Consider the following 57,197-nt stretch of genomic DNA (forward strand, 5'->3'; position numbering starts at 1 on the left):
CACCCATTTGATGAATCACTACAAGTAGAAGACGACAGTTTTCCTCACAAAGTCTGTGCACACTGGGAAGAGATAGCCAAGAGAGCTCAATCCGATGAGACGCGTGTAATACTACTGAGAACTGGGATTGTGTTAGGTGAAAATGGTGGTGCTTTAAAGAAGATGCTAATGCCGTACAAACTCGGAGTAGGCGGACCACTTGGTTCAGGCGAACAGTACATGCCTTGGATTCACATGCTTGATATGGTGAGAGCCATCAACCACTTATTGTCGATTCCTCACGCTCAAGGGGAATTTAATATGTGTGCCCCACACCCTGTCACCAACAAACTGTTCAGCAGCACACTCGCCAAACAACTACGCCGACCTCATTTCTTATTCACTCCGAAATGGGCAATGTCGCTTCTGATGGGTGAATCTTCTTGTCTACTCTTTGACAGCATTCGTTCCAAACCAAAGAAACTCACTGAAATGGGATTTATCTTTAGTTACTCAAGAATAGAACCAGCCTTAAAAAACTTGTTACAACATCAAGACTAATTCTTTACCCTAGAGCGATAAAGACTCTAATGAAGGATTAAGCGTGAACAAGTCGATTCTGATCACCGGTTGCTCAACGGGTATTGGCTATACATGTGCGCATGCACTACAAAAGCGTGGCTTCCACGTCATTGCATCGTGTCGTCATCCGCAAGATGTACAGCGTCTACAAGATGAGGGACTGACCTGCATACAGCTCGACCTTTCTAACCAAGAAAGCATTGAACAAGCTGCACAACTTGCTATTGAGCTAGCGCCTAACGGATTATATGGCTTATTCAATAACGGCGCTTATGGTCAAGCTGGCGCGCTAGAAGACTTACCGACCCAAGGTCTCAGAGAGCAATTCGAAACCAACTTCTTTGGCTGGCACCATCTTGTTTGTCAGATCCTCCCGCACATGCGCGAACGCGGCGAAGGCCGAATCGTACAAAACAGTTCCGTATTAGGGTTTGCGGCCATGAAATATCGTGGCGCTTACAACGCTTCAAAGTTCGCGTTAGAAGGCTGGACAGATACCTTACGTTTAGAACTGCATGGTAGTGGTATTCATATCTCGTTATTGCAGCCAGGTCCAATAGAAACCCAATTTAGAAATAATGCCCTGAAAGCTTTCAATAAATGGATCACCATTACTGGCAGCGCTCATCACGAAGCTTATCAACAACAAAAAGACCGACTCGAAAAGGAGTCATCGAACAACGCTTTTGTTCTTCCGCCTGAAAGTTGTGTTGAGCCAGTTTATCACGCACTCACCGCAGAGAAACCCAAGCTAAGATACCGAGTGACGACACCTACTAAGGTGTTCGCGGTGCTGAAAAGAATTCTACCGAGTCGCTTGCTAGACCCTATTTTGAGAAAAGCGGCATAAATTGCTAACTTTGAATGTAGAGTCGCAAACTTTAATGTAACGATGTAATTTTTCCGTAACAATTAGATGTCATGATTACCCTATCTCATCAATTACTCCCAATTAATGAGCCTAATCTGGATATTTCATGACTTTAAACCGCCTTAATTGGGTCGGTGTGAGTCTGGCGATTACGTTGTTTATTCTGTTTTGAGTATCTCACGCTATGCCTCACTGACCACCTCAATGATAACGCTATGCCCTCCCTGTTGAGATAATTACCTATCAACATTGAAGCATAGCGTTTTCTATTTTGGCTCTTTTTATTTGAGATAACCAAGTTAGATCTTGAAGTTACCAGCATCTCCCCCCATATTTGCAACGTACCCACAAAACACACCTCAAGGAACGTAAATGCAATCTCCGCATATTGTTGAACTTAATGAGCAGAACTTTCGTCAAGTATTAGAAACCTCAATGCAGACGCCTGTACTCATCCACTTTTGGGCACCAATGAGCCAAGAAAGTGCTCAGGTGATCCCTGAACTGCAAACATTAACTCAGCAATACAACGGCGCTTTTACTTTAGCTCTGTTGAATTGTGAACAAGAGCAGGCAATTGCTAGCCAATTTGGCGTACAAGCACTCCCTACTATTGCACTGTTTGTTAACGGTCAGCCTGTCGATGGTTTAGGTGGTCCACAAAGCATCGAAGCGATTGTTGAAATGTTAGGAAAACATCTTCCTAGCCAAGACGAACTCGCACTTCGTCAGGCTCTCGAGCAAATGCAAGCAGGCGAGCACGCACAAGCGCTCGCAGCAATGCAACAATTGCCAATAGAACTGACGGGCAAAGGCGAGGTAAAACTGGCAATCGCAGAATGTTTACTAGAAACGCAACAGTTTGATCTAGCTGAAACTCAACTGTCGACTATCCCTCTAGAATATCAAGACAACTACTACAAAGGCTTAGTCGCCAAACTCGAACTGCACAAACAAGCGGCAGACAGCCCTGAAATTCAAGCGCTAGAAACAACGCTACAGCAAAATCCAAGTGATGCTAAAACGGCCTCTGACCTAGCACTTCAGTACCACCAAGTGAACCGCAGCGAAGAAGCAATGGATCTTCTATGGTCATTCTTGGCAAAAGATCTCAATACCCTCGATGGTGATATGAAAAAAGAATTCATGGATATCTTAAGCGCACTTGGACAAGGCAATGCAGTTGCGAGCAAATACCGCCGCCAATTGTACTCTCTGCTTTACTAATTCGAACGCTAATAAGTTGATAAGTACAGAGGAAAATTCACCCCGATAAATGATAGAAACCTCAGCAATCTTATCGCATAACACAAAGTAAAATGGGTCATAAAATCAAGGTTTTATGGCCCATTTCTCGTTTATAAATTTGCTCGAATTTTAAATATGAGCCAGTATGAGTAAAGAACTATCAAAAACTCACACTTGCAAAGGATTTCGTATGCCTATTGATACATTGATTACTATTGGCGTCTTTACTGCCGTCGCACTGCTCTTTATTTTCGCTGGTGTCAAAACCGTTCCACAGGGTAATAACTGGACTGTCGAACGTTTCGGTCGCTACACACACACCCTCCAACCCGGCTTGAACCTAATCATTCCATTCATTGACAAGGTTGGTCAGAAAATCAGCATGATGGAACGTGTGCTGGATATTCCAGCTCAGGAAGTCATTTCAAAAGACAACGCCAATGTCATGATTGATGCTGTCTGTTTTGTTCAGGTTATTGATGCACCCAAAGCAACCTACGAGGTCAACGACCTTGAACACGCGATCCGTAATTTGACCCTGACTAACATCCGTACCGTGCTTGGATCTATGGAGTTGGATGAAATGCTCAGCCAGCGTGACATGATCAATACTAAGCTGCTAAACATCGTCGATGAAGCAACAAACCCTTGGGGTGTCAAAGTTACACGTATCGAGATCAAAGACGTGCAGCCACCAGCGGATCTAACCGCAGCGATGAATGCTCAAATGAAAGCCGAGCGTAACAAGCGTGCTGATATTTTAGAGGCAGAGGGCGTAAGACAAGCTGAGATCCTAAAAGCCGAAGGTCATAAGCAATCAGAAATCTTAAAAGCAGAAGGCCAAAAGCAAGCAGCAATCCTGCAAGCTGAAGCCCGTGAACGTGCAGCAGAAGCAGAAGCTAAAGCGACAGAGATGGTATCGAACGCTATTGCTCAAGGCGACATGCAAGCTGTCAACTACTTCATCGCACAAGGCTATACTGATGCTCTGAAATCGATTGGACAAGCAGAAAACGGTAAGATCATTATGTTGCCATTGGAGGCTACAGGGCTAATGGGCTCAGTCGCAGGCATCGCCGAGATGTTTGCACAAAGTAATGACAAAGACAGTAAGGACTAACTTATGGTCGAATTACTAGAACAAGTAAACCACTGGCATTGGTTGGCGTTTGGTCTAGCACTATTGGCTCTTGAGCTTATCGGAACGGCTGGTTACTTTCTTTGGATTGGTATATCAGCCATGCTCGTCGGGGCTCTTTTGGGTGCATTACCACTGGGTTGGCAGATGCAATGGCTATCATTCGCTAGCTTCTCGTTGATCACCACTTGGTTATGGTGGAGAAGGCAGTTGTCCAATGATAAAAACTCTGATGCTGGTCGGGAACTGAATCAAAGAGAAAAGCAGTTGCTGGGACAAACCGTACTATTAACTGAAGATATTAAAAGAGGTAACTGCCGAATTAAGGTAGGAGACTCTTCTTGGTCAGCAAGAGCTAGCCAAGATATCCCATCAGGTACAGAAATTAAGATTGTGGCTTTAGACGGAATAATTCTAATAATCCAACCTTTATAGCCAATTGACATATAAAGCCTACATTATCGATAAATGTAGGCTTTAATCAGTTTAAAGAACAAAGAACATTCGAATTATCATCACGATAGATTGAATAGAAAAAAAAATAAGTTCTTATTTCGTAAAACTAAAAATTTTGATTGAGCTAAAAAGATATAAGAAAGTCAGATTTATTAACCAATATATATATGAATAATGGGCCACGCTCTCGCTTAATTATAATTATTAAAAATGTTAAGTCCGTCCAATTTTTGAAATTTTCCTTTCCTTGTCCATACTTTCATTTATCTCAACAAGAGATAAACATAACGGAGTCAGTATGAGACATTTCCTAATAATTTTAACAGCGATATTCAGCCTTTCATTCGGCAGTGCTCTGGCGAGCAGTCAGTCTCCAGGTAACGGAAACATGGGGCCTATTGTGAAGTGTTCAGATGGAAACGCAGTCACTCATGTGCCATTGCTGATCTGCAAACACTATGGCGGTAAGGTGCTTTGATAGGTAACTAACGTCAGGCTAGTAATATTGTTTGCTGCCTGACACACTGTTTGGTTACCAAACAAGTTTTAATAAAGATAAGTTATTTTCGACCTGACAAATTATTCAAAATTGGACATTCGTTCGAGGTATCTCCAGGACAATCATGTACCCAAGATTGCAACTGAGCCTTCATCTTATTGAGTTCAGCAAGCTTCAACTCTATTTCATCTAACTTCTGCGTTGCTTTCTTTTTTACTTCGTAACTTTCTCTATTGGGATTCATCGCCAGCTCAACAAGCGCTTTGCACTCATCAAGCGTAAACCCAACCATTTTAGCTCTCAGTACAAACTCTAACTGTTCGATGTGAATCTCGCCGTATTGCCTATAACCATTATCGGAACGATGCGGAGGGCTCATCATGCCTTTACTTTCGTAAAAACGAATGGATTTCGCTGTTGTACCAACACGTTTAGCTACTTCACCAATATTCACTCTATTACCTATAATTCAAACGTTACCTAAAACAAAGAGCGCGACCTAAAACGAAAAACCGCAGTACTGCTGTTATACAATACTGCGGTTGAAAAACATAGCTAGAGACTTACGTTAGAGGATTACTCTTGCTCTAACAGCCAAATCATAGTTTGAGATTTTTCTTCGCTGTCTAGTTTATTGAACCAGTATGAAACCATTTCGATTTCTTTTGAGCCTTCAATTGATGCTGGAGAAGCGTTCTTACGATTTTTGAATGCCCAATCTGTCACTGCAGACTGCTCTTCTTTTGTTGCTTGTCCATACCAGTAGTTAACCATCTCTTGAGCTTGAGAAGCTTTTGGTTCTTCAGCAACAACCGCTGCGACAGGTACCGCTACTGGGGCAACCGCGATCGCAGTATGATTATTTGCGCCATTATAGATTGTGTCGATATACGCTTTCGGCACAATAAAGTTTGTACTCATTGTTGAGTTTTGTCCATCAAGCGTAAACTCTAAGTTCTTTTCTCTTGCTTGCTGTATATCAGCGTCGCTTAATGGAAACTTAATATATTGAGTCTTTGTGCAGTGTTCGCTGCAGCTTTCTCTTGAGGTTTGTCTCTCTTCTAGCTCTATCGTCTTACCGAAAAAGCTCACCGTTTCGTACTCTTTATAACTTTGGAAATAGCTTACATCCATAGTAATTGAAGATTCTGGAGCTGAGTTCTGTGTCACTTCTTTGTTGTACGTAAAGTAAAGTGACGATTTCAGGATATCTGCTCCTACATTCGCTTTACTTTCCGCAACGTAAGATTGTCCAGTAACCTGAATATAACCGCCTTTAGGTTGCACATCCGCCACTGAATCTGCAAAATTACTTTTTGAATCGAGTGAACTACAAGCTCCCAAAAATAATGATAATACAACTACACTAACTTTATTCATTATGACTAATTCCTTATGTTCACTATGGAAAAAACGCTGGCAAAATAATTTACCAGCGTTTTGATTTTATTTAACTAATTTTAAGCTGATAACGTTAGCTTAGAAACCGTACTCAAGACCAACGCGAGTTACGATATCTGTATCTTCAACACCATCTTTATAGAAAGTACGGCCCGCTACACGTAGGTAAGGTACGAAACCGTTATGAACAGCCATTAACTGACCAGAAATAGTACTGCTATCTGAACCAGCTTCTTTTTGACCATTCAATTCAGACTCTAAGTTGGCTGCGTAACCCAATTTGAAACCAATTGGACCATTCCAGTATTGACCAATAACAGAGTAAGAATCTTGTGTTTGCTTACGGATACCGTTGTCTAGCTCTTCACCTTTAAACGCTGCAGCGATGCCAAAACCAGCTGGTAAACTTGCTTCAAAGCCAACAATATATGCGAATGTGTCGTCATCATAACCAGCTACAGTATCAGTTTTGTAAATATCACCAGGGTTATGGAGAACATTACCAGCGCTGTCTTTAATTTCTTCCTGAGCAGTAACGTACTCACCACCAGAAGCAGCCACTACGCGGGTACCAGATTCAACACCAGCCATAAACGTGATTTTTTCGAAGCTGTACTTAGCGCTTGCGCCAACGAAGTTCGCATCACGAGTCGCTGCACCGCCACCGTTGTCGTTATCATCACGACCAACAGAAGCTGCAAAAGAGAAACCACCAAATTTAGCTGAATCGTAGCGTACTTGGTTAGATTGACGATCGTAGTGACCGTTGATGCCGCCCCAATCGAATACAGAACCTAGACCAGGGTTAGAGTATGGCCAATCGACGATTTCGTATAGTGGCGTAAGAACACGACCCACACGTAGGTTACCCCAAGAGCCAGAAGCACCAACGAACGTATCACGGAAACCTAGAACACCACCTGAAACACCGCCATGAGACCAGTCTGTGCTATCTACGTAGCCAGATTCGATTTGCATTGTGATTAATACATCATCAAACATATCTTTATGAGCACGGAAGCCGATACGAGATTCATTCTCTACAGCGTAACCTGAGCTGTCGTCTCTGTTGTCAGTTGTGTTGTAGTTAACTACAGAGATAGCTGCAACACCGTATACATCAACGTTGAAATCAGAGTTGATACCAACTTCTTTCGCCATTACGCCTGTCGATAAAAGTGCAACGGATGCACCTAGTAGAGTACGTTTGAAAATTTTGTTTTCCATGGAATAAAACTCCTAAAAATGGATATAGCTGTTTGAATATTCCCCGCCTAAAGTTGGCCGCCGTAGAGAGAAATACCTTTTCTTGTTTGAGAACCCTAAACTCTGAATTCTCTATTTCCTTTCTGGTTATGCACATCGTGTGCATCCATGGCATTAAGACTAACTTCGCCCTCAAAAAGATCAATGAGAACTTAATTTTCATCTAAAAAAATATGAGTTGGTGCAAATTTAGTAGGTACTTAGTGATCCAGATCGATAAATTGCAAAGCTCGCAGTTAAAAATAACAAAAACAATAAAAATCAAACATTTAGAAAAAGCCGCCCTCTATAAAGATAGAAGTAACTCGCATTTATTATACAACTAGAGCGGTATTTCATTAATGTTGAGCAACGTCACTGTCCTGATTTTAGAGTTCGTATAGGCACAAATTTCTCAACAATTAAAAAGACCTGATTTTTACAACAAATACAAAAAAGGCACTCCCTTGTAAGGAGTGCCTTTGAGCTTTTTTTACCTTGGTTTACTTACGAAATAAGTGCAATTAGATCTTCTTCTGTTCTTATTTCGATACCTAAATCTTGTGCTTTAGTCAGTTTAGAACCAGCGGCTTCACCAGCAAATAAGATATCCGTTTTCTTAGACACGCTACCGGTTACTTTTGCACCTAAAGCCTGCAAAGCGGCTTTCGCTTCACTGCGTCCTAATTTAGACAGTGAGCCCGTCAACACAACCACCTTACCCTCTAACGGTAGCTCTTGATCATCTGCTGCTTCTTCGATTGCAGGCCAGTTAACACCTAGCTCTAACAACTGTTCGACTACGGCTCTGTTTTTCTCCTGCGAGAAGAAGCTCGTGAGGTGACTTGCTACGATATCACCAATATCTGACACTTCAACCAACTGTTCATGAGTGGCTGCTTGAACCAACTCCAACGTTTTAAAATGCTGAGCTAAGTTCATAGCCGTCGCTTCACCCACTTCGCGAATCCCTAAAGAATAAAGGAAACGCGCCAATGTCGTGTCTTTGGCTTTATTAAGCGCACTCACTACATTCTGTGCTGATTTAGGCCCCATACGGTCAAGAACCGTAATCACGCCCGTACTTAACCTAAATAAATCGGCAGGAGTTTCTACCATTTCACGGTCGACAAGCTGCTCTATTACTTTTACGCCAAGGCCATCAACATCCAGCGCCTTTCTAGACACGAAGTGCTTAAGCGCTTCTTTACGCTGTGCCTGACACACTAAACCACCAGTACAACGTGCTACCGCCTCACCTTCGACACGTTCAACTGCAGAGTTACAGACTGGGCAAGCATCAGGGAATACAATGTCTTTTGCCGACTCAGGGCGACGATCGAGTACCACAGCCACAATTTGGGGGATAACGTCACCGGCACGGCGGATAATCACGCTATCGCCTACCTTCACACCTAAACGAGCAATCTCATCAGCGTTGTGCAGCGTGGCATTACTTACCGTCACACCACCAACGAAGATAGGTTCAAGTTTAGCAACGGGCGTAATAGCGCCTGTACGGCCTACCTGAAACTCAACATCGTTAAGCAGAGTGATCTCTTCTTGAGCTGGAAACTTGTAAGCTATTGCCCAACGAGGTGCTCGTGCAACAAAGCCTAGAGTTTCTTGTGCGGCAATGTCATCAACCTTAATCACCACCCCATCAATTTCATAAGCCAAGGCATCGCGACGAGTCATGATATCTTGGTAGTACGCTTTTACGTCCTCAAGCGAGCTTAATTGCTTAGTTTCAGGGCACATAGGTAAGCCCCAGCCTTTCAACTGCAAGAAGCGTTGATAGTGGCTATTTGAAAGCTCAGCGCCCTCCACAACACCGACACTGTATGCGTAGAAAGCCAAGGGACGTTTAGCTGTAATGCGTGAATCAAGCTGACGTAGGCTACCTGCGGCAGCATTACGTGGGTTCACAAAGACCTTCTCGCCTTTCTTCAATGCCAGTTCATTTAATTTGTCGAAGCCCGCTTTTGGCATAAACACTTCGCCACGGACTTCAATACGTTCTGGCCAGCCTTCACCTTGTAACTTAAGCGGAATCGAGCTGATCGTACGCACGTTTTCGGTAATATTTTCGCCCGTCGCACCATCACCACGCGTCGCTGCCTGTACTAAGGTACCGTTTACATAAAGCAGGCTCACCGCTAAACCATCAAGCTTAGGCTCACAACAGAAGGTCTTAAGATTCGCGGTTGGTGCTCGATCAGACATGCGCTTATTGAAACCATCTAAATCGTCATCAGAGAATGCATTGTCGAGCGAGAGCATTGGGATTTCATGAGCCACTTGCGTAAACCCATCTAAAGGCTGCCCGCCGACACGTTGGCTAGGCGAATCCACCGTCACAAGCTCTGGGTTCTCTTCTTCGATCTTTAGCAATTGCTGCATCAATCGATCGTACTCAACATCAGGAACCTCGGGGCTATCTTCTACGTAATAACGAACGGCATGATAGTGCAGCGTTTCTCTTAACTGCTCTAAGGTAACTTGAATCGATTCTTTCATATCATTCTCTATCGTGATTGAAATATCAAAAAGGGCTCCCTTAGGAGCCCTTTTCTATAAATATAGATCATTTATAAGGCTAAACAAGACGGCTAGGCGTTGGCTGCCGTCATAAAATCTCTGATTTGTTTACGGTAGTCAGACAAGCGATTTGGAGTCATTAAGTTACGTGACTCGTCCAAAACGTTTCCGCCCATATCATCAGCAATTTTCTGTGCTGCACTTAGCATTACATTGAAGTTCTGATCAGCTTGGCCGTAACAAGGCAGCGTCATGAAGAACGAAATGCCTTTCGTTGTAAAATCAGCAGGATCATCATGTTCTAGAGTTCCCGGCTGCATCATGTTCGCAATACTGAAAATAACTTTTGGCTCATCGCTAGATTGTGCAAAGCAGTGGTAGATAGACATCTCACCGTAAGTTAAGCCGTTGTTCTCCATGCTACGGAAAAGTTCAGTACCCACAAACGGGATCTCTCCAGCACAGTGAACATTGAGAACTATAACTTCTAGGCCGAGCTCTTCATCTGGCTTAGCTTCATCTGTAGGCGCGGTGCTTTGTGAAGCAACGACTTCTTTCTCAACGTCTACTTGAGCAACAAGCGGTTCACTTGGCGTCAGTGCTTTGTTAGGAGCTAGCGGCTCAGTAACGGTATCAGTAGTTTCTTCAAACGAACCATAGTGTTCTTTAAAGCCAGCATGGTTTTCTTTTTGCTCGTCAGTCAATTCGAAATTTGGAACCTCAGACTCGACAACTTCTTCGATCTCTTCAGGCTCACTCTCAATCTGAACTGGCTCTGCTTTAACACTGAAAGAAGGAAGATCATTCAATTCGATATCGTCTTCGATAACTTCTTTCGTTTGTGGTGCTGTTAGTGGGTCAGAGTCAATCAGCGGATCCGTAGCAGACGGTGAAACCGCAAAGTCCGGCTCTTTTCGCTCTTTTCTGATTATCTCAAAATCATCTTCTGGGGCGAATGAACGGCTTGGGATCGTTTCAGACTCGTCTAAGCTATCGTTATCAAGCTTACCAAGCGGCTTATCTCCAAACTTTGCTTTCCCTTCTTTTTTACTCGTCCATAGACCATGGAACAATAATGCGGCGATAGCTAACGCGCCAACAATAATGAGTACAAATCGCAATTCCTGCATTTTTCGCTCTCAGCTTTCTTAGTCAACTAGCTATATAAAGCTGTCACTAAGTTGGGTTAATTTGGCCAATCTCACTACTCTATCAAAAGTAGCCACTGTTTTAGAACAACTTAATACAATTAGTTCCTTACATGGTGTGATTTTCGCCACGCTTTTTTTCTTAATTTCGGTCGAGTACACTAGGGATGTTTGCTATTTAACCAAATTCACATGTGACCTAATTTAAATATGACTATTGAATCTATTCCACGCTCAGGCTTTGGCTATTTTATTTTCGGAATAAAAATCGCTTTATCACCGAGTATTCGTAAGTTTGTTTTACTTCCACTCATCGCTAACGTGTTACTCGTTGGTGGTGCTTTGTTTTATATCTTTTCCAACCTCAACACTTGGATTGAAGGATGGATGGGTGCATTGCCAAGCTTCTTGTCGTGGTTGTCATACATTTTATGGCCGCTACTGGTCATAACCGTCTTGGCCACGTTTTCGTATTTCTTTAGCACGCTCGCTAACTTCATTGCTGCGCCGTTCAATGGATTACTCGCAGAAAAGGTAGAAGAGTTGCTTAGTGGCAAAAAAGTCAACGACGATGGTTTACTTGATGTCCTTAAAGATACGCCACGTATATTAGCGAGAGAATGGCGCAAGCTTGTCTACGTTCTGCCAAAAGCGATCGGTTTATTCCTACTTTTGTTAATTCCAGCACTCGGACAAACCGTTGCGCCGTGTTTATGGTTCATCTTCACCGCATGGATGCTCGCTATCCAATACGCTGATTACCCATTTGATAACCACAAAATCAAATTCGATGATATGAGAAACATTTTGAAACAAAAACAAGGTAAGACCTACAGCTTCGGCGCGCTTGTTTCTGTATTTACGACAATTCCAATTTTAAACCTGATCGTAGTGCCTGTTGCGGTTTGTGGTGCCACAGCCATGTGGGTTGTTGAATTCAAAGAACAAGCATTAGACTCTCGTCGATAAACGATCCCACTTACCTTTCCTCGCCTATCTTTTGAAAATTCAATGACCAGTAAAGATAGGCGTGAACTCCCCTACATATCTATATGATATAACTTTTTAATCCTTTTACCTTTTTTTCAAGTTGTTTAATCTAAATTCAAGCTGAACAAACATCGAAAGACACTAGACGGTAAAGTGATTGATATACTACGTTTAGTTCTGTCATTAAATGAAGGAATATCGCATGAGCAAGATCTACGAAGACAACACCCTAACGATTGGTAACACACCGCTAGTCCGCCTTAACAAAGTAAGCAAGGGTAACGTCCTAGCTAAGATCGAAGCTCGTAACCCAAGCTTCAGTGTTAAGTGTCGTATCGGTTCAAACATGATCTGGGAAGCAGAAAAAGCAGGTACTCTTAAACCAGGTATTGAGCTTGTTGAACCTACCAGTGGTAACACAGGTGTTGCTCTTGCATTCGTTGCTGCGGCACGCGGTTACAAGCTAACGCTGACTATGCCTGAATCAATGAGCCTAGAACGTCGTAAGCTGCTTAAAGCGCTTGGCGCAAACCTAGTGCTAACTGAAGCACCAAAAGGTATGAACGGCGCAATTGCGAAAGCAGAAGAGATTGTTGCTTCAGACCCAGACAAGTACCTACTACTACAACAGTTCAACAACCCAGCGAACCCACAAATTCACGAGCAGACAACTGGCCCGGAAATTTGGGAAGCAACAGATGGTGAGATTGACGTGTTTGTAGCAGGTGTCGGTACAGGTGGTACTATCACTGGTACAAGTCGTTACATTAAAGGTGAGAAAGGCAAAGCCATCACTTCAGTAGCGGTTGAACCAGCAGAATCTCCAGTAATCGCACAAGCGCTTGCAGGTGAAGAAATCAAACCCGCTCCACACAAAATCCAAGGTATTGGTGCAGGTTTCATCCCTGGAAACCTAGATTTAGAGATTATTGACCGAGTTGAATCGGTAACTTCTGAAGAAGCGATTGAGATGGCTCAACGCCTAATGAAAGAAGAAGGTATCCTTGCTGGTATCTCATCTGGCGCGGCTGTTGTAGCGGCTAACAGAATTGCCGAACTACCTGAATTTGCAGGGAAAACCATTGTTACCGTCCTACCAAGCTCTGGTGAGCGTTACCTAAGTACAGCCTTGTTTGCAGGCATCTTTACGGAAAAAGAGAACCAACAGTAATATGTGGTCAAATCAATTTTTCGTCCAAAAAAGCCCCGTTTAGGGGCTTTTTTGTTGATCCCTGCCCCACCTTTGGTAATATCAGCTCTGTTTTATTTTTCGCTTCAAAATAAAAGAAGCAATAAACAAATTCTGAAAGTCATGAGTACTCAACAAAAGACGACCATGGCTGGATAAAAATTTATAACCAGTCTAAGTTCTAACACGAACATAGCGTACTAGCCTCTAGCGGATTTACGTTAAAGCAGTTAAGCTGAATTGGTTACAAACTTACAAAAAATAAATTAATTGGGGTATATAAAATGTACGAGAAGCAAGTAGAAATCACAGCAGAAAACGGCCTTCACACACGTCCAGCTGCACAGTTCGTTAAAGAAGCAAAATCTTTCGACGCTGACATCACAGTGACTTCTAACGGCAAAAGCGCTAGCGCGAAAAGCCTGTTCAAGCTACAAACTTTAGGCCTAGTAAAAGGCACTAACGTTACTATTTCAGCTGAAGGCCCTCAAGCTCAGCAAGCAGTAGACCACCTAGTTGCTCTTATGGATCAACTACACTAATACGGTCTCCTTCTTTCAAAGCCATTTTGCACAGCAAAGTGGCTTTGTTCGAAATAGATAGCGATAAGCGCGACATTTAGTCGACGACTTAAAGTCACACATTCTCCCGTTTACAGTTGAACAACTAAGGTAAGGCTATGATTTCAGGCATCCTAGCATCTCCTGGTATTGCTTTCGGTAAAGCACTACTACTTCAAGAAGATGAAATTGTCCTAAACACTCAATCTATCTCAGACGATCAAGTTGAAGCAGAAGTTCAGCGTTTTTTTGACGCTCGTAACAAATCTTCTCAACAACTTGAAGTTGTAAAGCAAAAAGCACTTGAAACTTTTGGCGAAGAAAAAGAAGCAATCTTTGAAGGCCATATCATGCTGCTTGAAGATGAAGAGCTAGAAGAAGAGATTTTAGCACTCATCAAGAAAGACAAAATGCACGCAGACAACGCGATCTACACAGTGATCGAAGAGCAAGCTGTTGCACTAGAGTCACTTGATGATGAGTACCTAAAAGAACGTGCGACTGATATCCGTGATATCGGTACTCGCTTCGTTAAAAATGCACTAGGCATCAACATTGTGTCTCTAGCAGATATCAATGAACAAGTTATCCTAGTTGCTTACGACCTAACGCCATCTGAAACAGCACAAATCAACCTAGACTACGTTCTTGGTTTCGCTTGTGACATCGGCGGTCGTACATCTCATACTTCAATCATGGCACGTTCGCTTGAGCTTCCAGCTATCGTTGGTACTAACGATATCACTAAGCAAGTTAAGAACGGCGACATGCTTGTGCTAGACGCGATGAACAATAAGATCATCATCAACCCTTCTGACGCTGAATTAGCAGAAGCTAAGAAAATCAAATCTGATTTTGAAGCAGAAGCGGCTGAACTAGCAAAACTTAAAGACCTACCAGCTATCACGCTTGATAACCATCAAGTAGAAGTATGCGGCAACATCGGTACAGTTAAAGACTGTGACGGTATCCTGCGCAACGGTGGCGAAGGTGTTGGTCTGTACCGTACTGAATTCCTATTCATGGACCGTACTGCACTTCCTACTGAAGAAGAGCAATACGTTGCTTACAAAGAAGTAGCCGAAGCAATGCACGGTGAGTCAGTGATTATCCGTACAATGGATATCGGTGGCGATAAAGATCTTCCATACATGGATCTTCCAGAAGAAATGAACCCGTTCCTAGGCTGGCGTGCAGTACGTATCAGCTTGGATCGTCGTGAAATCTTACGTGACCAACTACGCGGCATTCTTCGTGCATCTGCACACGGTAAGCTACGTATCATGTTCCCAATGATCATTTCTATTGAAGAGATCCGTGAACTGAAAAAAGCAATCGAAGAGTACAAAGTTGAACTTCGCGCTGAAGGTCACGCATTCGATGAAGACATCGAAATTGGCGTAATGGTTGAGACTCCAGCAGCAGCTGCAATCGCACACCACCTTGCTAAAGAGGTAGCTTTCTTCTCTATCGGTACTAACGATCTAACGCAATACACTCTTGCAGTTGACCGTGGTAACGAGATGATTTCTCACCTTTACAATCCACTATCTCCAGCGGTTCTTCTTGTAATCAAGCAAGTAATCGATGCTTCTCACAAAGAAGGCAAATGGACAGGTATGTGTGGCGAGCTAGCAGGCGATGAGCGTGCAACTCTACTTCTTCTTGGTATGGGCCTAGATGAGTTCTCTATGAGCGGTATCTCTATCCCTAAAGTTAAGAAAGTAATCCGTAACTCTAACTTCGCAGAAGTTAAAGCTATGGCTGACGAAGCACTATCTCTACCTACAGCTGCAGAAATTGAAGCTTGCGTAGAAAAGTTCATCGCTGAGAAAACTCAGTAATCACCAAGAGCTTAATAAAGTTAGACGGCTAAAAATAGTCGTCTAATTTGTTAGATTGGTATAGTATATTCTACAGAATAAAACTAAACGTTAGGAGCATGACACAATGGGTCTGTTTGACAAACTGAAAAAGCTAGTATCTGACGACAGCGCTGACGCTGGTGCAATCGAAATCATCGCACCTCTATCTGGCGAAATCGTAAATATTGAAGATGTGCCAGATGTTGTTTTCGCTGAAAAAATCGTTGGTGACGGCATCGCGATCAAACCAGCTGGCGACAAGATGGTAGCTCCAGTTAACGGTACTATCGGTAAGATTTTCGAAACTAACCACGCATTCTCTATCGAGTCTGACGACGGTGTTGAGCTTTTCGTTCACTTCGGTATTGATACTGTTGAACTTAAAGGCGAAGGCTTCACTCGTGTAGCTGAAGAAGGTCAATCTGTTAAAGCTGGTGACACTATCATCACTTTCGACCTAGCGCTTCTAGAAGAGAAAGCGAAATCTACGCTTACTCCAGTTGTTATCTCTAACATGGACGAAATCAAGGAGCTGAACAAGCTTTCTGGTTCTGTAACTGTTGGCGAAACTCCAGTTCTTAAAGTAACTAAGTAATTTCGATTACTTAACTGCTTTAATAAAAACGCTGCCTAAGGGTGGCGTTTTTTGTGCCTGCTATATTGTTCTAGCCTCTTAACCAACAGTTCTGACTGCCGCTCTTCACCTCATTGTAGACAGCCCCTCAATAAGCCACAGCAATACCAACCCTTAATTGCCAACTAACCGCCCTACTTTGTTATTAAACCCAGTCAAACACCGTTCTAGACGCTGATACGGCATGTTAAATCACGCGGTATGACTTCAGGTAGACACAGATCTCTGATATCTCGCTCAGCTCGATTCTGAGATGACGAATGTTGACTCCATTACTTAATCCTGATTATTCACCTTTGTAAAAGGCAGTTCGCGCTATCTCGTTTATTATCTTTCGGCCACAACAAGAGCCTGACATCTAATTCGAATCAAGCCTCGACCAAAAGCAGATTCCTGATACCTCGTTCTACTCGGTTCTGGAATGACGTATATATCCTTACTGACCTATAAAGCACGCGTCATTCCCTGCAGTGGTAAACAAGAACTAAAGTAGCATTCTCCTTAAAAGCCAGATTCCTGATGCCTCGTTCCACTCGGCTCTGGAATGACGAAAGGCTGCTTTGATGCATTAAACCATGAAATCATTACTTCCCGGTGCCGTCATTCCCTACAGTGAGGAACGAACGTGATAGGGAATCTCGCTTTTATCCTGTTCACCGACAGCGCACTTTTCCCAAATAACAGGCAATAAAAAACCCAGCCGAAGCTGGGTCTGTTTAGCGCTCATCTCTCACCACGAGCTAATTTGTGGAAGCCTAACGTTAACGCCTAGGAACAACATATAGTCAACGTGGCCTTTCAATCGATTAACCTAGTAGGCTAAGTGCCGAGTTCGGTGCTTGCTTCGCTTGAGCAAGAATCGAGCTTGATGCTTGAGAAAGGATCTGAGACTTAGTCATCTGAGTCGTTTCTTTCGCGAAATCGGTATCTTTAATACGGCTCTTAGATGCGTTAACGTTCTCGTTAATGTTGTCTAAGTTGCTGATAGCGTGGTCGAAACGGTTTTGGAAAGCACCCAGTTCAGCACGGTGGCTATCTACATACTTAAGTGCCGCATCGATAACAGCTACAGATTCTTGTGCGCCGCCAACTGATGTTACGTCGATAGTATCAACGGTTACATCTTTGCCAGGTTGCATGCCTAGTTCACCAGCAAGGCTGCCAGAGAATGCCACTTCGCCTTCAACTTTGTTGTTACCAGTAAACATTTGTAGCTTACCGTCTTCAGTTACAGACGCTTTAACAGAGTCTTGTTGACCGTTGATGTACGTTGCTAACTCTTCGATATCGTCGCCCGCTTTCGCAGACACATCGATTTCTTGTGCTTGACCGAAGTTATCAGTGAACGACATTTTTAGGTCGTTTGCGCCAGCTTGAACGTTCCAGTCTTTGTCTTTCGCGTTCTCAGTTTGGTAGCTCTTACCACCCATCTGAGCGTTATCAGAGCGCATGTCTTTCAGTTGAAGCATTACCGCTTCACCGTTATCCGCACCGATTTGGAATGATTTAGTACCGTGAGTACCGTTAAGCAGCTTGTTGCCACCGAAAGACGTGGTTTCCGCAATACGGTTCAGTTCGTCGTTCAATGCTGTTACTTCTTCTTGAATCGCTACACGCTCAGATTTTGAGTTTGAGCCGTTTGAAGATTGCAGAGACAAATCACGCATACGTTGCAGGATGTTGGTTGTCTCGTTCATTGCACCTTCAGCTGTTTGTGCAATAGAGATACCGTCGTTCGCGTTACGAACAGCAACATCAAGACCACGACTCTGAACGTTCAAACGGTTCGAGATTTGTAGGCCCGCAGCGTCATCTTTCGCGCTGTTGATTTTAGAGCCTGAAGCTAGACGCTCCATTGATGTTTGTTGTGCGCTGTTTGCGTTGTTTAGGTAACGTTGTGCTGTCATCGCTGAAACGTTGGTATTTACATTCACTGCCATGGTGACTTCTCCAATTGATTTTCCGGTATAGCGGTTTCCGACGTCTCGGAAAACCAAGTAGTTATCTCTAAGTTACTATTGATAACGGCGTGAATGCTGAAACCTTTAGGAAAAAAACAACAAAATTAAAGAAATAGCGGTAAAGGAGAAGAAAGCGTGATTGGTAGTAAAATTATCAAAAAAAGATGAGAAAAACGCTAAAGTTGTCGAGATGTCAGTCGAGCGAAAAGTTGTATTTTTATTAACCAAAGGGCTTTAGTTAAACTGAAATACCTTTATAAGATTCGAGGCGATTTATTAACCTAACAAGGTTAAGGCAAGATTCGGCGCTTGTTTGGCTTGAGCCAGTATTGTGGTGCTCACTTGCTGCAGTATTTGCTGCTTGAGCATTTGAGTGGTTTCTTTGGCGTAGTCGGTATCTTTGATTCGGCTGTTGGATGTCGCCAAGTTCTCATGAACGTTTTCGAGATTGTTTATTGCATGGTCAAAGCGGTTTTGCATCGCGCCGAGTTCGGAGCGGTGACTATCCACATACTTCATCGCGGTATCTAAAATAGAGACAGCACGCTGCGCGCCACCTACATCGGTCACATTGATGTCATCGACTGATTCGTAATAACCCGCCGACATCGAAAGCTCACTGGCTAACGAACCTGAGAAAGAGATCGTGCCTGCCGTGTCTTCGCCAGACATATAGATCTGAAGCTGCCCTTCATCATTAACGGAAGCCGAGACCAGATCCGTTTGACCATTAATGTAAGTCGCCAACTCTTCAATATCATCGCCCGCTTTCGCGTTGATGGTGATCTCTTGTGGCTGACCAAAACGGTCGGTAAACGACATCGTCATATCATTCTGGTTGGATTTGACTTCCCACGAGTCACTTGCCTTGCCATTGGCAACATAACTAAATCCACCCATGTTGATGTCATCGGTGCGCATGTTTTTCAAACCTATCTGCACCGCTTCACCAGAACTGCCACCGATTTGAAATGACGAGCTACCAAAACTACCGTTAAGAAGTTTTTTACCGCCAAATGAGGTGGTTTCAGCAATTCGATTCAACTCATCATTCAAGGCGGTTACTTCTTCTTGAATCGCTGTCCTTTCAGACAGGCTATTCGAACCATTACTCGCTTGCAGCGACAAATCTCGCATGCGTTGCATGATATTGGTGGTTTCATTCATCGCCCCTTCTGCAGTCTGCATAATGGAGATTCCATCGTTCGCATTTCGAACCGCGACATCAATGCCGCTCATCTGCGCTTCAAGTCGATTCGAAATTTGTAAGCCAGCCGCATCGTCTTTTGCACTATTAATACGACTCCCTGAAGCTAAGCGCTCCAAAGATTGGTTCAGCATGTTATTGGCATTCGACAGATTCCTCTGAGCCACCAGCGCTGAGACATTTGTATTAACAGTTATAGCCATAGACCTTCACTTACAAAAAGATGAATAAAATTCACGATTGCTTTTATATCGACCAATTCATCTAAAGCTTTAATAAAAAAGGAGCCCTGAGGCTCCCTTTGTTTATTCTATTTTGAGACGATTTACTTAACCTTTAATGCACTCAACATGTCAGTTGAAGGAGCAAAGTAGTAAGCGCCTGTTACCGCTTTAGTAAAGCGAAGCAGTTGGTCTGTTTTACCATCTGTCACGCCGTACATACTCTCTAGCATCGCATCAAAGTTATGACGAACGTTACAGTAAGCAATGAACAATAGACCGTGGTCGCCCGTTGCTGTGCCGTAAGGTAGGCTATGACGAACAATTTTAAGGCCCTTGCCTTCTTCTTTGATATCCACACGACCAACGTGAGACGCCGCAGGAACATCATCTAGCTCGATAGAGTCTGGCTTAGTACGGCCAACCACTTTCTCTTGTGCCGATACATTTAATCGGTTCCAAGCAGGTAGGTTATGCACAAAACGTTGCACCATCACATAACTACCACCAGCGAACTCACCTTCAGGCACTATCGCCACTTCAGCGCGCTGTGCGTCTTTCGGGTTTTCAGTGCCATCAACGAAATCGGTCATGTCACGTGAATCTAGGAAGCGGTAACCGTAGGTTTCATCCACTACTTCAACGTCTGCAGCTACTTCAGATAGCAATTTGCGTAGGATGAAGAAGTGCAGATCGTGTCGATTTGAATGACAGTGAATCAGAACATCAGACAATGTGCTCGGTGCAGTGACATCACCCTCACCAAGCGCAGGGAAATCAATGAGGTCAGACGGAGCAGCTTGCTCGAACTTATCCCAAAACGCCTTTGAGAACGCAACTGACGCCGTTAAGTTCGCATCGGGTTGAGTTTGGTTAAGCTCGTCGATTAGAGTCGGAAGCTTTTGAATTTCAGCTAATACGTTAGCAGCGTTAGCATTCACTTTTAATTGAACGTAAAGAGCGAAAGGCCCAGCTTCTGGCAAGATAGCACTTTGAACGTTAGGCTGCTCATTTGAGATGTTAAGCATAGATTAATCCTTTCATTTTTAGCTTCTAAGTATAATTGTGAATGGGACAAATGTTTTGATGAGAATCAGTCTTCGAGCTCAACCACTTTAAAGCAATCCCTAGCGGCATGACTATTGGTTAGAAAAAGCGCTAACCATAGGAGCAACAACAGGGTGATGCCATTTGACCAACGGAACCATCCATTATCCAAATAGATTAAATAAATGGTATGAGACCCCTGCGCCAAGATAGCCATCATGGTAACCCAACGCCCCCAAGATACGACTTTATTTAGACGCTTTCTATCTGGTGTTCTAAGTCCAAACAACCACATCAGTAGCAAGCTGGGGACACTCAACGCAATTCCGACATAAAACATCTGATGGTCAGGGTAGATTATTTCGAGGATATCCGTTCCCGACTCTCGGCTTGCGCCCGCAACAATGAAAACGACCAAAGCTTTCGCCAGAAACAGCCAACCTAACCATAATAAGATCGGGGCTTTCAAAAAGCCGTGTTTGTCGTATTGTTCTATGGAGTACCGCACAAATCTCACTTTCACTTATTTTCAAACCAACACTTTAACGCAAATCATTCATACTTAACTAGGTTTGCGTTATCTTATTGGTTAATCCGTTTTAATTATCGAACTCAGTATGAAAAAGAAAACTAATACACCGTCTGTTGAATCTCAACAAGAAGCACTGAAGATAGCCAAAGCGACGCAAAAGCCAGCTCAAACCAAAGAACAAACGAAGTTGATTGCTCAGGGTATTGAGAAAGGCATCGCACTTTACAAGAAACAGCAAAAAGAGCGCAGTCGCCAAGCTGATAAAGCAAAGAAACGTGTACAGAAAGAGAAGCAGACTCAACAAGCTAATCTAGACGAAGAGAACAATGTAGACACGAGTATTGAAACAACATCAAATCACGCCAGTAAATTGCCGTGGTTACTATTGATCGCAAGCTGGGTTGGTTTCGCGATTTATTTGATGAAATAGCAGGGTTGACGTATGAAAAAGGAATTAGTCGCTTTAGCTATGACTGGCATGTTATTAGGGTGCACGACACCGACGACAGTCCCGCATAGCGAAGCTGACCAAGTACAAATGGATTATCACGGACTGATTGATATCAGCAAGTGCGCGTACAAAGGGGAAGTCACAGGCAGCGAAGGCCACTGGTACAGCTACCTATTTTTCCCAAATGACACGCTGATTCAAGGCGCAATGAATGAGCTAAAGTCCAATGCTATTGGATTAGGTGCGGACACCGTAATTTTCACACTTCCCCAAGATTTTGCGACTTCCGTAACCATGTTGGGCACCGCTTATCGATGTCGCTAATTCGACTTACCGCTGATTGGTAGGGAGAAGAAAGAAGAAAGCCAGCTTTCGCTGGCTTATGCACTAAATCCAAGGCTTGTTGCTATATCGCCTTTACGTTCGATAACCCATTGACTATCAAATGGCCCCCAGTCGGATAACTGGTAATAACCATCATTATGACGTCGCCCATCTTGAACAAACATAAGTTCGATACCGATCCCCGGTAACGCCTTGAGTACATCTTGAATAGTACGACGAGGCCAACCCGTTTTTTCGATGAGTTTAGGCACATTTGGCCTATCAAGGCTTTCCACTAACAATGCTAAATATAGCCGCCTTGCAAAAACAGGACTCAACTCCATTGACACCTCCTATATATGTGCAACTCAATTATTTCTTTTTTCGCTGACAACATGTTGAGGCTGATCAATAAGTCTCCAATAGTGACATTTTCTTACTGTTTTTTTTCACTCTATGAAATATTCCTCACTCTATTTTGTCTGAATTGCAGCTTCCTGATAGGATTCAATTCATAACAACGAAATAAAATCACCCAAAGGAAGAATAATGACTATCACTATGTTTGGCATTCCGAACTGCGACACCATCAAAAAAGCAAAAAAATGGCTAGAAGCTGAAGGTATTGAGTTCGAATTTCACGATTATCGTAAACAAGGCATCACTGAAGAGTTAGTGACAAGCTTCTGTTCAGAACTTGGTTGGGAACTGGTGCTAAACAAACGTGGTACGACCTATCGCCAATTGACTCAAGAACAAAAAGACACGTTAACAGAAGAAAAAGCAGTGGCTCTGCTTGTTGAACAACCGGCAATGATTAAGCGCCCAATTCTGAACGTTGATGACAAGCTTCACATCGGCTTCAAAGCTGACCAATACGCTACTGTTTTTGCTTAAGCAGCCGTATAAAATTAAACAAATAAAGCGTTGAACCTCCCCTATTCAGCGCTCAACAATTAATGACTAGACGTTTATTTAAACAAGGAATTCAAGGATGACAGATAGCCCAACTTTGGCTCTGGCAAAAGACCTAATCAGCCGTCAATCGGTAACACCAGAAGATGCAGGCTGCCAAGACCTGATGATTGAACGCTTAAAAGCACTCGGCTTTGAAATCGAAGTGATGGTATTTGAAGATACGACGAACTTTTGGGCTCGCCGTGGTACAGAAGCGCCTCTTTTTGCTTTTGCTGGCCACACTGATGTTGTACCTGCTGGCCCAGTTGAGCAGTGGAACACTAAGCCATTCGAACCGACTATCGTAGATGGTTTCCTACATGGTCGCGGCGCGGCAGATATGAAAGGTTCTCTAGCTTCAATGATCGTTGCAGTAGAACAGTTCATCGCTAAGCACCCTGATCACACCGGCTCAATCGGTTTCCTTATCACGTCAGATGAAGAAGGTCCTTTCATCAACGGTACGGTACGTGTTGTTGAAGCACTGATGGCTCGTGGCGAGAACATCGACATGTGTATTGTGGGTGAACCATCAAGTACTGAGTACGTCGGTGATGTCGTGAAAAACGGCCGTCGTGGTTCTATCACTGGTGATCTAACAGTTAAAGGCACACAAGGTCATGTTGCTTACCCTCACCTAGCAAACAACCCGGTACACAGCTCTCTGCTTGCGATCAATGAACTGGCTACTACCGAGTGGGATAAAGGAAATGACTACTTCCCGCCGACTAGCTTCCAGATCCCAAATGTAAGTGCAGGCACTGGCGCATCAAACGTGATTCCTGGTGAATTTAATGTTCAGTTTAACCTTCGCTTTAGCACAGAGTTAAACAACGACATCATCGTTGAGAGAATCACAAATACACTCGACAAATACGATTTCGAATACGATTTGAAATGGACATTCAATGGCGACCCGTTCTTAACAGACGCAGGCTCACTGCTTGATGCTATTGTTGATGCCGTCGGTCACGTCAATGACGTAAAACCAGCACTACTGACTACAGGTGGTACATCAGACGGACGCTTTATTGCGCGCATGAAAGGGCAAGTAGTAGAACTAGGTCCGGTTAATGCAACCATTCACAAGGTTAACGAATGCGTGAAAGTGGCTGATTTAGAGAAGCTAACCGACATGTACGAAAGAACACTAGTGAACCTGTTCGCTAAATAGTTCTTTGATAAGCGATTGATAGCATCTAATTATTGAGAGACGCGTTATGACACCAGAGCAGCTTACCGGACAATCTGATTCACATCTGGAGCCTAGCCTGATTGGCACCAAGACCTTCTTGGTCCACAGTAATGTCAAAGATGATCTGAACAATTTGATTAAAGCTGCTCAGCTCGCTGGTTTTAAAATGGAGATTGCCAGTGGCTTTCGCGACTATGAAAGGCAATCTCTGATTTGGAACCGCAAATTTTCTGGTGAAGTACCGATATTAGACTCAGAAAGCCAACCACTGGATGCTTCAACGCTCAGTGAACAACAAAAGCTGTCGGCGATCCTGAGGTGGTCTGCGCTTCCTGGGGCGAGTCGTCATCATTGGGGTTGTGACTTTGACGTCTTTGCTCGCAATCATTTACCTGAAGGCGCGCAGCTACAGCTGGAACCATGGGAATACCTAACCGGCCACCAGCAAGCGTTTTACCAATGGCTGGTTGCCAATGCATCTCAATATGGGTTCTTCTTCCCTTACAGCCAAGACCTTGGCGGTGTTGCGATAGAACCTTGGCATATTAGCCACCGTAAAGTTTCACAGTTGTGTTTATCACAGTTATCTCCCACTTTACTTGGCAAGCAACTCCAATCTAAGCCAATATTAGGGTATGAGATAATTATGGAGCAGCTAGACGAGATCTATGCGCGCTTCGTGGCGAATATCAGTCATTAGGAGCGCTTATGTTGGAGTGGCTTACAAACCCTTGGGTTATCATCATCATCGTGGTTAGCGTTGTGGTGGGTAATATTGCTGCGCTCAAACAGACCGCCAATATGGATCTGACAGGTCGTAATAAAACAGAGAAAGACTTAGACAAACTCAATCAATTGGATAAACAGAACCAAGAGAAAGCTCAAGAAGATAAGTCCACAGAGAACAAAGACACTTAACCTAATGCCTTTGATGCGCTCGCCCCAACAAGTCAGGTGCGCTGTTATCCCTAATTGAAATTAGACAACAGATAGATAAAACGCTGACGAACAACATAAAAAAAGAGGACACAATGTGTCCTCTTTTTTATTTATCAAAATCAGCTCAGGGCTTATTCAGCTTTTGCTTCTTTCTTATCTTTGGTTTGGTCAGCAACGTGTGCCAATACCGGAACCATTGACTTAAGTAGCTCTTCTTCTACTGGCTTACCTGATGCATCCGTTACGTTAATCGACGTACGGTTACCAAGATCACCAAACAAGAAGGTGTAAGTACCTGGCGCTAGGTCAATAGGCTGTAGGCCAATCGTTTCCCAGAACTCATCATCAGGCGCTGCGTATTTCGCTTTTACGGTACCTTGAGACTGGTTACGCTCTTCAAGCTCGAAGCCCATTTGAGGTAGCAGTTCAGGCAAGCGTTGCCACAACACGTTGTAAGGCGTACGCGCGATAATCACAGGGAAGCCACTGCGATCAGCGCCCATTGAAATAGGGATACGTTTCACTAACTCTTGCGCTTTCAGTGCAGCTTCAGCACGAAGGTTTTCATCGTACTTAGCCATCACAAGGTTCGTTAGGAACGCGTTGTAACGCTCTTTATTGGTTGCCGATACAGGTTTTTCTTCAGAACCTTCACGCCAATCAATCAGGTTAATCTTGAAGCCATGACGATTGTTCGCTTGGAAACGAGAGATAGAATAACGGCTGCCAATCTCTACTTCTTCGTCTTCAGAAACCCAAGTTACCCAATCGGTCTCAATGTCGTTCTCTGATTGCTCACGAATGCCAATGCCACGCTGAGCTAGCATGTCTACCGCCGTTTGCCACACTCGGTCTGCTTCTTCAGCACGAAGAAGCCATAATGTCACTTCACCGTTTTGACGCTCAGCACGAGCACCAGGGATCAGTTCAAGAACCTGTTGAGGCGGACGAATATCCACTTGACGACCTGTACCACCACTGAATTCACCGCTTGGGATATCAAAATTTGGGTAGAACTGAGGTTGAGCATCTTCAGGCAATTGCCATTGTGAAAACTCAGGTGTTTCTAAGTATTCGAAATCATCTTTGGCTTGGCGACGTTGAGTCGGGCTGCCAGAACATGCTGTAAGAACGAAAACAGCCAGTGACCCAATCACTAGCTGGTGAGAATACTTCATTTATACTCCTAAATGCCGAAGGTTCGCTTCGGCATCATTTCATACGTTTTAGTAAATGCACGCTTCAGTCATTGCTTGAGCAACAACAGGTTGAGCTGGCTTTGACAATTCAGTCAACGGTAGACGTAAGCCACCTTCAGCAATCAGACCCAATTTGTGAACCGCCCATTTTACGGGAATAGGGTTAGATTCAACGAACAAGTTTTTGTGAAGAGGCATCAAACGCTCATTGATCGCTTCTGCTTCTTCAAACTTACCTTCTTTCGCTAGTTTGAACATGGTTGCCATATCAGCAGCTGCAACATTATTGGTTACAGAGATAACACCATCACCACCACGCTTAACAAATTCTAGACCTGTTAAGTCATCACCACTTAGTAAGATAAAGTCTTCGCCACAAAGTTCACGGTGAATTGCAATTCTGTCGAGATCACCCGTCGCATCTTTAAGTGCAACGATGTTTTCGATCTCAGCAAGGCGAGCAACCGTTTCTGGTAACAAGTCAACGGCAGTACGACCCGGAACATTGTATAGGATTTGCGGAACGTCACTAACTTCAGCAATCGCTTTATAGTGTTGGTACAAACCTTCTTGAGTCGGTTTGTTGTAGTAAGGCGTTACGCTCAGGCAACCAGCAATACCAGAACCGTTCAACAAACGGCTGAATAACACTGACTCGTGAGTTGCATTTGCGCCTGTACCTGCAATAACAGGGATACGACCATCGGCAAATTCAACGATCTTATTGACGACTTTGACATGCTCTTCAATAGTGAGCGTAGAAGACTCACCTGTTGTGCCAACCGCAACCAGACCATCACTACCTGCAGCAACATGGTACTCAACCAACTTTTTAAGGCTGTCGAAATCCACTTCACCATCTGTATTAAATGGCGTAACTAGCGCAACGATACTTCCTGAAAACATGTCTATCTCCCTTAATTTATTCTTTTTGCATGTTACTGTAAGCCGATCAATAAACACAAGACATTAAAGTGGCTTACTGGCAACAACTGCATTAAATATTGTCGTATGTTTGAGGTAAAACGACTTCTAACGCCGTTCTATCTAAAATTTTGGTCATCTACGCTCAATCTAACGGATAGGGCTAAACTCGATGTCAGTAACAGGTAAGCTGTCGCAACGTGGCGCTATCTTGTTTTTTTAGCCTCCTCGACATTCCTACCATTTGCTGCGCATTGGAAGAAAAACGCCTCATAAAAGCCCCCCTCCTACACTTATTCCTTTTGTTAACTGTGCTAACATGCATGAATCAATGGAATATAAAGAGACGTGATTTTATGACTCAACATCTAGTAATCACAGCTGTGGGCACAGATCGCCCAGGTGTATGCAACCAAGTGGTTCATTTAGTCACCCAATCAGGCTGTAACATTATTGATAGCCGTATCGCTCTATTTGGCGAAGAATTTACGCTTATCATGCTACTGTCTGGAAAGGCAAACAACATCACCCGCGTTGAAACCACCTTGCCCTTGCTTGGACAAGAGCACGACTTGATTACGATTATGAAGCGAACCTCAACTCATGATGTGATTGAGAACTCTTACACCGTAGAGGTGTTCGTTGAGTCAGACGACAAAATCGGTCTTACCGAGCAGTTCACTCAGTTCTTTGCAGACCGCAACATCGGACTCGACTCGCTGAGCGCACGAACCATAAATAAGTCCAAGGTTCAACTCGACAACGATCAATTCCATATCTCTATTACCGCTTCTGTTCAATCAGAATGTAATTTGATGCAGCTACAAGAAGAATTCGACGCGCTGTGTCTGAGCCTATCCGTACAAGGCTCGCTCAACTTTATCAAAAACAGTCTTTAAAAAGGAAATGTCATGAATACGCTAACGGCTGGTGTTCCAGCACCTGCTTTTTCTCTTCCAGATCAAGATGGCAATATCGTATCTCTTGGTGACTTTAAAGGTAAGAAAGTACTTTTCTACTTTTACCCAAAAGCAATGACTCCAGGTTGTATCGTACAAGCGGAAGGCCTGCGTGATATCAAAGCACAGCTTGATGACCTGAATGTGGTTGTTCTAGGTGTGAGTGTTGATCCAGTCAAACGCCTACCAAACTTCGTTGAGAAGAAGTCTCTGAACTTCACTCTATTATCAGATGAAGACCACAGCGTTGCTGAACAGTTTGGCGTTTGGGGTGAGAAAAAATTCATGGGTAAAATATACGATGGTCTGCACCGTATTAGCTTCCTAATCGATGAAGAAGGTCAGATTGAACACGTCTTCAACAAGTTCAAAACCAAGACTCACCACGAAGTGGTTTTAGATTACTTCAACCCAGAAGCTTAATCTCGATTTCAGTGAGTTGACTCTCTAAATTCGCACCTAGCGAATCTAAATACACGACTCACTAAGCCAAATGCAAAAAGGCCGAATATCATGGATATTCGGCCTTTTTAATACTTATTCAAATTGAATGCGCATTCAAATTGATAGCGCATTCAATTACGATTGATGCTCAGGGTCATCGTCTAATGCATGACTCGGTAAGGCATTCCAAACCGCCTTCACTAAGGTCGCCAGCGGGATAGCAAAGAACACACCCCAGAATCCCCACAGTCCACCAAACACTAATACCGCAACAATAATCGCGACTGGGTGCAGGTTCACTGCTTCAGAGAACAGAACCGGAACCAATACGTTGCCATCTAGTGCTTGGATGATGCCGTACGCAAGTAACAGCCAGTAGAACTGAGGTTCTAGCCCCCATTGGAACAGGCCAACAATCGCCACGGGAACAGTCACAGCAGCAGCACCGATATAAGGAATCAGAACCGAGAAGCCCACCGCTACAGCCAATAGTGCTGAATATCGCAAATCCAGAATCGCAAAGGTTACATAGCTGACACCACCGACGATCAAAATCTCGAGAACCTTACCGCGAATGTAATTTGAGATTTGTTGATTCATCTCTACCCAAACCTTGGTCGCGAGGCGACGGTTCTTAGGTAATACGCCGCTTGCCATTCTGATCATCTCTTCTTTATCTTTCAGTAAGAAGAAAATCAAAAGAGGGACAAGAATCAGGTAAACCGCCAGTGTCGCCAAGCTCACAAGAGACGCTAAAGAGCCTTTAACAACGCTTTCGCCAAAGCCTAGCGCTTTGTTCTTCGCGTTAGACATAATTGACTCAACAATCTGTAAGTTAGCCAGTTCAGGGTAACGCTCTGGAATCGTCGCGATGAACTTTTGTAGGCTGCCGTACATGCTTGGAATATCATTGATTAGGTTGCCCACTTGCTCCCAAATGGTCGGTACCAAACCAAATATCGCCAATAGCATCACGCTAAAGAACATTAATATCACCAACATCACTGAAGGGGTTCTTGGAACACCGAGTCTTTGAAGTTGGGTAACGGGCCACTCAAGTAAGTAAGCCAACACAATGGCCACCAATAATGGCGCAATAAGGTGACCAAAGAAGTAGATCGTAATAAAGCCGAATAGAATGATGGCAACCAAACTGACAGCATGGGGATCAGAGAAACGTCGTTTATACCAACGATTGACCATTTCAAGCATCTGACTGCAATTCCTTTTTAGTGACGAGGATATGATGGTAATTAGAGCAAACCTCAGCGATGACGTCATAGGCTTGCTTAGACAAAAAAGTAACAATATCTTTCATCGAGCTATTATCAGAGACATAAATTGACAATGACTGTCCTACTTCTAACTTTACACTGTGACGCTTGGCTAATAATAAAGCCATTGGACATCGCTCTTGGCGTAAATCTAGAATATTAGGTGTCATTCTTGGGCTCGATGCTTATTATAAGGGTCGTATTGTAATCTGTTTTTGAAAACGCGCCATCATTCATTCATCTTCCTTAATGATAGCGCACGCACTTGGTAAAGGTTAAATCAGATAAAGAACCAATTTGCATTGCTCTTGTCTTACTGTCAGAAGAAACGGAGTATTACTGACTAATATGTTTAAACGCGCTCGTTCAATTGCTTGCTTATGCATCGCAGCCACATTAAGCACACCAACTTTGGCAAATACCAATGGTTTGGAGCTACCGGATATCGGCACCGCTGCTGGCGGCACACTCACTATCGATCAAGAACTTATCTATGGTGATGCCTACATGCGCATCATCAGAAGCAGCCAGCCCATCGTCAACGATCCTGTTCTAAACCAATATATCGATACGCTCGGCCATCGCCTTGTCGCAAACGCGAATGATGTAAAGACCCCTTTCCAGTTCTTTATGATCCGTGACCGCAACATTAACGCCTTCGCTTTCTTTGGTGGTTACGTTGCTTTGCATTCTGGTCTGTTCCTGCATGCTCAATCGGAAAGTGAACTCGCTTCGGTATTAGCGCACGAAATCGCGCACGTTACCCAACGTCACTTAGCACGTAGTATGGAAGACCAAGCTCGCCGTTCTCCAGCCACCATCGCAGCGCTTGCGGCGTCTGTATTGCTGGCGATTGCAGCGCCTGAAGCTGGTATTGCTGCATTAACCGCAACAACGGCGGGTAACATGCAAAGCCAAATCAACTACACACGTAGTAATGAAAAAGAAGCCGACCGCTTTGGTATCAACACGCTCGCAAAAGCTGGGTTTGATGTGAATGCAATGCCACGTTTCTTTGGCCGCTTGGCTGATGAATACCGCTACGCAAGCACACCACCACCAATGCTACTGACTCACCCATTACCAGAAGATCGAATCACAGATTCTCGTGCCCGTGCTCGCAGCTATCCGCCACTTAAACTGGCTCCATCACTGGATTACCATCTGGCAAGAGCTCGCATTGTCGCGCGCTATGCGGGTATCAACAATGATGCGGCCTTGGACTGGTTTGCACGCCAACTAAAGAAAGCACCGAAAGCTATAGTGCCTTCATTAGAATATGGCCAAGCATTGGTTTATCTAGATACTAAAAAATTAGATAAAGCAGAGCCAATTCTAACCAAACTCATCAACAGCGATCCAACCAATCTGTTCTATTTAGATGCGATCTCAGATCTGCACATTGAACAGAAACAGCCCGAGATAGCGATTAAAGAACTTAAATCGGCACTGGTTCGCCAACCAAACAACCCGGTTCTGACCATTAACTACGCCAATGCGCTGATTGAAAATGAAGACCTACAGGAAGCCGTTCGCGTGCTGCAACGTTACACGCACGATAACCCGAACGACACCAATGGCTGGCACCTACTTTCAAAAGTAAATACGAGCTTAGGTAATAGCGACGAAGAATTGGCCGCTCGCGCAGAAATTTTGGCACTGCAAGCTAACTGGAACAAAGCGATTCAGTACTACACGCAGGCAAGTCAAATCGCAGAACTCGGCAGTCTAAAACAAGCACGTTACGATGCTCGACTCGACCAGCTAATGATTCAGCGCGAACGTTTCTTATCGCTGCAATAAGTTTGTTTCATTAGCCGTAATTCTTGGTAAAAGCATAAAAAGAAAGCTCAACGTAACATAATAAAGAAGCCACTCAGGTGGCTTCAACTGAACAACTAAATCAAAAATAATAATGAGGAAGAACCATGTCTGTCGTGATTTATCATAACCCACGTTGCTCAAAGAGCCGTCAAACTCTCGAACTGCTTGAAGCGAACGGCGTACAGCCAGAGGTTATCAAATACCTAGACACACCTTTAACTATTGAGCAGCTTAAAGTGCTTTTCACTCAGCTTGGTTTTACCAGTGTGCGCGAGATGATGCGCACCAAAGAAGCAGATTACAAAGAAGCAAATCTTGGTGATGCATCGGTGACTGATGAAGATCTTTTCTCAGCAATGGCGGCAAACCCAAAACTGTTTGAACGCCCTGTTGTTGTTGCGAACAACAAAGCAAAAATTGGTCGTCCACCAGAGCAAGTACTAGAGATCCTGTAAGCCAATATGAGCATTAACATTCTTGTTCTCTACTACAGTCGCCACGGCAACACACAAGCGCTAGCAAGACAGATTGCACGAGGGGTTGAATCTATCCCGAACTGCGAAGCCATGCTGAGAACGGTGAACGACGTGTATACGGTAGAAGAGCAGCCTGATTCACGTTATCAACCAACAGATCCTATCGCGACCTTACAAGAGCTCCGTTCTTGCGATGGTTTAGCACTAGGCAGCCCAGTCTGGTTTGGCAACATGGCTGGGCCAATGAAGCACTTTTGGGATAGTACAACATCACTGTGGATCAATGGCGATCTCATCGATAAGCCAGCTTGTGTCTTTACTTCTTCTTCATCACTGCATGGTGGTCAAGAGACGACACAACAAAGCATGATGTTGCCTCTACTTCACCATGGCATGTTAGTTGTGGGAATCCCCTATTCAGAACCTGCGCTACACACCACTCAAACCGGTGGCACACCTTACGGTGCCAGCAGTACTGGAGAGAGCGCTTCATTAAGCAAAGAAGAAATTGAGTTGGCACAAAACCTAGGCAAACGCTTAGCGCGCATCGCTATCAACCAGAAGGGAATCTCTCAATGATGTATATGCCAGAAACGGCTATGTCTCCCAAAACCAAGCTCTTTCGCTACCTAGCGTTAGCAGGCAACTTGTTGCTTTTATTTTGGGTAGTGGCTTGGCAGATGACGCTTTCACCGCACCCGCATCTTAGCAATGTCACACTTGCGATTGCTTGGGCTGTACCGCTGTTACTGCCATTGCCGGGCATTCTAGCAGGCAAGCCTTATACGCACGCTTGGGCGAATTTCGTCTTAATGCTCTACTTCCTACACGCGTTAACGATTATGTATGTAGACGGTGGAGAGCGTTTATTAGCGGCTGTAGAACTACTCCTGACTAGCCTAGGCTTCGCAGGTAATATCTTGTTTACCCGTTTTAGAGCCAAAGAGTTAGGTATTAAGCTTAAGCGCCTTTCTGAAGTAGAAAAGAAAGAGAAAGCTAAGTTCGAGCAATAATATTGATTCGATGCTTTAGAGCTTACATAACACCAGAACAACAAAAAGCCCTGCGAGATAACTCTTGCAGGGCTTTTTTCATGATGTCATTTCAATCAGTAATGTTGGTAGACGATTACGAGCGAACCCATTCATATACTAGGCTTGGCTTAGCGTGTACTGGTGCTGTTACAGTAAGCTCTTCTTCACCAGATTCGTCTAACGTTACATCAGAAGTACCTGTTAGCTCAGCATCCGTAGATACCTCACTGCCTTTAATCACTTGAACGTTTGAGTCAGTCTCGCTACCCTCAGCATCAACAGCGTCTGTTGAATCATCGCCGACAGACATGGAGCTGTCTTGCGTTTCAAATTCAGGGCTCACTTCAGGTTCAATGTAAGACTCTTCAACCTTCGCGACTTGGCGAATGCTTTCAACTTCTTGCTCAAACTCTTGTTGAGTCGACAATAAGTGAATTCGGAAGGTCACTTCGTTGTTTTGAATCTTAAGAATATCTAGGCTTGCAACTGAATTTAAACGTTTAAGTGCACTCTCCAACTGGAAGAAATCTTGCGCGTTATTCAGGCTAATAAACTGCGTTAAGATTGATTCCGAAGACTCACTCGCAACCGTTACTGCACTCTTACTCGCGTAGTAGTTACTGATTTGGTCAACAAGCTTCTTAGAAGTCGTCGCGCTGTTACCCGATACTGAACCACTCACAGGCGATTTTGGTGCGCTCGTCAGTTGGTTTGGTTTTTGGTCATACAGAGTCCAGCGTAAGCCAGAAGATTGAGCTTTAATCACCAAAACAGCATCAACCGGGTAACGCTGACTCGCTTTACTGATTGGCGTAACAAAGCTACCCCAAAGATCAGAGGTCGCAATACCGGTAATATCGTCAAAATCACCGACTGGTAACGTCAGGGGTAAACCGCGCTCTTTTGCGTTGGCTTGTAAACCAGCAGCCAATTGTGAATTGGAGTGTTCCCACACGATATTCTTGTCGTAGTTCTGCTCTTCCACCAGCCAAACAAGGATATTTGAACGAGTGTCAGGCCAGTACGGCAACTGTGCTTGCGTCAATAGAGAACGGATTTGAGCACCGTTAAAACGCATACGCAACGTTGATTGGTCATTGCTCTCGCCAAAGCTCATTTGAGACATGTACTGCGAACTCTTACGCATCGCCTTTTGAATCGTCTCATTCGAAGCGACATCGGTTTGGCCAGTCGCACGTATTAATACCTGCTCCATACCTGTATTTCTTGCCACTTGTTCTGGCTGTTTGTTTTCAGCGTTAATCGCAACTTCAGCACTAAAAATATCTACTTGAGTTAAGGCATAACTCGGAGAGGCTAATAGTCCAATCAACAACAATGCTATGTAGCGCATACTGATCCTAATATTCAAATCTTGTGCCTAGATGATAAGCAACTATGGATTGAGGGGCAAGGTCGATAGCGCCCACTGTGTTTAATAACCTTAAAATATCACCTGGCCATGATAAATCGCTCACTTATAAACTGAGTTTTTCGAGCGACGATGGATGTAAAACATCACTAAGATAAATAAATTTGATCTATTTGGTGTGGCAATCGATTGCTAAGTGATAGAATCCCGCGAATTTTATTTTTCACTTTTCATATAACGACCATTTTTAAGGACATAACATGAAAAATGCTCTGCAAGGTGCGCAAATGCTGTTTGTAGCGTTTGGTGCGCTTGTACTGGTGCCACTACTAACAGGACTTGATCCCAACGTTGCACTCTTTGGCGCAGGTATCGGTACCCTTTTATTCCAACTTATTACACGCCGTTCAGTGCCAATCTTCTTAGCATCTTCTTTTGCATTCATCGCCCCTATCATGTTTGGTATTCAAACTTGGGGTGTAGGTGCAACCATGGGCGGCCTAATGGCAGCCGGTGTTGTGTATGTATTAATGGGTGCCTTAATTAAGGTACGTGGTGTAGCCTTCATCCACAAACTGCTTCCACCCGTCGTGGTTGGCCCTGTAATCATGGTGATCGGTTTAGGTCTTGCGCCTGTTGCGGTAAACATGGCGTTAGGTAAAACAGGCGATGGTGCAGTTCAGCTTATCGATGCAGATGCAGCACTGTGGATCTCTTCAATTTCACTGCTAGTAACGATTGTCATCAGTGTGTTCTCAAAAGGCTTCCTTAAGCTACTGCCTATCTTTGGTGGCATTGTCGCAGGTTACATCACAAGCTTAGTATACGGCGTCGTTGATTTTACCCCTGTCGCTCAAGCTGCTTGGTTAGCTCTACCTAACTTCACAGCACCAGAATTCAACATCAACGCTATCTTCTTTATGGTGTTTGTTGCGATTGCACCAGCCGTTGAACACGTTGGCGACATGCTTGCTATCTCTAACGTAACCGGCAAAGACTACCTTAAGAAGCCAGGTCTACACCGCACAATCACAGGTGACGGCGTGGCGACTATTGCAGCTTCTATGCTGGGCGCGCCACCAAACACAACCTACAGTGAAGTAACAGGTGCGGTAATGCTGACGAAAGCATTTAACCCAGTGATAATGACTTGGGCAGCAGTAACAGCGATTGTTCTAGCATTGGTTGGTAAGTTAGGTGCTCTACTTCAAACGATTCCAGTTCCTGTAATGGGCGGCATCATGATTCTACTGTTTGGTTCAATCGCAACAGTCGGCCTGAACACCCTAATTCAGAGCAAAGTTGACCTACACAAATCACGTAACCTTGTGATTGTCGGTATTACTCTAGTATTCGGTATTGGCGGCATGGCATTTGGCATCGGTGACTTTAGCCTTCAAGGCGTAAGCTTATGCGGTATCGTGGCGATTCTACTAAACCTAGTCCTTCCTGAAGAGCTAGGCGATAACACCGTAGTAGACAAAGCCCAAATCGACTAACTGCAAGTCAACAAACTGTAGAGGCTTGTGATCCTCAATTAAGAGCATCACAAGCTAGCAAGATCAAAAAAGGGAGAGCATCGAATGCTCTCCCTTTTTATTAATACGGATAATATCAGCGAGTTAAGAAACGGTTTAGCGTAACTTAAGCTGAAACCGAATTACTTAGTACCGAAGATCTTATCACCAGCATCGCCAAGACCAGGAACAATGTAGCCCTTGTCGTTTAGCTTCTCATCGATTGCAGCAGTGTAAAGCTCAACATCTGGGTGCGCTTTTTCTAGTGCAGCGATACCTTCAGGGGCAGCAACAAGTACCAGTACTTTAAATACTTTACAGCCTTGCTCTTTTAGAAGGTCAAGAGTTGCAATCATAGAACCGCCAGTTGCTAACATTGGATCAACCACTAGAGCAATACGCTCATCAATGTTAGATGCTAGCTTGTTGAAGTATGGTACAGGCTCTAATGTTTCTTCGTCACGGTAGATACCCACGACACTGATTCGAGCACTTGGCATATGCTCTAAAACACCATCCATCATGCCTAGACCTGCACGTAGGATTGGCACTACTGTTACCTTTTTACCTTTAATTTGGTCAACTTCTACTGGGCCGTTCCAACCATCAATAGTTACACGTTCAGTTTCAAAGTCTGATGTCGCTTCGTATGTTAGAAGGCTACCCACTTCTGTCGCTAGCTCACGAAAACGCTTAGTACTAATGTCACCTTCACGCATCAGGCCAATTTTATGTTTTACTAGCGGGTGTTTCACTTCAACAACTTTCATTTCCAACTCCGGCAATATTTAAACAAACCTGTAGATTATACACGAACTGTGGGGTTATTTCAGAATCTTTATTCTAATAAAAAAAACCGCGCAAACGTTTGCTCTTCGTAATCAAGCCCTGTTAGAATAGCGCCGTTTTCACATCCAACTTAAGTTCGAGGACTATCCCGTGAGTGGTAATACTTCTTCTCTAAGCTACAAAGACGCTGGTGTTGATATCGATGCAGGTAATGCACTAGTAGACCGTATTAAAGGTGCTGTTAAACGCACTCGTCGCCCTGAAGTAATGGGCGGTATTGGTGGCTTTGGCGCCCTATGTGAACTTCCAACGAAATATAAAGAGCCGGTACTTGTTTCAGGTACTGATGGTGTTGGTACTAAACTTCGCCTTGCTTTGGATCTGAAAAAACACGACACCATTGGTATCGACCTAGTGGCAATGTGTGTGAACGACTTAATCGTTCAAGGTGGTGAGCCGCTATTCTTCCTAGACTACTACGCAACAGGTAAGCTAGATGTAGATACAGCAGCAGATGTTGTTTCTGGTATTGCTGAAGGCTGTGTTCAAGCAGGTTGTGCACTCATCGGCGGTGAAACTGCTGAAATGCCAGGTATGTACGAAGGCGACGACTACGATGTAGCCGGCTTCTGTGTTGGTGTTGTAGAAAAAGCTGACATCATCGACGGTACTAAAGTAGCTGCAGGCGACGCACTTATCGCTGTTGGCTCAAGTGGTCCACACTCAAATGGTTACTCTTTGATTCGTAAAGTTCTAGAAGTTTCTGGTGCTGATAAGAGTGAAGAGCTAGAAGGTCGCACTATCGGTGAACACCTACTAGAACCAACTAAGATTTACATCAAATCGGCACTTAAGATGATTGCAGAGCATGACATTCATGCTATCTCGCACATCACAGGTGGTGGTTTCTGGGAAAACATCCCACGCGTACTTCCTGAAGGTACTAAAGCAGTGATTGATGGCAAGAGCTGGGAATGGCCTGCTATCTTCAACTGGCTACAAGAGAAAGGTAACGTGGAGACATTTGAAATGTACCGCACTTTCAACTGTGGTGTAGGCCTAGTTGTTGCTCTACCTAAAGATCAAGCAGACGCTGCTGTTGAACTGCTGAAAGCCGAAGGCGAAAACGCTTGGGTTATCGGTGAGATCGCAAACGCTGAAGCTGGCGAAGAGCAAGTTGAAATCAAATAAGTGATACGCTCACTTACTTAGTTAATCAATGAGGACCTAATGGTCCTCATTTTGCTATTTAGCCCGCAGAAAACCTTAGTTTATGTAGGTAATATAAATACCAATCGTAGTAAATAACTGGTCATCCTAGCTTGTTAAAATGCTCGATCACGTCGTTAGAAATTTTGATTGTAGGATAACTACTTATCGAAAATTTCTGCCTTGTTCTCAAGCCTTTTTCCTACGCTATTTATGATCACTTACTTACTGTGATTGGTATAAACCTCCCCGTTAACCAATCGCATGACCCACTCTATGAAGAACATCCATTCTATGAATAACAGTCACTCTAAGAAAAACATCGTCGTTTTAGTCTCAGGAAGCGGAAGTAACTTGCAGGCAATTTTGGATGCCTGTGAGAGCCACACGATTGACGCCTCTGTTAAGGCCGTTTTCTCAAACAAAGCAGAGGCTTTTGGTCTAGAGAGAGCAAAGTCAGCAGGTGTTGACGCTCATTCGGTGAATCCAAAAGAATTTAATTCGCGTGAAGAATTTGATCATGAATTGATGGTTCAGATCGATGCTTACCAACCCGACCTGATTGTACTCGCTGGCTATATGCGCATTCTGAGTTCAGAGTTTGTTCGTCATTATGCGGGTAAAATGGTCAATATCCACCCTTCTCTGTTACCTAAGTATCCGGGGCTGCACACCCACCAGCGTGCTATTGATGCTCAGGACAAAGAGCATGGCACCAGCGTCCATTTTGTTACCGAAGAGCTCGATGGCGGTCCTGTAATCTTACAAGCTAAGGTGCCTGTATTTGAAGGGGATGATGCCGACATGCTAGCGAGCCGAGTACTCACCCAAGAACATTGCATTTATCCTCTGGTCTGCAAGTGGTTCGCGGAAGATCGTTTATCAATGGCAAACGGACAAGCTATCTTAGACGGCAAGGCATTGGGCAAGCACGGTTACGCAGAAGAGTGATTCGTTAAAACTAAACCAAATAAAAAACAAAAAGGCCGCTTACTGATTCATTAGTTCAGTAAGCGGCCTTTCTTTTATGCGTTTCAAATTAATACTATTCGGAATACTTAGCTCAATGGCTCAGTCGGTGCTTGGCTTGCAACCTTTTTAGGTGCGTAAGCAACATCTTCCAACGCTTTATGGTTATTGCCGATCAACTCACCAAAATGAAACAGGGCATATTCGCCTGGCTTCATTCTAAACCACTCTTCATTGCATGTTAGAGGCTGCGTTGCGACGACCGTAACCACATCATTTGGCGTGGTCTCTTCTTGAAAGTTTATCTCAACATCTTCGTCAATCAGGCTCGCATTACCAAAAGGTGCACGTCTTGTTATCCAGTACAAGTGATTCGTACAATAGGTCATGACGTACTCACCATCACTGAGTAGCATGTTAAAGACACCTTTCTCACGCAACTGGTCACAACATTCCGCGACAAAGCGAAACATGCCTTCCATGTCTTGTGGTGGTTCAGGGAAACGATCTTCTAGTTGTTTCACTAACCAACAAAAAGAAAGCTCACTGTCCGTCTCGCCTACAGGTCTGAAACGACCACTAACCAGATCATCGTAATCCGTTAATTGGCCATTATGAGCGAAGGTCCAGTATCGTCCCCATAGCTCACGGGTAAATGGGTGAGTATTTTCTAGATTAACGCCACCACGATTGGCTTGACGGATATGACTGACAACAGCTTGGCTTTTAATTGGGTAGTTTTGAACTAACTCAGCAATCTTTGATTCACAGCTAGGGTTAGGATCTTTGAACGTTCGAAAGCCCTTCCCTTCATAAAAGGTGATTCCCCAACCATCACGATGTGGTCCGGTATTACCTCCACGCTGCATTAGGCCGGTGAAACTAAAACAAATATCAGTTGGCACATTCGCGCTCATACCGAGCAATTCACACATGGTTTAATCTACTCCCTTTTAAAACCAATGGAGCCTAAGCAGGGCTCCAAATGTCTGTAAAACTATTATTCCATTTCTTTTTCGACAAGCTGAATCACAATATGAATGATCTTAATGTGAATCTCTTGGATGCGGTCAGCGTAACCAAAATGCGGAACTCGGATTTCGATATCAGCACAACCTGCCATTTTACCGCCATCTTTACCCGTCAATGCAATCGTCTTCATGCCTTTAGCTTGAGCAGCTTCAATCGCTTTCAAAATGTTGGCAGAGTTACCTGAAGTTGACAAACCAAACAACACATCGCCTTTACGACCCACGGCTTCTACATAACGAGAAAAGACATAGTCGTAACCAAAATCGTTACTTACACAAGACAGGTGGCTAGGATCTGAAATCGCAATACCAGCGTAGCCTGGGCGATTTTCACGGTAACGGCCAGTTAGCTCTTCCGCGAAGTGCATCGCATCACAGTGTGAACCACCGTTACCACAAGAAAGCACTTTGCCTTCTTGTTTAAATGAGTCAGCAATCAATTTTGCCGCAGCTTCGATCTGAGCGATATTATGATCATCACTCAAAAACTTGTTAAGAACGTCAGCAGCTTCGTTCAATTCACTTTTGATTAGGTCTTGGTACATAAGGCTTATCTCTTATATTTTTTTACGCAACTTAAAGTACGTGAAATGAGAGCTGAGGGTTTTTCCCTCTTTATAACTGAGTTTACCCACAAACATGAAATAGTGTCGATACTTAAGCCAAAAGATTGCTACCAAAATTAATATCTCACTGCAGAACCGTCCAATTATTCACCACCAACCTCTCACAATTAGAATTTTAACTCTATTAAGATCACTTTTTACCCAATTTAGAGTTTTACAAATATTTAATATTTTGTTTACACTTAACTGGTTAGACCTCTTACCTAAAATCATAACGATAAGTGATCTCTGAAAAGGAAATCGATCATGAACATATTGCTCTCCCTACTTGCCATGACAACCATCTTTGGTGTCTGCCTTTACCATAGAGTTAGTCTGGTACGTGCTTTAATCGTATTAACCGGTTCAATGGTTGTACTGACATTGTTTGGCGGCGTAGCTGTCACTGGCTGGCTTTGTTACCTCTTGGCCGTTGCAATGCTTGCTGTACCTGCAATTCGTCAAACCATCATCAGCCAAAAAGCACTTTCTTTGTTTAAGAAAGTACTCCCTGCAATGTCACAGACAGAAAAAGAAGCATTGGAAGCGGGTACCGTATGGTGGGAAGCTGAGCTGTTCAAAGGCAAACCAGAATGGAAGAAACTTCAGGACATTGCTGACCCTAAGCTCTCTGAAGCTGAACAAACCTTTTTAGACGGACCTGTAAATCAGGTTTGTGAAATGGTGAACGATTACCAGGTGACGCATGAGTTAGCTGATCTTCCACCAGAAGTGTGGCAATTCCTAAAAGACCACAAGTTCTTTGCCATGATCATCAAAAAGAAATACGGCGGTTTAGAATTCTCAGCTTACGCTCAGTCTTTGGTTCTACAGAAGCTAACGGGTGTTTCGAGCGTATTATCATCGACAGTTGGCGTACCTAACTCACTAGGCCCTGGTGAGCTATTACAGCACTACGGCACTGAAGATCAAAGAAACCATTACCTGCCACGCCTAGCTGAAGGTAAAGAGATCCCTTGTTTCGCACTGACCAGTCCAGAAGCAGGCTCAGACGCTGGCTCTATACCGGATTACGGTGTGGTATGTAAGGGTGAATGGGAAGGTGAAGAAGTCTTGGGCATGCGCCTAACTTGGAACAAGCGTTACATCACCCTAGCGCCTGTCGCGACTGTTTTGGGATTAGCGTTTAAACTGCGTGACCCGGATGGCCTGCTTGGTGATCAAAAAGATCTTGGTATCACCTGTGCGCTTATCCCAACTGATTTAAAAGGTGTTGAGATTGGCAATCGCCATTTCCCACTCAATGTTCCATTCCAAAACGGTCCAACTCAGGGCGACGACATCTTCGTACCAATCGATTTCATCATTGGTGGCCAGAAAATGGCAGGCCAAGGCTGGCGCATGCTGGTTGAATGTCTATCGGTTGGCCGTGGTATCACGCTGCCTTCAAACTCAACAGGTGGCATCAAGTCAGCAGCACTGGCAACAGGCGCTTACGCTCGCATTCGTCGTCAGTTCAAACAACCAATTGGCCGTATGGAAGGGGTTGAAGAGCCACTAGCACGCCTAGCGGGTAATGCTTACGTGATGGATGCAGCGAGTAACCTAACCGTTGCAGGTATCGACCTTGGCGAAAAACCTTCAGTTATCTCTGCCATCGTTAAGTATCACTGTACTCACCGTGGCCAACGCAGCATCATCGATGCGATGGATATCGTCGGTGGTAAAGGCATTTGCTTAGGTCCATCAAACTTCTTAGCGCGTGGCTACCAAGGTTCGCCAATCGCGATTACCGTTGAAGGGGCAAACATCCTGACTCGTTCAATGATCATCTACGGTCAAGGCGCGATTCGTTGTCACCCTTATGTTCTAAACGAAATGGAAGCGGCTTATTCTGAAAGCAGCGATGCTCTTGATAAGTTCGATTCGGCGTTAGCTGGCCACGTTAGCTTTACACTCAGTAACCTCGTTCGCAGTTTGTGGTTTGGTTTAACCGACGGTCGTGGTTCTGATACGCCAACTCCAGTTAATAAAACTGACAAACAAACACAGCGCTACTACCAAAAATTGAACCGCTACAGCGCTAACCTAGCGCTACTGTCTGATATTTCAATGGCAATACTAGGTGGTTCTTTGAAACGTAGAGAGCGTCTTTCTGCAAGACTGGGCGATATCCTGAGTCAACTCTACTTAGGGTCTGCAACACTTAAGCGTTTTGAAAGTGAAGGCAGCCACGCTGAGGATCTACCGCTAGTACATTGGGGTATGCAAGATAGCTTACGTCAAACTGAAGTCGCGATTGATGAGTTCCTAGCGAACTTCCCTAACCCGGTAATTGGACGCCTACTTCGTGTTGTACTGATGCCATTTGGTCGTATTCGTCGTGCACCCAATGACAAACTGGATAGCCAAGTAGCAAGCATACTACAAACACCAAGTGAAACTCGTTCACGTATTGGCCGCGGTCAATACTTAGAAGCAACGGAATACAACCCTGTTGGTAAAATAGAAAAAGCACTAGAAGTGATTCTGCAAGCAGAGCCTTTATTCGACAAAGTCTGCAAAGAGACGCATCAAAAACGCGCTTTCTTAAGACTCGACCTTGTTGCTCAATTAGGACTTGAGAAAGGTATTTTAAATGAGCAAGAAGCTGCGTTGCTTGTTAGCGCTGAAGAACACCGACTGTACACAATTAACGTTGACGACTTCGCACCAGAGGAACTCGCAGCAAAGTCACAATATCCAGGTCAATCGATTGATAACGTGGCCTAGCCAAAGTATCAGTATGTAACTAAGCAACTCAGTTGCGAAACCAGATACACGAGATAGACCAGAAGCAAAAACGGGACTCATAGAGTCCCGTTTTTTTATATCACAATAAAGTAGTCGTAATGTTACATCCATGAGCTACTTACATCTATGAGCTAAAGCGAACGCTGAATGACCTTGCCAGCGTCGACTCCTGATTTATTTAGGAGCTCTTAGCTGCATCTCAGGTTGAGCTTGCTTCTTCGCGGTCACTTTACGAATCACAAACCAGATCAATAAACCCAAGAGAATTGCGACAACATTACCGATGGCGATGATGATCATACTGCGTTGTCGGTCATCTTCGCGTTTCTGAAGAATCATCAACTCTGTCGCGATACGTTTTTGCTCGGCTAGCGCTTCTTCTTGAAGGCGTCTTGACTCCGCTAAATCGATATCTTCAACAACGCTGTATGATTGTTCTGTAATTGGAAAGATCAGTGGACGTTGACTTGAAGCATCGGTGGCGTAAACCATCCCTGACCAACTATAAATCCCCAAATCACCATTGTAAGGCACCTCTAAAGGCACTTTCATCGCATCGACTTCAGCTTGCCCTTGCTTATACGTTACATACTCATCAGGGGCTTTGTGTTCAACATGAACGGCTAATGAACTTGGGGCTATCATGCCCGGCTCACCTGATACGACGATCGTATGAGGCAGCCCTTCTTTGCGAGACTGAATAAATGTTGTGGTGAGCGGTGTTGGATAGACTAAGACCTCTTGCTCTTGCGCTCGAAGGAACACACCATTGCCAGAAGTAATACGCGCACGGTATTTACCCGGCTCAATATCAATCGGTAACGACACAGTAAAAACGCCATCTCCGGCTTGCTCATCAAGACCACTGCCATCGTCGGCAAATTCGCCCATCACAACCGGAATTGGGCGCGCCTCTCTCACTAAAGACTCTTCATTTTCAACGAACTTAGTAAACGTAACTTTAAGCTTTACGCGATCTAAAAAATCGCGCAACACTAAAGGTTTGCCGTCTGATGTCAAACGAGCCGTAAATTTAATATTTTCGGTTTGATACAGTTTGTCTGGGAAGTCATTGGCATCTAAAACAAGGTGAGACAATAATTTGATGTTGTTCTTAGGTGAGACCTTACCAACCGCTTGCCAAGGGCCCGGCATCGGTTTGTCGATAGATATGATATCCATTGATGATTCTTCGTACCAACGGACATTATCGGCATTGCGCCAAGCATAGTATTTCTTGCCGTCAGGGCGAACCAAAACGACAGGTTTAGAGTTATCGGCTCGATAAATCACAAAGGTGACTTGTTCAATACTGGGATCAACGCGAAAGCGGTTGTCCAATAAACTCATTACGGATTCCGTTGCCGCATGCAAGCTAAAGCTTAACAGCAATAAGTAACCGGTAGCCAATACCCTTAACATACTTTCTCCCTACTGACGCCAGAGGCAGCTTCCGCTTTTCTCGACGAGATCTAAACGACTTTGATGCGCTTCTACTTCATCGGCCGTAGCTCGTAAAACCTTTAGGGATTTTCGACCACTTTCTGCTCTTCGGATACTTTCTGCACCACCATCTTGTTGGCCAGCGTTAAATTGCAGCGAAGTTTGTCCACCTGTCATCAATAAATAGACGTCAGCTAGAATCTCCGCATCGAGTAAAGCGCCGTGGAGAGTACGGTGTGAGTTATCAATACCATAACGATCACATAAGATATCTAGGTTGTTTCTTTTACCCGGGAATATCTTTTTCGCCATCGCCAAGGTATCGGTAACTTTACAGTAGTCATCCGTTTTACCAATCGCAGGGTTAAGCTTCTCAAACTCATAATCCATAAAGCCAGTATCGAAGGGCGCATTGTGAGCCACCAGCTCAGCACCTTTGATAAAGTCGAGAAACTCTTTGTGAATGTCTTGATACTCAGGCTTATCTACCAAGAACTCATCAGTAATACCGTGAACGCCAATCGCCTCTTCTTGAATGGCACGATCGGGTTTGATGTAGACGTGAAAATGACGCCCGGTCAATCTACGGTTGATGATCTCGACGGCACCGATTTCTACGATGCGATGACCCATATAGTGAGGACCACCTTCCGTATTCATACCGGTTGTTTCGGTATCGAGTACAATGATGCGTTTGTTTTCTGCGTTCGCCCCATTTTCTGATTTGGAGTTCGCTGCTGCGTCAACGCTTTGTTCTAGAGTGCTACTGGTATTCATAAGGATATCTGTGTCAGACTATGCCGATAATGTGCTTGAGGTAATAGTATCAAATCATGACGAAACAAGTTGAAATTTTCACTGATGGTTCTTGTTTAGGCAATCCAGGTCCCGGTGGCTATGGCATCGTACTTCGCTATAAAAAAGTCGAAAAGACACTAGCAGAAGGCTTCACACTGACGACCAACAATCGAATGGAAATGCTCGCCGCAGTCATTGCGCTTCAAGCACTCAAAGAACCCTGCTCTGTGATTCTAACAACAGACAGCCAATACGTACGTCAAGGCATCACCCAGTGGATCCATAACTGGAAAAAGCGTGATTGGAAAACAGCGGATAAGAAGCCAGTGAAAAACGCCGACCTTTGGCAAAGGCTAGATAAAGAGACCGCGCGTCATAGCGTTGATTGGCGTTGGGTAAAAGGGCATGCAGGACACAGAGAGAACGAAATGTGTGATGACCTAGCTAGAACCGCTGCTGAGAACCCAACTCAAGAAGATACGGGCTACCAACCAAGCTAATTGATAATTTCTTAGCCTAATTAATAGATGAAAAGCCAACGACTAGTCGGCTTTTTCTGTTTTTAGCGGATATGAAGCCTTGTTCGAATGCTGCGTGGGACGGCTATTGGTTCTAAAGCTTGCTCCTACAGGAGAAAAGCGTCGTTTAAGGTGCCAATGAGGCTTAATCGGTTTGAGCGGATAGGTACGCTTGCGAGCAACAATAAAGTATTGGCTTCCCGCAAAAGAAGCACAGCCACCCAAGCTGTTCTCTAACCAAGTCCACATCGCCTGATATTTACTCATCGGAAACAACGCATAGGTATCGCAGTGAATCACTTCATAATTCAACACACCTAACCAATCTTTCACACGATTTGGCGTATACATACGCCCACTCCAAGGCAAACTGTTCTTACGCCAAGGCAGTAAACTTGCGAGTCCGGTAATACTAAACGGATTGAAGCCAGTAATGATGATATAGCCATCATCCATCATCACTCGATCAACCTCTCTCAATAACCGGTGAGGGTCGTTGCTATAATCTAATTGATGACTGAGCACCACAACATCAAAGCTTTTCTCTAAAAAGGGTAAATTATAGCCATCCGCTATCACATTATGTAATGGGTTCTGGATATCTAGGTTTACTTGATGTTGAATGTTGCATGTGCAGCTAGAAATCTCACTACTGAGGCCGCCGAGCTTGAGCATATGGTAGCCAAATAGCTTTGGACACCACTCATCGAGTCGAGTTTGAATAGATTCTCTCAACCAGTCCCCATTGTGCAACTGTGCCCAAGTGTAAGGACATTCAAACTTTTTTCTGCTACGTGCTGGCTTCATCAATAATCTGTCTCACTTATTCTGTCGCACTAAAAGTGACTGGAGAACCAATAATGTTACATATCAAAAGCATACCTGCATTTAACGACAATTACATCTGGCTGATTCAAAATAGCGATCGCCGTTGTGCTGTCGTCGACCCTGGTGATGCTGCTCCAGTATTAGAGTACTTAGCACATCATGAGCTAACTTTAGATGCAATCTTGATTACACACCACCACCATGATCACATTGGTGGCGTTCCAGAGTTAGTCAGACAATTCCCAAGCGTAGACGTCGTTGGCCCTAGAAATGAGCCAATTCCAACCCTGACTCACCCAGTCGATGACGGTGACCAGTTGGAACTGTTTGGTGAGGTGTTCCTAGTGCTTGGGCTAAGTGGCCATACTGCGGGGCACATTGGTTATGTAGGTGATGCAAAACTATTTTGTGGTGATGTGCTGTTTTCAGCTGGCTGCGGCCGAATCATGGAAGGCACACCACAACAGATGTTTGATGCACTGAACAAGATCACGGCACTTCCTCAAGAAACCGAAGTCTATTGTGCCCATGAATACACTGCCGCGAATATCGCTTTCGCACTGGCTGTTGAGCCTGATAACCAACATTTGCAGCAATATCGCGACCAAGTGAACCGACTGCGTGCGCAAAATAAGTCGACCATCCCCACAAATTTGAGACAAGAGAAGTTCGTTAACCCTTTCTTGCGTTACACCGAGCCAAGTGTAATCAAATCAGTCTCTAACCGCACCGAAAACACCGATCCTCTGTCAGTGTTCACCGCTTTACGTACGTGGAAGAACGAATTTTAACAAATACAGACTTGTCACTCATAGGGGGTGGCAAGTATTATCATCGGCCGTTTATTAAAAAGGCTGTAACATGCGAGTTAAGTACAGCTGGGCTTTGGTACTACTACTATCTGGTTGCCAATTAACTCAGTCAGAGAATCCAGACCAAGCTTCCGAGCAAACCAACACATCTCCTACTAAAGAAGTTTCTCAAGCGAACGTTTCATCAGAAGCGACCAAAGAAGAACCCAAAGTTGAAGCACCTGTCGTTACTCCACAAACACAACAAGATGTTTGGAAACGTATTGCGATGCAACTTGAAATGGAAGTACCAGACCAAAAGAAGGTCGATTACTACCGAACTTGGTACCTAAAGCACCCTAGTCATCTAAAGACCGTCTCACAACGTGCTGAACCCTTCCTTTATCTGATCACAACTAAGATTGAAGAAAAAGGCTTACCACTAGAATTGGCATTGTTGCCAGTTGTAGAAAGTTCTTTCGATGCGTTTGCCTACTCTCATGGCAGCGCTGCAGGTCTATGGCAGTTTATTTCTGGCACAGGCAAAGATTACGGACTAGAACAGAACTTCTGGTACGACGGTCGTCGTGATGTCGCCGCTTCTACCGATGCTGCATTGGATTTTCTATCAGACCTCAACAGACGTTTCGATGGCGATTGGAACCATGCCATTGCTGCCTATAACAGTGGCGGTGGTCGTGTAAGCAGTGCTATCCGCAAAAACAAGAAGCTAGGTAAGCCAATCGACTTCTTCTCTTTGGATTTACCAAAAGAGACCAGCAGCTATGTACCTAAGCTACTTGCACTAGCTGACGTGATTGCCAACCAAGAAAAGTATGGCATCGACATTCCTGCGATCCCAAACAAGCCGGTATTGACACTGGTTAACCCAGACGAACAACTTGATCTGGCGATTGCGGCAAACTACGCAGGCATTCCGGTAAAAGAGCTGCAAGGCTACAACCCCGCTTATAACCAGTGGGCGACGGCACCAGAAAAACATCAGCAATTATTGCTTCCTCTAAGCTCTGTTGAGAAGTTCAACAAAGAAGTGGCCGCTAATAAAGGCAAAGGCATGAAGTTGGTGCGTTATAAAGTGCAATCTGGCGATAGCATCAGCGTATTGGCGAGTAAATACAACACCACCAGCAAAGTGATTCGCTCTGCAAACGGGATGAGCAACAACAATATCCGTATTGGTCAGCACCTACTTATCCCAACCTCAACCAAAGACGACAAAACGTACGCACTAAGCGCTTCAAACCGCCTAGCAAGCACACAGTCAAAGAGTCGTGGCCAATATAAGCTTAGCCATACGGTAAGAAGTGGTGACAGCCTGTGGACGATTGCACGCGCAAATAAGGTATCTCACCAATCACTAGCTAAGTGGAATGGCATGGGGCCACGCGACACACTGCGTATTGGTCAAGAACTGGTCATTTGGAAGAATGGTTCAGACGGCGCCATCATCCGCACTATCTTTTATAACGTAAGATCGGGTGACACAGTCAGCGGTATTGCATCAAAGTTCAAAGTAAAAAGTGCAGATGTTGTAAAATGGAACACTTTGCAGAACAAAAAATACCTACAGCCAGGACAGAAACTGAAGCTGTATGTTGATGTAACTAAGGTAAGTGTATGAACCCGTCAAGTAACCCACTCGTCATGCTGTTGGATATCTTCCGAGCACCAACAGCTTGTTTCTTAGCGCTTTATCAGAGAAGTGCTTGGGGATGGCAACCCTACGTCGTATTAATACTCAGTCCATTTTTATTTTGGGGTGCCTATTTTTCGAATGTAGATTTTGCATGGTTAAGCGCAGAGTTGTCACAGCAACTTGCTCAAACGAACCCAGATCAATTGGCGTTACTTGACAGCAATACCCTACTCGCAAGTGAAATCATCAGCGATGTGTTTGGCCGAACGTTAACCATCGCCCTGTTGGCGTTTTGGTTTAACCTAGCAACCAAACCAAGCCAACACCAACACAGTTACTGGCGATGGTTTGCAGCTTCGTCAGTTGTGATGTTCCCGGCTGTTTTAGGAGATGTGGCGAGCTACGCAAGCCTCATACTCAAGCACGGACATGTGATGAACTACGCGGCCGACTTGAACAGCTTAAACGGCTTAATCAAGTTACCGCTCACCAGTGATTGGTCGCAGTTTGCTAGCTCATTACCACTGTTGCTGCCATGGTACATCGTGCTGGGTTATGCCGCAGTATTGACGTGGACTGAGTTTGAACGCGGGCAAGCGCTTGTGATTTCAGGCTTACCATGGGTTGGCTACTACCTAATCTGGGCGCTCTACATTTTAATCTTTTAAGTTGAAGAGATAAGGCTAGTGAAAACTCTCTAGCCTATTTGCTCCGTTAGATTACCCAAGGTAACCACCGTGCGAATGGTTAAGCTCCAATAGCTAATAACTATTTAGCCTTAAAGGTCACTTGCATAGGGTTATGATCAGAAGCGTCCGTAATGGGCGCTTTTGCTTTTTCTACCTCTAGCCCTCGATAGAACACGTGGTCGAGCACCAGCCCTGTAATGAACTGAGTTCTGTTATCTGGCTCAAAGGCAACTTCCGTCAAACCAACCTTCTCCAACGCATCTTTCAATACAGTAAAGCGAGCCTCACTCCAGCTATTAAAATCCCCAGCAAAAATAACAGGTCCACGATACTGTTGCAGATTGTCAGTTAAGCTCTTGAGCTGAGCCTCGTAATCTTCCGTACCAAAGGTAAAGTTCACGGCATGGATATTAATCACAGCCAACTCTTCGCCATTACTTAGTTGGTAGCGCGACCAAAGCGCGGATTTAGGCAGTTGAAGCCAAGGTTCTTCATGAGTATAAGCACAAGCTTCGATCGGTAGATGCGTCGCTAGGTTGAGTACGCCCGCACTTTGTTCAAAAGCTTCAAATGCATTCACTCGAGTACTTCCCCACTGGCCACTCGTCACCCATTGACGAAGCCCTTCTGTCATACTCGCCTCTTGCAGTAACACTAGATCGCTTCCTGCCGACAGCTTATTCAGTTCACTCTGCCAATTACTGCGGTTTTGCTTGTAAATATTCCACACGGTGAGACTCAATCCGTCAGATACATCAATCGCCTTAGGTTTCGAGTTTTGATAGCAGCTATAGATATCATTACTGGTATTTTGAGAGGAAGTGATCAGGTTAGGTTTATTCGGGATCACGAAGATAAGATGAAAACTAGCAACAGCAAGTATTATCAAAACTGCGATAGCCATGATGGTTTTCTTAAACATACAGCACCCTACCAGAAATGAAAAAGGAGCGATAAACGCTCCTTTTAGGGTAATAGTTTTTTATACGGCGTCTTCGTCTTCTTCGCCAGTACGAATACGTACCACACGTTCAACGTCAGTAATGAAGATCTTACCGTCGCCGATTTTACCAGTTTGAGCCGTTTCGATAATGGTATCAACACATTGGTCAGCCACTTCGTCGGTCACAACAATTTCCAATTTCACTTTAGGTAAAAAGTCGACCATGTACTCTGCGCCGCGGTATAGCTCAGTATGACCTTTCTGTCGTCCAAAGCCTTTAACTTCAGATACTGTCATACCCGTAATGCCCACTTCTGCAAGTGCTTCACGTACATCATCAAGCTTGAATGGCTTAATAATGGCTTCAATCTTTTTCATGTTCATCCCTTAAACTGTGCGAATAGGTCATTATCGGTTAGCTATAGTAAACATTCAATGAAAAAAGCCAGAGCTTTAAAGCTCTGGCTCGAAATTTATCGTCTTGTTTAATCAGCGCTTTGAGAAGGTTTTACTTAAGGCTTGCGTAGTAAGCGGCTAGATTTGCGATGTCTTCATCACTCAGCATAGAAGCTTGAGCCTGCATTACAGCGGCCAAACCACCATTACGCTGTTTTGTTTTGTACGCATTGATTGATGAAACGATGTACTGCTCGTTTTGTCCTTTCAGGTTTGGGTAACCCGGAATCATAGCGATACCATCAGCACCATGACACGCCGCACAGATCGCTGCTTTAGCTTGACCTGCAGCAACATCACCCGCCAGAGCGTTACCACTCAATAGTCCGAATCCAAGAACTAATCCTAGTGTAATTTTTTTCATTGCATATTCCATTAATTATTTTTATTAAAGTGACGTCGAATTGTGACACAAACTTTTTCTACTTGCTCCAAAGCGCTTCACAATCTTGACCTTCGTAGTTCTTATCTACGAATAATCCTAAAACAGCGATCACTCGATCGCCATCCATTAATATAGGTGTTCTGCGTCTTAACCAACTGGGTACTTGGTATTCCTGAAACAGCTTCTTGAGCTTTCTGCTATGCCCGCGCCCGACAGGATGAGCCGAGAGCCCTTCAGGGTTAAAAATGACTCGTAGTGATTCGCTTGTACTCGAGAAACTAAAGCTTTGCGAATCACAGTTATGAGTAACAGAATCACTCGGTAATGAGTTTAAGTGGACCTCTCCTAAGTCATCAGGCAACACTAAGTTGTCACCAATCGAAAGAGCACTTTGCCAGTCGGATAAGTCTTTGGTCTCTTTCACTAAGTAGAGCTGATGATTGAATCGTCGTACTTCAACATCATTCAACACTAGCTTAGGGTTGGCGTCCGCCTGAGCACAAGCCACTTCATCCCAAATAAGTTTTAGCTGCTTTTGGCTTGGCATCGGTTGATTACAATGGCTGATCCACATTCTGATCAAACGTGCTCGTAACAAATCAGAATGCTGAGATAACGCCTCAATGCTTAAGCTCTTACTGCCTCCTAAAGCTTGCAGGAAGTGTGATTCAAGCAACTCATCGAGCAATAACTCTTGCTCTGCGCAAAGCTGAGCACTGCGGCTTACCGACTCGCGAAAACTAGGCCAGCGCTCAGTCAGCGTTGGCGTGACTTGATGGCGAATAAAGTTACGGTCAAAACGCAGATCCTGATTACTCTCATCTTCGACCCAAGTTAACCCCATGTCGTGAGCCGATGCTTCGATGTCTGATCGAGTCACTGACAGCAAAGGCCTCACAATAAACGCTTCGCCAAACGACATCACTTTCGCCATTGAAGAGAGTCCTTTCGGACCACTGCCACGCTTTAACGCCAACAAGAAGGTTTCAAGTTGATCGTCAATGTGCTGACCCGTAACAAGCACATCGCCCTTTCTGATGTGTTGCTGAAAAGCTTGGTATCGAGCATCTCGAGCAAGCTTTTCAACGCTCGCACCACTGTTGATATCCAGCGAGACTCGCTCAACAGCTAACGAAACCGACGAAGCATCGCACCATGCTTGGCATTGTTCTACCCAGTGGTCGGCATGTTCGCTTAGGCCATGGTGGACATGTACCGCACGACACTCAATGCCATGCGTTTGCGAGTACTGCGCCGCGAACTCTAACAAAACTCGAGAATCAACACCGCCACTGAAAGCCACGATCAATCTACTAGGCTTGAGTGCGCTTTGATGAAGTACCGATGTGAAGGTTTCGATTAAGTGAGTCATGAGCGAGTTAACCATGAGAGTAGGTTTGAAGGGAGAATGTTCTAATAATAAAAAAGGGTTGGCACTGAGTCCAACCCTTTCATCATCTTGTTACTTGAAGCTGCCTCATTTCAAGGCACGCTTATCAGCAGTAACCGTAGCTCATTAGGCGTTGGTAACGACGCTCAAGAAGCGATTCGTTGTCAAACTGCTCTAGCTCTTCTAGCTGCTTAACTAGCATGTCTTTCATGTTCTGAGCCGTTTGTACTGGATCGCGGTGCGCGCCACCTAGAGGCTCAGGAATAATTTCGTCGATAAGCTCTAGCTCTTTCAGGCGAGGAGCAACTAGGCCCATCGCTTCAGCAGCTTGTGGCGCTTTATCTGAATCACGCCACAGGATTGAAGCACAACCTTCTGGAGAGATTACTGAGTACGTAGAGTACTGAAGCATGTTCACGTAGTCGCCAACACCGATCGCTAGTGCACCACCAGAACCGCCTTCACCAACAACGTTACAGATAACTGGAACTGAAAGGCCAGCCATTACTTTAAGGTTCTTTGCGATCGCTTCAGATTGACCACGTTCTTCAGCACCAACACCTGGGTAAGCACCCGCTGTGTCGATGAAAGTAATAATTGGCATGTTGAAACGCTCAGCCGTTTCCATTAGGCGAAGTGCCTTACGGTAACCTTCTGGCTTTGGCATACCAAAGTTACGGATCACTTTCTCTTTAGTCTCACGACCTTTCTGGTGACCAATAACCATAACAGGACGACCATTTAGACGAGCCATACCACCTACAATTGCTTTGTCGTCAGCGTAAGCGCGATCGCCCGCCATCTCTTCAAATTCTGTGAAGGCATGCTCCAGGTAATCTTTTGTGTACGGACGTTGAGGGTGACGAGCAAGTTGAGCTACCTGCCACGCACCTAAGTCACTAAAGATTTTCTGTTTAAGCTCTAAGCTTTTTTTCTCTAGTTGTTCAATTTCTTTGTCTAGATCTACCGCTGTGTCACCACCGTGACGCGAAACGTCACGTAGCGCTTCGATTTTTGCTTCAAGTTCAGCGATAGGCTTTTCAAATTCTAGAAAGTTCAGGCTCATCTATGAATCCTTGTTGATTCAGCTCCACAATCATGGAGCTAAATTTTAGTTAAATTCGAGTTCTACTTGGCTATTTCCAAGCAGCTGTTTTAATTCGTCTAGTAATGTATCACTTGGCGTCACACGCCATTCTGTGCCCAATGTTAACCGCGCTCTAGCGTCGGCACGCTGGTAGTATACATTGACTGGGACCGTTCCGGCTCTATAAGGTTCTAAGATTTGACTAAAGCGTTCAAAAAATTGACCATTAATTTGGGATTGGTCGATAGATATCGACACCCCACGAGCATATTTCTCACGGGCGCTTCCTAAGTCCATGACCTCGCGCGCGGACATTTTAAGCCCACCATTGAAATCATCAAAGCTGACCTGTCCAGAAACGACCACAATTTTATCTTTTTCGAGCAATTCAGCGTAGCGATCGAGCGCATCCGAGAACAACATCACTTCCATTCGCCCCGATCGGTCGTCGAGGGTCATCAAACCAATTCGAGTTCCGCGTTTCGTGGTCATTACCCTAGCAGCAATGACCAAACCTGCAATCGTTAAAGACTGATCACGACGCGTCGGCGTCGCATCTTTCAAGCGACAGCTGGTGTATTTCGCAAGTTCTTTAATGTAAGCATTCACCGGGTGACCCGTTAAATACAAACCAAGCGTTTCGCGTTCACCTTCTAGCCAAACCTTTTCAGGCCATTTAGGCACTTGAGTATACTTGTGTTCAACCTCTTCCGGAGCGTCGGTCAAAACACCAAACATATCCGATTGACCAAAAGCCTCAGCGTGGTGATGTTGGCTTGCCGCCTTAACCGCATCTTTCAATGAGGCCATCATTGCTGCTCGGTGAGGGCCTAATCTATCTAAGGCGCCTGACAGAATCAACTTTTCGATAACACGCTTGTTCACTTTTTTCAGATCAAGTCGTGCACAGAAGTCGAACAAGTCTTTAAAGTAACCGCCTTTGTTACGCGCTTCGATAATGGCTTCAATTGGGCCTTCACCAACCCCTTTAATCGCACCAATGCCATAAACAATTGCGCCATCTTCATCGACATTAAAGCGGTATAAACCGGAGTTAATATCAGGCGGAAGAAGCTTGAGCTTCATACGGAAACATTCATCGACAAGGCCAATAACCTTCTCGGTGTTATCCATATCCGCGGTCATTACTGCCGCCATGAATTCCGCAGGGTAGTGCGTTTTCAACCACAGTGTTTGATAAGAAACCAGTGCGTATGCAGCCGAGTGAGATTTGTTAAAGCCGTAGCCCGCAAACTTCTCTACCAAGTCAAAGATCTTCATGGACAGTTCGCCATCAACACCATTGGCTTCAGCACCTTCTTTAAAGGTACCGCGCTGTTTTGCCATCTCTTCAGGCTTTTTCTTACCCATCGCACGACGCAGCATATCGGCTCCACCAAGCGTATAACCCGCAAGGATCTGAGCGATTTGCATTACCTGTTCTTGATACAGGATGATGCCGTACGTAGGTTCTAGTGTCTCTTTAAGCGATTCGTGTTGCCACGTTTCATCAGGGTAAGAGACCGCCTCTCGTCCGTGTTTACGGTCGATAAAGTTATCTACCATGCCTGATTGCAGAGGGCCCGGACGGAACAAGGCCACTAATGCGATGATATCTTCAAAACAGTCGGGTTGCAGACGCTTGATCAGATCTTTCATACCGCGAGATTCCAGTTGGAATACCGCCGTCGTTTCAGAATTTTGTAATAAGTTAAATGATGCTTGATCATCCAGAGGAATCGACTCGATACGAACCGGATCTTTCCCCTCTTTCTTCAAACGTGGGTTCACTAGGCCTAGTGCCCAGTCAATGATCGTCAGTGTACGCAACCCCAAGAAGTCAAACTTAACCAAGCCAGCAGTTTCTACGTCATTCTTATCGAATTGCGTTACTGGGAAGTTACCTTCCGCATCGGCATAGATAGGTGCAAAATCAGTAATCGTGGTCGGTGAGATTACAACACCACCCGCGTGTTTACCTGCGTTTCGCGTACAACCTTCTAGAATTCGACATTTATCGATCAGTTCACGAACTTCTTCATCGCCGTCGTAGAGTTCTGGCAAGGCAGGCTCAGCTAGGAAGGCTTTCTCTAGTGTCATACCCGGATCAGGCGGTACAAGCTTTGAAATTCGATCGACAAAGCCAAACGGGTGACCCAGTACACGGCCTACATCGCGGATTACCGCTTTCGCCGCCATGGTACCGAAGGTAATGATCTGAGAAACAGCATCACGACCGTACATTTCAGCCACGTGATCAATAACTTGGTCACGCTTATCCATACAGAAGTCGATATCGAAATCGGGCATGGATACACGTTCTGGGTTCAAGAAACGTTCGAACAGCAAGTCGTATTCAAGTGGATCAAGATCGGTGATATCAAGCGCGTAAGCCACCAAAGAACCGGCACCAGAACCACGACCAGGACCTACTGGTACATCATTATCTTTTGACCACTGGATAAACTCCATTACGATCAAGAAGTAACCTGGGAAACCCATGTTGTTGACAACTTCAAGCTCGATCTTGAGTCGCTCATCGTATTCAGGCCTGCGTTCAGCTCTGACTTTCTCATCAGGAAATAGGAATGCTAAACGTCGTTCAAGACCTTCTTCTGACTTTTTGATCAAGAAGTCTTCAATCGCCAAACC

Annotated in this window: 58 protein-coding genes (2 of these 58 running past the window's edge); 31 read left to right on the forward strand and 27 right to left on the reverse strand. The window is 44.5% G+C overall.

Translation table 11 applies throughout. From position 1 onward, the window contains the following. The 6 genes from QWZ07_RS18095 to QWZ07_RS18120 form a co-directional block, all read left to right on the forward strand. Positions 1-540, forward strand: the 3' portion of a protein-coding gene (locus QWZ07_RS18095; RefSeq protein ID WP_076669095.1) for a TIGR01777 family oxidoreductase. Its footprint begins 375 nt before the window's first position; only the last 540 of its 915 coding nucleotides appear in the window; its start codon lies off the left edge, out of view; its stop codon occupies positions 538-540. 43 nt (positions 541-583) lie between these two features. After that, entirely contained in the window at positions 584-1,411 is an 828-nt protein-coding gene (locus tag QWZ07_RS18100) for an SDR family oxidoreductase (RefSeq protein WP_192852215.1), read from the forward strand. A 393-nt stretch (positions 1,412-1,804) separates the two neighbouring features. Continuing rightward, positions 1,805-2,659, forward strand: coding sequence for a co-chaperone YbbN (locus QWZ07_RS18105; protein ID WP_065110944.1), 855 nt, complete (start codon positions 1,805-1,807; stop codon positions 2,657-2,659). A gap of 211 nt (positions 2,660-2,870) precedes the next feature. Continuing rightward, complete coding sequence (locus QWZ07_RS18110) at positions 2,871-3,800, forward strand: SPFH domain-containing protein (RefSeq protein WP_102297393.1); 930 nt, start codon at positions 2,871-2,873, stop codon at positions 3,798-3,800. A gap of 3 nt (positions 3,801-3,803) precedes the next feature. Continuing rightward, positions 3,804-4,253: an NfeD family protein gene (locus tag QWZ07_RS18115; RefSeq protein WP_017106098.1), complete on the forward strand. Its 450-nt coding sequence runs from the start codon at positions 3,804-3,806 to the stop codon at positions 4,251-4,253. A gap of 319 nt (positions 4,254-4,572) precedes the next feature. After that, entirely contained in the window at positions 4,573-4,752 is a 180-nt protein-coding gene (locus tag QWZ07_RS18120; RefSeq protein WP_017061927.1) for a hypothetical protein, read from the forward strand. A gap of 82 nt (positions 4,753-4,834) precedes the next feature. On the opposite strand, the gene cueR is transcribed toward QWZ07_RS18120, so the two are convergent. From cueR to zipA, 5 genes are all read right to left on the reverse strand, one after another. Further along, positions 4,835-5,227, reverse strand: a complete 393-nt coding sequence (gene cueR / locus QWZ07_RS18125) for a Cu(I)-responsive transcriptional regulator (RefSeq protein ID WP_065110942.1) — start codon at positions 5,225-5,227, stop codon at positions 4,835-4,837. 122 nt (positions 5,228-5,349) lie between these two features. Beyond that, positions 5,350-6,153, reverse strand: coding sequence for a DUF2057 family protein (locus tag QWZ07_RS18130; protein WP_076669099.1), 804 nt, complete (start codon positions 6,151-6,153; stop codon positions 5,350-5,352). Positions 6,154-6,252: 99 nt separating this feature from the next. Then, the gene (locus tag QWZ07_RS18135) at positions 6,253-7,401 is read right to left on the reverse strand and encodes a porin (RefSeq protein ID WP_076669102.1); all 1,149 of its coding nucleotides are present in this window, start codon (positions 7,399-7,401) and stop codon (positions 6,253-6,255) included. A gap of 525 nt (positions 7,402-7,926) precedes the next feature. After that, positions 7,927-9,939, reverse strand: a complete 2,013-nt coding sequence (ligA, locus tag QWZ07_RS18140) for an NAD-dependent DNA ligase LigA (RefSeq protein WP_192852216.1) — start codon at positions 9,937-9,939, stop codon at positions 7,927-7,929. 92 nt (positions 9,940-10,031) lie between these two features. Further along, positions 10,032-11,090, reverse strand: coding sequence for a cell division protein ZipA (gene zipA, locus QWZ07_RS18145; protein WP_192852217.1), 1,059 nt, complete (start codon positions 11,088-11,090; stop codon positions 10,032-10,034). A 228-nt stretch (positions 11,091-11,318) separates the two neighbouring features. Between zipA and cysZ the strand changes: the two genes are divergently transcribed. From cysZ to crr, 5 genes are all read left to right on the forward strand, one after another. Continuing rightward, positions 11,319-12,077 (forward strand): sulfate transporter CysZ, encoded by a 759-nt coding sequence (cysZ, locus tag QWZ07_RS18150; RefSeq protein WP_192852218.1) that lies wholly within the window; start codon positions 11,319-11,321, stop codon positions 12,075-12,077. Positions 12,078-12,300: 223 nt separating this feature from the next. Then, on the forward strand, positions 12,301-13,269 hold the full coding sequence (gene cysK, locus QWZ07_RS18155; protein WP_017061934.1) for a cysteine synthase A: 969 nt from the start codon (positions 12,301-12,303) through the stop codon (positions 13,267-13,269). Between the two features lie 302 nt (positions 13,270-13,571). Then, entirely contained in the window at positions 13,572-13,829 is a 258-nt protein-coding gene (locus QWZ07_RS18160) for an HPr family phosphocarrier protein (RefSeq protein WP_004734263.1), read from the forward strand. A gap of 137 nt (positions 13,830-13,966) precedes the next feature. Next, on the forward strand, positions 13,967-15,691 hold the full coding sequence (gene ptsI, locus QWZ07_RS18165; RefSeq protein ID WP_017106090.1) for a phosphoenolpyruvate-protein phosphotransferase PtsI: 1,725 nt from the start codon (positions 13,967-13,969) through the stop codon (positions 15,689-15,691). A gap of 106 nt (positions 15,692-15,797) precedes the next feature. Beyond that, positions 15,798-16,307, forward strand: coding sequence for a PTS glucose transporter subunit IIA (gene crr / locus QWZ07_RS18170; protein ID WP_004737851.1), 510 nt, complete (start codon positions 15,798-15,800; stop codon positions 16,305-16,307). A gap of 845 nt (positions 16,308-17,152) precedes the next feature. Here crr and QWZ07_RS18175 read toward each other — a convergent pair. From QWZ07_RS18175 to QWZ07_RS18190, 4 genes are all read right to left on the reverse strand, one after another. Then, the gene (locus tag QWZ07_RS18175) at positions 17,153-18,286 is read right to left on the reverse strand and encodes a flagellin (protein ID WP_004736189.1); all 1,134 of its coding nucleotides are present in this window, start codon (positions 18,284-18,286) and stop codon (positions 17,153-17,155) included. Positions 18,287-18,583: 297 nt separating this feature from the next. After that, complete coding sequence (locus tag QWZ07_RS18180) at positions 18,584-19,717, reverse strand: flagellin (RefSeq protein WP_192852219.1); 1,134 nt, start codon at positions 19,715-19,717, stop codon at positions 18,584-18,586. A 122-nt stretch (positions 19,718-19,839) separates the two neighbouring features. Further along, a complete protein-coding gene (locus tag QWZ07_RS18185) occupies positions 19,840-20,763 on the reverse strand; it encodes a Dyp-type peroxidase (RefSeq protein ID WP_192852220.1) in 924 nt (307 codons plus the stop codon). A gap of 65 nt (positions 20,764-20,828) precedes the next feature. Continuing rightward, positions 20,829-21,290, reverse strand: coding sequence for a DUF2919 domain-containing protein (locus QWZ07_RS18190; RefSeq protein WP_065675259.1), 462 nt, complete (start codon positions 21,288-21,290; stop codon positions 20,829-20,831). 109 nt (positions 21,291-21,399) lie between these two features. Here QWZ07_RS18190 and QWZ07_RS18195 point away from each other — a divergent pair, with 109 nt between their 5' ends. Together QWZ07_RS18195 and QWZ07_RS18200 are read left to right on the forward strand one after the other, a co-directional pair. Beyond that, positions 21,400-21,744, forward strand: coding sequence for a DUF2956 domain-containing protein (locus QWZ07_RS18195; RefSeq protein ID WP_017110359.1), 345 nt, complete (start codon positions 21,400-21,402; stop codon positions 21,742-21,744). Positions 21,745-21,756: 12 nt separating this feature from the next. Beyond that, positions 21,757-22,089: a DUF4156 domain-containing protein gene (locus QWZ07_RS18200; protein WP_192852221.1), complete on the forward strand. Its 333-nt coding sequence runs from the start codon at positions 21,757-21,759 to the stop codon at positions 22,087-22,089. A gap of 56 nt (positions 22,090-22,145) precedes the next feature. Here QWZ07_RS18200 and QWZ07_RS18205 read toward each other — a convergent pair whose 3' ends face one another. Next, positions 22,146-22,433 (reverse strand): winged helix-turn-helix domain-containing protein, encoded by a 288-nt coding sequence (locus QWZ07_RS18205; protein ID WP_029223467.1) that lies wholly within the window; start codon positions 22,431-22,433, stop codon positions 22,146-22,148. 205 nt (positions 22,434-22,638) lie between these two features. Here QWZ07_RS18205 and QWZ07_RS18210 point away from each other — a divergent pair, with 205 nt between their 5' ends. The 4 genes from QWZ07_RS18210 (at position 22,639) to QWZ07_RS18225 (ending at position 25,159) form a co-directional block, all read left to right on the forward strand. After that, entirely contained in the window at positions 22,639-22,986 is a 348-nt protein-coding gene (locus tag QWZ07_RS18210) for an ArsC family reductase (RefSeq protein WP_192852222.1), read from the forward strand. A gap of 97 nt (positions 22,987-23,083) precedes the next feature. Next, complete coding sequence (gene dapE / locus QWZ07_RS18215) at positions 23,084-24,220, forward strand: succinyl-diaminopimelate desuccinylase (RefSeq protein WP_192852223.1); 1,137 nt, start codon at positions 23,084-23,086, stop codon at positions 24,218-24,220. A 46-nt stretch (positions 24,221-24,266) separates the two neighbouring features. Beyond that, the gene (locus QWZ07_RS18220) at positions 24,267-24,941 is read left to right on the forward strand and encodes a M15 family metallopeptidase (RefSeq protein ID WP_192852224.1); all 675 of its coding nucleotides are present in this window, start codon (positions 24,267-24,269) and stop codon (positions 24,939-24,941) included. A gap of 8 nt (positions 24,942-24,949) precedes the next feature. Next, on the forward strand, positions 24,950-25,159 hold the full coding sequence (locus tag QWZ07_RS18225) for a DUF2897 family protein (RefSeq protein WP_017107222.1): 210 nt from the start codon (positions 24,950-24,952) through the stop codon (positions 25,157-25,159). A 152-nt stretch (positions 25,160-25,311) separates the two neighbouring features. Here QWZ07_RS18225 and bamC read toward each other — a convergent pair whose 3' ends face one another. Both bamC and dapA read right to left on the reverse strand, forming a co-directional pair. Next, positions 25,312-26,358, reverse strand: a complete 1,047-nt coding sequence (bamC, locus tag QWZ07_RS18230) for an outer membrane protein assembly factor BamC (RefSeq protein ID WP_017107221.1) — start codon at positions 26,356-26,358, stop codon at positions 25,312-25,314. Between the two features lie 48 nt (positions 26,359-26,406). Beyond that, on the reverse strand, positions 26,407-27,285 hold the full coding sequence (gene dapA, locus QWZ07_RS18235) for a 4-hydroxy-tetrahydrodipicolinate synthase (RefSeq protein WP_029223468.1): 879 nt from the start codon (positions 27,283-27,285) through the stop codon (positions 26,407-26,409). A gap of 374 nt (positions 27,286-27,659) precedes the next feature. Between dapA and QWZ07_RS18240 the strand changes: the two genes are divergently transcribed. Both QWZ07_RS18240 and bcp read left to right on the forward strand, forming a co-directional pair. Beyond that, positions 27,660-28,202 (forward strand): glycine cleavage system transcriptional repressor, encoded by a 543-nt coding sequence (locus QWZ07_RS18240; RefSeq protein WP_017107219.1) that lies wholly within the window; start codon positions 27,660-27,662, stop codon positions 28,200-28,202. 12 nt (positions 28,203-28,214) lie between these two features. Beyond that, a complete protein-coding gene (gene bcp / locus QWZ07_RS18245) occupies positions 28,215-28,685 on the forward strand; it encodes a thioredoxin-dependent thiol peroxidase (protein WP_017107218.1) in 471 nt (156 codons plus the stop codon). Between the two features lie 156 nt (positions 28,686-28,841). Here the strand turns inward: bcp and QWZ07_RS18250 are convergent, their stop codons facing one another. Together QWZ07_RS18250 and QWZ07_RS18255 are read right to left on the reverse strand one after the other, a co-directional pair. Further along, positions 28,842-29,918 (reverse strand): AI-2E family transporter, encoded by a 1,077-nt coding sequence (locus QWZ07_RS18250; protein WP_065110928.1) that lies wholly within the window; start codon positions 29,916-29,918, stop codon positions 28,842-28,844. Continuing rightward, positions 29,911-30,150, reverse strand: coding sequence for a sulfurtransferase TusA family protein (locus QWZ07_RS18255; protein WP_017107216.1), 240 nt, complete (start codon positions 30,148-30,150; stop codon positions 29,911-29,913). Before QWZ07_RS18255 ends, QWZ07_RS18250 begins: the two co-directional genes overlap by 8 nt. A 178-nt stretch (positions 30,151-30,328) precedes the next feature. Between QWZ07_RS18255 and bepA the strand changes: the two genes are divergently transcribed. The 4 genes from bepA to QWZ07_RS18275 all read left to right on the forward strand — a co-directional run bounded on the left by bepA (position 30,329) and on the right by QWZ07_RS18275 (position 33,293). Beyond that, positions 30,329-31,783: a beta-barrel assembly-enhancing protease gene (gene bepA / locus QWZ07_RS18260; protein ID WP_017110366.1), complete on the forward strand. Its 1,455-nt coding sequence runs from the start codon at positions 30,329-30,331 to the stop codon at positions 31,781-31,783. 125 nt (positions 31,784-31,908) lie between these two features. Continuing rightward, complete coding sequence (gene arsC / locus QWZ07_RS18265; protein WP_017107214.1) at positions 31,909-32,259, forward strand: arsenate reductase (glutaredoxin); 351 nt, start codon at positions 31,909-31,911, stop codon at positions 32,257-32,259. 6 nt (positions 32,260-32,265) lie between these two features. Beyond that, positions 32,266-32,859: an NAD(P)H:quinone oxidoreductase gene (gene wrbA / locus QWZ07_RS18270; RefSeq protein WP_102297115.1), complete on the forward strand. Its 594-nt coding sequence runs from the start codon at positions 32,266-32,268 to the stop codon at positions 32,857-32,859. Continuing rightward, positions 32,856-33,293, forward strand: coding sequence for a DUF2069 domain-containing protein (locus QWZ07_RS18275; RefSeq protein ID WP_017107212.1), 438 nt, complete (start codon positions 32,856-32,858; stop codon positions 33,291-33,293). Before wrbA ends, QWZ07_RS18275 begins: the two co-directional genes overlap by 4 nt. 115 nt (positions 33,294-33,408) lie before the next feature. Here QWZ07_RS18275 and QWZ07_RS18280 read toward each other — a convergent pair whose 3' ends face one another. Next, positions 33,409-34,668 (reverse strand): DUF2066 domain-containing protein, encoded by a 1,260-nt coding sequence (locus QWZ07_RS18280; RefSeq protein WP_192852225.1) that lies wholly within the window; start codon positions 34,666-34,668, stop codon positions 33,409-33,411. Positions 34,669-34,946: 278 nt separating this feature from the next. Between QWZ07_RS18280 and QWZ07_RS18285 the strand changes: the two genes are divergently transcribed. Continuing rightward, a complete protein-coding gene (locus QWZ07_RS18285) occupies positions 34,947-36,185 on the forward strand; it encodes a uracil-xanthine permease family protein (RefSeq protein ID WP_017107211.1) in 1,239 nt (412 codons plus the stop codon). Between the two features lie 161 nt (positions 36,186-36,346). Here the strand turns inward: QWZ07_RS18285 and upp are convergent, their stop codons facing one another. After that, the gene (gene upp / locus QWZ07_RS18290) at positions 36,347-36,973 is read right to left on the reverse strand and encodes a uracil phosphoribosyltransferase (RefSeq protein WP_009847387.1); all 627 of its coding nucleotides are present in this window, start codon (positions 36,971-36,973) and stop codon (positions 36,347-36,349) included. 169 nt (positions 36,974-37,142) lie between these two features. Here upp and purM point away from each other — a divergent pair, with 169 nt between their 5' ends. Both purM and purN read left to right on the forward strand, forming a co-directional pair. Further along, on the forward strand, positions 37,143-38,183 hold the full coding sequence (gene purM / locus QWZ07_RS18295; RefSeq protein ID WP_008222945.1) for a phosphoribosylformylglycinamidine cyclo-ligase: 1,041 nt from the start codon (positions 37,143-37,145) through the stop codon (positions 38,181-38,183). A gap of 282 nt (positions 38,184-38,465) precedes the next feature. Then, complete coding sequence (gene purN, locus QWZ07_RS18300) at positions 38,466-39,152, forward strand: phosphoribosylglycinamide formyltransferase (protein ID WP_192852226.1); 687 nt, start codon at positions 38,466-38,468, stop codon at positions 39,150-39,152. 107 nt (positions 39,153-39,259) lie between these two features. On the opposite strand, the gene QWZ07_RS18305 is transcribed toward purN, so the two are convergent. After that, positions 39,260-40,105: a class II glutamine amidotransferase gene (locus QWZ07_RS18305; protein WP_017079424.1), complete on the reverse strand. Its 846-nt coding sequence runs from the start codon at positions 40,103-40,105 to the stop codon at positions 39,260-39,262. 65 nt (positions 40,106-40,170) lie between these two features. After that, complete coding sequence (lpcA, locus tag QWZ07_RS18310; RefSeq protein ID WP_192852227.1) at positions 40,171-40,746, reverse strand: D-sedoheptulose 7-phosphate isomerase; 576 nt, start codon at positions 40,744-40,746, stop codon at positions 40,171-40,173. A gap of 327 nt (positions 40,747-41,073) precedes the next feature. Between lpcA and fadE the strand changes: the two genes are divergently transcribed. Beyond that, positions 41,074-43,539, forward strand: a complete 2,466-nt coding sequence (gene fadE / locus QWZ07_RS18315; RefSeq protein WP_192852228.1) for an acyl-CoA dehydrogenase FadE — start codon at positions 41,074-41,076, stop codon at positions 43,537-43,539. A 195-nt stretch (positions 43,540-43,734) separates the two neighbouring features. On the opposite strand, the gene QWZ07_RS18320 is transcribed toward fadE, so the two are convergent. Together QWZ07_RS18320 and dnaQ are read right to left on the reverse strand one after the other, a co-directional pair. Continuing rightward, positions 43,735-44,982 (reverse strand): TIGR03503 family protein, encoded by a 1,248-nt coding sequence (locus tag QWZ07_RS18320; RefSeq protein WP_099165299.1) that lies wholly within the window; start codon positions 44,980-44,982, stop codon positions 43,735-43,737. A gap of 9 nt (positions 44,983-44,991) precedes the next feature. After that, entirely contained in the window at positions 44,992-45,780 is a 789-nt protein-coding gene (gene dnaQ, locus QWZ07_RS18325) for a DNA polymerase III subunit epsilon (RefSeq protein WP_192852229.1), read from the reverse strand. Positions 45,781-45,836: 56 nt separating this feature from the next. On the opposite strand from dnaQ, the gene rnhA reads away from it, so the two are divergent. Beyond that, a complete protein-coding gene (rnhA, locus tag QWZ07_RS18330; protein ID WP_017107203.1) occupies positions 45,837-46,301 on the forward strand; it encodes a ribonuclease HI in 465 nt (154 codons plus the stop codon). A gap of 42 nt (positions 46,302-46,343) precedes the next feature. Here the strand turns inward: rnhA and QWZ07_RS18335 are convergent, their stop codons facing one another. Continuing rightward, positions 46,344-47,126 carry a class I SAM-dependent methyltransferase gene (locus tag QWZ07_RS18335; protein WP_029225915.1) on the reverse strand — a complete coding sequence of 261 codons (783 nt, stop codon included), beginning with the start codon at positions 47,124-47,126 and terminating at the stop codon, positions 46,344-46,346. Between the two features lie 53 nt (positions 47,127-47,179). Between QWZ07_RS18335 and gloB the strand changes: the two genes are divergently transcribed. The 3 genes from gloB to QWZ07_RS18350 all read left to right on the forward strand — a co-directional run bounded on the left by gloB (position 47,180) and on the right by QWZ07_RS18350 (position 50,263). After that, entirely contained in the window at positions 47,180-47,938 is a 759-nt protein-coding gene (gene gloB, locus QWZ07_RS18340; protein WP_017107201.1) for a hydroxyacylglutathione hydrolase, read from the forward strand. A gap of 70 nt (positions 47,939-48,008) precedes the next feature. Next, positions 48,009-49,580 (forward strand): LysM peptidoglycan-binding domain-containing protein, encoded by a 1,572-nt coding sequence (locus tag QWZ07_RS18345; RefSeq protein WP_017110375.1) that lies wholly within the window; start codon positions 48,009-48,011, stop codon positions 49,578-49,580. Next, complete coding sequence (locus tag QWZ07_RS18350; RefSeq protein WP_017110376.1) at positions 49,577-50,263, forward strand: YIP1 family protein; 687 nt, start codon at positions 49,577-49,579, stop codon at positions 50,261-50,263. Before QWZ07_RS18345 ends, QWZ07_RS18350 begins: the two co-directional genes overlap by 4 nt. Before the next feature lie 100 nt (positions 50,264-50,363). Here QWZ07_RS18350 and QWZ07_RS18355 read toward each other — a convergent pair whose 3' ends face one another. The 6 genes from QWZ07_RS18355 to dnaE form a co-directional block, all read right to left on the reverse strand. Further along, positions 50,364-51,206 (reverse strand): endonuclease/exonuclease/phosphatase family protein, encoded by an 843-nt coding sequence (locus QWZ07_RS18355; RefSeq protein ID WP_192852230.1) that lies wholly within the window; start codon positions 51,204-51,206, stop codon positions 50,364-50,366. Positions 51,207-51,266: 60 nt separating this feature from the next. After that, a complete protein-coding gene (gene glnB / locus QWZ07_RS18360; RefSeq protein ID WP_004738609.1) occupies positions 51,267-51,605 on the reverse strand; it encodes a nitrogen regulatory protein P-II in 339 nt (112 codons plus the stop codon). Positions 51,606-51,735: 130 nt separating this feature from the next. After that, positions 51,736-52,047, reverse strand: coding sequence for a c-type cytochrome (locus QWZ07_RS18365; protein ID WP_004734334.1), 312 nt, complete (start codon positions 52,045-52,047; stop codon positions 51,736-51,738). 58 nt (positions 52,048-52,105) lie between these two features. Then, positions 52,106-53,440, reverse strand: a complete 1,335-nt coding sequence (gene tilS, locus QWZ07_RS18370; RefSeq protein WP_192852231.1) for a tRNA lysidine(34) synthetase TilS — start codon at positions 53,438-53,440, stop codon at positions 52,106-52,108. 124 nt (positions 53,441-53,564) lie between these two features. Continuing rightward, positions 53,565-54,524, reverse strand: coding sequence for an acetyl-CoA carboxylase carboxyl transferase subunit alpha (accA, locus tag QWZ07_RS18375; RefSeq protein WP_017107195.1), 960 nt, complete (start codon positions 54,522-54,524; stop codon positions 53,565-53,567). Between the two features lie 45 nt (positions 54,525-54,569). Next, positions 54,570-57,197, reverse strand: the 3' portion of a protein-coding gene (gene dnaE / locus QWZ07_RS18380) for a DNA polymerase III subunit alpha (RefSeq protein WP_192852232.1). The gene runs 852 nt beyond the window's last position; the window shows 2,628 of its 3,480 coding nt (coding positions 853-3,480); its start codon lies off the right edge, out of view; its stop codon occupies positions 54,570-54,572.

The sequence above is a fragment of the Vibrio lentus genome (assembly GCF_030409755.1).
GTDB lineage: Bacteria > Pseudomonadota > Gammaproteobacteria > Enterobacterales > Vibrionaceae > Vibrio > Vibrio lentus.

Excerpts from the sequence above, each read along its gene's own strand:
- QWZ07_RS18105 (WP_065110944.1), top strand. The coding sequence starts at position 1,805 with ATGCAATCTCCGCATATTGTTGAACTTAATGAGCAGAACTTTCGTCAA.
- QWZ07_RS18110 (WP_102297393.1), top strand. The coding sequence starts at position 2,871 with ATGCCTATTGATACATTGATTACTATTGGCGTCTTTACTGCCGTCGCA.
- QWZ07_RS18115 (WP_017106098.1), top strand. The coding sequence starts at position 3,804 with ATGGTCGAATTACTAGAACAAGTAAACCACTGGCATTGGTTGGCGTTT.
- QWZ07_RS18120 (WP_017061927.1), top strand. The coding sequence starts at position 4,573 with ATGAGACATTTCCTAATAATTTTAACAGCGATATTCAGCCTTTCATTC.
- QWZ07_RS18130 (WP_076669099.1), bottom strand. The coding sequence starts at position 6,153 with ATGAATAAAGTTAGTGTAGTTGTATTATCATTATTTTTGGGAGCTTGT.
- QWZ07_RS18135 (WP_076669102.1), bottom strand. The coding sequence starts at position 7,401 with ATGGAAAACAAAATTTTCAAACGTACTCTACTAGGTGCATCCGTTGCA.
- ligA (WP_192852216.1), bottom strand. The coding sequence starts at position 9,939 with ATGAAAGAATCGATTCAAGTTACCTTAGAGCAGTTAAGAGAAACGCTG.
- zipA (WP_192852217.1), bottom strand. The coding sequence starts at position 11,090 with ATGCAGGAATTGCGATTTGTACTCATTATTGTTGGCGCGTTAGCTATC.
- cysZ (WP_192852218.1), top strand. The coding sequence starts at position 11,319 with ATGACTATTGAATCTATTCCACGCTCAGGCTTTGGCTATTTTATTTTC.
- cysK (WP_017061934.1), top strand. The coding sequence starts at position 12,301 with ATGAGCAAGATCTACGAAGACAACACCCTAACGATTGGTAACACACCG.
- QWZ07_RS18160 (WP_004734263.1), top strand. The coding sequence starts at position 13,572 with ATGTACGAGAAGCAAGTAGAAATCACAGCAGAAAACGGCCTTCACACA.
- ptsI (WP_017106090.1), top strand. The coding sequence starts at position 13,967 with ATGATTTCAGGCATCCTAGCATCTCCTGGTATTGCTTTCGGTAAAGCA.
- crr (WP_004737851.1), top strand. The coding sequence starts at position 15,798 with ATGGGTCTGTTTGACAAACTGAAAAAGCTAGTATCTGACGACAGCGCT.
- QWZ07_RS18175 (WP_004736189.1), bottom strand. The coding sequence starts at position 18,286 with ATGGCAGTGAATGTAAATACCAACGTTTCAGCGATGACAGCACAACGT.
- QWZ07_RS18180 (WP_192852219.1), bottom strand. The coding sequence starts at position 19,717 with ATGGCTATAACTGTTAATACAAATGTCTCAGCGCTGGTGGCTCAGAGG.
- QWZ07_RS18185 (WP_192852220.1), bottom strand. The coding sequence starts at position 20,763 with ATGCTTAACATCTCAAATGAGCAGCCTAACGTTCAAAGTGCTATCTTG.
- QWZ07_RS18195 (WP_017110359.1), top strand. The coding sequence starts at position 21,400 with ATGAAAAAGAAAACTAATACACCGTCTGTTGAATCTCAACAAGAAGCA.
- QWZ07_RS18200 (WP_192852221.1), top strand. The coding sequence starts at position 21,757 with ATGAAAAAGGAATTAGTCGCTTTAGCTATGACTGGCATGTTATTAGGG.
- QWZ07_RS18205 (WP_029223467.1), bottom strand. The coding sequence starts at position 22,433 with ATGGAGTTGAGTCCTGTTTTTGCAAGGCGGCTATATTTAGCATTGTTA.
- QWZ07_RS18210 (WP_192852222.1), top strand. The coding sequence starts at position 22,639 with ATGACTATCACTATGTTTGGCATTCCGAACTGCGACACCATCAAAAAA.
- dapE (WP_192852223.1), top strand. The coding sequence starts at position 23,084 with ATGACAGATAGCCCAACTTTGGCTCTGGCAAAAGACCTAATCAGCCGT.
- QWZ07_RS18220 (WP_192852224.1), top strand. The coding sequence starts at position 24,267 with ATGACACCAGAGCAGCTTACCGGACAATCTGATTCACATCTGGAGCCT.
- QWZ07_RS18225 (WP_017107222.1), top strand. The coding sequence starts at position 24,950 with ATGTTGGAGTGGCTTACAAACCCTTGGGTTATCATCATCATCGTGGTT.
- bamC (WP_017107221.1), bottom strand. The coding sequence starts at position 26,358 with ATGAAGTATTCTCACCAGCTAGTGATTGGGTCACTGGCTGTTTTCGTT.
- dapA (WP_029223468.1), bottom strand. The coding sequence starts at position 27,285 with ATGTTTTCAGGAAGTATCGTTGCGCTAGTTACGCCATTTAATACAGAT.
- QWZ07_RS18240 (WP_017107219.1), top strand. The coding sequence starts at position 27,660 with ATGACTCAACATCTAGTAATCACAGCTGTGGGCACAGATCGCCCAGGT.
- bcp (WP_017107218.1), top strand. The coding sequence starts at position 28,215 with ATGAATACGCTAACGGCTGGTGTTCCAGCACCTGCTTTTTCTCTTCCA.
- QWZ07_RS18250 (WP_065110928.1), bottom strand. The coding sequence starts at position 29,918 with ATGCTTGAAATGGTCAATCGTTGGTATAAACGACGTTTCTCTGATCCC.
- QWZ07_RS18255 (WP_017107216.1), bottom strand. The coding sequence starts at position 30,150 with ATGACACCTAATATTCTAGATTTACGCCAAGAGCGATGTCCAATGGCT.
- bepA (WP_017110366.1), top strand. The coding sequence starts at position 30,329 with ATGTTTAAACGCGCTCGTTCAATTGCTTGCTTATGCATCGCAGCCACA.
- arsC (WP_017107214.1), top strand. The coding sequence starts at position 31,909 with ATGTCTGTCGTGATTTATCATAACCCACGTTGCTCAAAGAGCCGTCAA.
- wrbA (WP_102297115.1), top strand. The coding sequence starts at position 32,266 with ATGAGCATTAACATTCTTGTTCTCTACTACAGTCGCCACGGCAACACA.
- QWZ07_RS18275 (WP_017107212.1), top strand. The coding sequence starts at position 32,856 with ATGATGTATATGCCAGAAACGGCTATGTCTCCCAAAACCAAGCTCTTT.
- QWZ07_RS18280 (WP_192852225.1), bottom strand. The coding sequence starts at position 34,668 with ATGCGCTACATAGCATTGTTGTTGATTGGACTATTAGCCTCTCCGAGT.
- QWZ07_RS18285 (WP_017107211.1), top strand. The coding sequence starts at position 34,947 with ATGAAAAATGCTCTGCAAGGTGCGCAAATGCTGTTTGTAGCGTTTGGT.
- upp (WP_009847387.1), bottom strand. The coding sequence starts at position 36,973 with ATGAAAGTTGTTGAAGTGAAACACCCGCTAGTAAAACATAAAATTGGC.
- purN (WP_192852226.1), top strand. The coding sequence starts at position 38,466 with ATGACCCACTCTATGAAGAACATCCATTCTATGAATAACAGTCACTCT.
- QWZ07_RS18305 (WP_017079424.1), bottom strand. The coding sequence starts at position 40,105 with ATGTGTGAATTGCTCGGTATGAGCGCGAATGTGCCAACTGATATTTGT.
- lpcA (WP_192852227.1), bottom strand. The coding sequence starts at position 40,746 with ATGTACCAAGACCTAATCAAAAGTGAATTGAACGAAGCTGCTGACGTT.
- fadE (WP_192852228.1), top strand. The coding sequence starts at position 41,074 with ATGAACATATTGCTCTCCCTACTTGCCATGACAACCATCTTTGGTGTC.
- QWZ07_RS18320 (WP_099165299.1), bottom strand. The coding sequence starts at position 44,982 with ATGTTAAGGGTATTGGCTACCGGTTACTTATTGCTGTTAAGCTTTAGC.
- dnaQ (WP_192852229.1), bottom strand. The coding sequence starts at position 45,780 with ATGAATACCAGTAGCACTCTAGAACAAAGCGTTGACGCAGCAGCGAAC.
- rnhA (WP_017107203.1), top strand. The coding sequence starts at position 45,837 with ATGACGAAACAAGTTGAAATTTTCACTGATGGTTCTTGTTTAGGCAAT.
- QWZ07_RS18335 (WP_029225915.1), bottom strand. The coding sequence starts at position 47,126 with ATGAAGCCAGCACGTAGCAGAAAAAAGTTTGAATGTCCTTACACTTGG.
- gloB (WP_017107201.1), top strand. The coding sequence starts at position 47,180 with ATGTTACATATCAAAAGCATACCTGCATTTAACGACAATTACATCTGG.
- QWZ07_RS18345 (WP_017110375.1), top strand. The coding sequence starts at position 48,009 with ATGCGAGTTAAGTACAGCTGGGCTTTGGTACTACTACTATCTGGTTGC.
- QWZ07_RS18350 (WP_017110376.1), top strand. The coding sequence starts at position 49,577 with ATGAACCCGTCAAGTAACCCACTCGTCATGCTGTTGGATATCTTCCGA.
- QWZ07_RS18355 (WP_192852230.1), bottom strand. The coding sequence starts at position 51,206 with ATGTTTAAGAAAACCATCATGGCTATCGCAGTTTTGATAATACTTGCT.
- glnB (WP_004738609.1), bottom strand. The coding sequence starts at position 51,605 with ATGAAAAAGATTGAAGCCATTATTAAGCCATTCAAGCTTGATGATGTA.
- QWZ07_RS18365 (WP_004734334.1), bottom strand. The coding sequence starts at position 52,047 with ATGAAAAAAATTACACTAGGATTAGTTCTTGGATTCGGACTATTGAGT.
- tilS (WP_192852231.1), bottom strand. The coding sequence starts at position 53,440 with ATGACTCACTTAATCGAAACCTTCACATCGGTACTTCATCAAAGCGCA.
- accA (WP_017107195.1), bottom strand. The coding sequence starts at position 54,524 with ATGAGCCTGAACTTTCTAGAATTTGAAAAGCCTATCGCTGAACTTGAA.